The following is a 55,572-nucleotide window of genomic DNA, read 5'->3' as shown; positions in this document are numbered from 1 at the left end:
CGTGACCCGGCCCGAGATGCCGGGATCGGCGCGCAGGTAGATGTCGCGCAGGAAGTCATGGCCATAGAGCGTATCGCCGGTGGCGCCGGGGAAATCGGTGGCGAAGGTCCACCCGTCCGAGAGCATGTCAGGATGCACGACCGAGACGCTGATGTGATCGGTCAGTCCCTTCAGGGTGCGAAAGATCAGGGTGCGGTGCGCCCAAGGGCAGGCGTGGCTGACATAGAGGTGATAGCGCCCGCTTTCGGCGCTAAAGCCGCCCTCGCCCGAGGGGCCGGCGGTGCCATCGGGGGTAACCCAGTTGCGAAATGCCGAGGTGGAGCGCACGAAGCGCCCCCCGGATTTGGAGGTGTCGTACCATGTGTCGTGCCAGACGCCGTCAACCAGTTGGCCCATTGTTCAATACTCCTGTTCCTCGCCGCAAACCCTGGTGTTCATCACCCGGGGCGTGAATGATCCTGCGCGAAATAGCGGCCGCAGGCCGCCGCGCATCGCCGCACCGCGGCCCGACGATGCGCGGCTTTTCGACCGTTCGCTCAATGTCATCTCCGGCTCCCGCCATGTTGTGTCATGCGTTTGTACCTAGGAGCAGGGCGCGCGTGCCGATAGGCCCACCGCCGCGCATGATCTCTGCGCGTGTGCACAGCGCCCCCACCCCGATGTTTGCGAAACCTTCACTTGACCGTGCGTATGAATGCGTCATCCTTGATGTCATGATCCGTCGGAGGCGCTGCCATGAGCACATTCTTGTCCCGTGAAGTCCAGCAAGGGCTGGAAGAGGCCCGCAAACGCGAGCTTAAGCGCAGCAGCCGGTTGCGAATCATGGTGGATGACCAGACCTGGCCGGTGCTGCGACTGTGGGATGACGGTTTCGCGCTGGAGGCGGAAGAAGCGCCGCACCTACGCGGTTTGGTTGATCTTTATGATGGCGCGCGGCACCTGTCGCAGTGCCTGATCATCGCCAGCGCCGAAGAGGGCGGCGAGATGCACTATGAGTTCAAGCGCATCACCGCCGCCCACGATAGCGCACCGTTGGATTTCGCGCGCGACGAGGATGCGCCAGTGGCCCTGATCGGCCCCTGACGCACGACGCGCGTGCGGGCGTATCAGACCACGATGTTGGCCTCGGGGCCGTAGGGAAAGCCGGTGATGTTCTCGTGGCCGTCCTCGGTGATGATGGCGATGTCGTGTTCGCGGTAGCCACCGGCGCCGGGCTGCCCTTCGGGGATGGTTAGCATCGGTTCCATCGAGATGACCATGCCCGGCTCCAGCACGGTATCGACATCCTCGCGCAGCTCCAGCCCCGCTTCGCGGCCATAGTAGTGCGACAGGATGCCAAAGGAATGCCCGTAGCCAAAGCTGCGGTATTGCAGCAGGTCGCGCTCGGCGAAGAAGGTGTTGATCCGCTCGGTGATCTCGGCGCAGCGCATGCCGGGTTTCAAAAGGCTCAGGCCCAGTTCGTGCGCGGCGACGTTGGCGCGCCAGATGCGCAGGCTGTCGGCGTCCGCCTCGTGCAGGAACAAAGTGCGCTCAAGTGCGGTGTAGTAACCCGAGATCATCGGAAAGGTGTTGAGCGACAGGATATCGCCGGGCCGTAGCGCACGCGAGGTGACGGGGTTGTGGGCGCCGTCGGTGTTGATGCCGGATTGGAACCATACCCAGGTGTCGCGGTACTCAGCCTGCGGGAAACGGCGGGCGATCTCAAGCTCCATCGCGTCGCGCCCGGCGATGGCGATGTCGATCTCGCGCGCGCCGGGGTGGATGGCATCGCGGATCGCATGGCCGCCGATATCGGCCACGGCGGCGCCCGCGCGGATCAGGTCCAGCTCGGCCGGGGATTTATACATACGCTGGCGCATGGTGGCGGCGGCCAGATCGACGCGCGCGGCGGGCGCAAGGAAGGTATCCAGCGCGGCGGAGGCGGTCAGCGTCAGGTGATCGCCCTCAACCCCGATGGTGCGGCCGGGGCCGGTGACGGAGGCGACCGCGCGCCAGTAATTGTCGCGCTGCCAGTCGGTGTAGGTGATCGCATCGCCATGGCTACGGCGCCACGGTTGCGCCCCGTCGATGCCGGCGCTGATGGTCACGCAATCGGAGGCCGTGACGACAAGGCCATAGGGCCGCCCGAACGCGCAGTAGAGGAACCCCGAGTAATAGGCGATGTTCTGCATCGAGGTAAAAACCGCCGCTTCGACCCCGCGCGCGGCCATGATCCGGCGCAGCCCGGCAAGGCGCGCGTCATACTCGGTGGCGTCAAAGGGCAGCTGTCGCTCGCCCTGGTGGAAACGGTAGAATTGTGGACGTTGTGTCATGGTCAGGCCTCCGGGGTTTGGGGCCTGATACCTGTGCGTGCCAGACCCTCCTGAAAGGTCCCGGCGTTCAGGACGCGGCGGATCGTGATCCGCGGGCCCGGGGCGCGGCGCCGTCTGGCCCGGCCCCTGCGGCGACGCCATCGCCGCAGGCCTGCCCTGTCAATATATGGTCGGCCGCGCCCCGGCAAGGGCGCGGTGCGGTGTTATTGCAGATCCGAGAACGCGGATTGCAGGCGCTCGATGGCCTGTTCGACCAATGCGCGCGGAGTGGCCAGGTTGAAGCGCAGGAAATCGTTGCCGCCCAGGCCGAAGGTCGGCCCGTGGTTGATGGCGATGCGGGCGGTTTTCTCCACTCGGTCGGTGAATTCCTGCGGGCTCATGCCGGTGCCCGAGAAATCGACCCACGCCAGGTAGGTCGATTGCAGCGGCATGGAGGCGACGCCGGGAATGGCGTTGACCGCGTCATCGAACAGGCGGCGATTGGCGTCGAGGTAGTGGGTGAGATCGTCCACCCATGCCGCGCCTTCGGGCGAATAGGCGGCGGTGGCCATGTGCAGCCCGAACGAGTTGGGCGACAGGCCCAGCCCTGCCATTCGCGCGCCAAAGCGCACGCGCAGCTCGGGGTCGGGGATGATGACGTTGCCGGTGTGGCTGCCCGCGATGTTGAAGGTCTTGGTTGTCGCGGTCATCATGATCAGGCGATCGGTGATGCTATCATCGACATTGGCCATGGGGATGTGGGACTGCCCCGGCATGACCAGGTCATGATGGATCTCGTCCGAGACGATGATCAGGTCGTGGCGCTTGGCGAAATCGGCGACGCCTTGCAGCTCTTCTTGCGTCCAGACGCGGCCACCAGGGTTGTGAGGCGAGCACAGGACGACCATCCGCTCGCTCCCGTCGAGGCGGGCATCATAGGCGTCGAAATCCATCTCGTAGCGGCCGTCGTTGTTGGTCAGCGGGCATTCCACGACGCGTCTGCCGTTCGCTTTGATCACCTTGGCGAAGGCGTGGTAGACTGGTGTGAACAGCACCACGCCATCACCGGGGTCGGTGAATGTGTCCACGCACATCGCCGTGCCATTGACCAGCCCGTGGGTGGTAAAGATCCATTCCGGCTGCACCTGCCAGCCGTGGCGGATCTGCATCCACCAGATGATCGCCTGCTTGTAGGCGCTGTCATCGCCGAAATAACCGTAGATGCCGTGCTCGTGCATGCGGGCGATTTCGTTCTGGATGCAATCGGGCGCGCGAAAGTCCATGTCGGCCACCCACATGGAAATGCCGTCGTCGGCGGGCACGCCATAGATCGGCTCCATCATGTCCCATTTCATGGAATGGGTGCCTGTGCGGTCGATAATGTCGTCGAAGCTCATCCTGGTCTCCTTTTGCGGGCAGCTTAGCCAGTGCTTGCGCGGCTTCAATGCCCGCGGGTGCGGTGATGTGGGCCGGTTTGGGCATTGTGATCCAATATCGGGCGGGAAATTGGAAGCAAATTTTGTCGCAATGTCAGGAATGGGGCAATGTCCTGAAATTGATGGAAATAATAAAACATGATCCTATGAGAATTTTCGCTCTGCCATCCGCGCCATCGGGAATGGGCCATTGCGCCCGTGTGGGGCTTATCCTAAATCCATGGCATGACAAAACGCTCGATCCTGATCCATCCCGACCCGCGCCTGAAAAAGGTGTGCGCGGCTGTGCCCGATTTGTCGGACGAGTTGCGCACGCTGGCTGATGACATGCTGGAAACCATGTATGACGCGCCCGGGATCGGCCTGGCGGCGCCGCAGGTGGGGGTGATCAGCCGGTTGATCGTGCTGGATTGCGAGAAGGAGGACGGCGCGACGCCGCGCCCCATGGTGATGTTCAACCCCGAGGTGGTGGCGTCGTCGGAAGAGGTGAGCAGCTACGACGAGGGCTGCTTGTCGATCCCGGATCAATATGCCGAGGTGACGCGCCCGTCGGAGGTAAGCGTGCGCTGGATCGACCGGAACGGGCATGAGCAGCAGCAGGATTTCGGTGGGCTGTGGGCGACCTGCGTGCAGCACGAGATCGACCATTTGAACGGCAAGCTGTTCATCGACTACCTCAAGCCGCTCAGGCGGCAGATGATCACGCGCAAAATGCAAAAGCTCAAGCGCGAGCGGGCGCGGGCATGACCCTGTTGCCGATCGTGACATGGCCCGATCCGCTGCTGTGCGAAGTGTGCGTGCCGGTGGCCGAGGACGAGGACGTGGGCGATCTGGTGCGCGATATGCTGGAGACGATGTATGACGCGCCCGGTCGCGGGCTGGCCGCGCCGCAGGTGGGGGTGGCCAAGCGGGTCTTCGTGATGGATTGCGGATGGAAGGACGGCACGCCCGCGCCGCGCGTCTGCGTCAATCCCGAGATCGTGTCGGTATCCGGCGAAGCCGTGAGCGGCGAGGAAGGGTGCCTGTCCATCCCCGGCGTTTTGGCCGGGGTTGAGCGGCCGGAGGCGGTAACGCTGCGGTACCGCGATGTGGATGGCGGCGTGCGTGAGGTTGCGCTGCGGGGCTTCGAGGCGCGTTGCGCGCAGCATGAGCTGGACCATCTGAATGGGATCCTGACGCTGGACCGGCTGACGCCCGAGGCCCGCGCCGAGGCCGAGCGTGCCTATGCGCTGGGTGCGCCATGACCGTGCGCCGCTGCATCCCGTGGCCCGACACGCGCCTTCGCAGCGCGGCGGCGCAGGTGGACGCGATCACGCCAGATGTGTGCGAGACGTGGCAGGACATGATCGACACGATGGAGGCGATGCCCGGTGTCGGGCTGGCGGCGCCGCAGGTCGGCGTGATGCAGCGCCTGGCGGTGGTCGATGCGTCCGAGGGACGGGGGCAGGCGGTGCGCATGGCCAATCCCGAGATCCTGCACGCCAGCGCGCAGAAGCGCGAGCACGACGAGGCCAGTCCGAACCTGCCGGGGGTGTTCGCACGCATAGCGCGGCCCCGTGCGGTGACGGTGCGGTTTCTGAACGCCGAGGGCGAGATGGAAGAGCGCGATTTCGTGGGCCTGTGGGCGACATCGGTGCAGCACCAGATCGATCACCTGAACGGGCGCATGTTTTTCGACCGGCTGAGCAAGGTGAAGCGGGACATGCTGCTGCGCCGGGCGCGCAAAATCGGATAGGCCGGCGCCGGCGGCGGCGGTTGGAATTGTGAGTATTTTTGGCAAGATGAAGGGGTTGGCATGCGCGTGATCTTCATGGGGACGCCCGATTTTTCGGTTCCGGTTCTGGACGCGCTGGTGGAGGCCGGGCACGAGGTGGCGGCGGTCTATTGTCAGCCGCCACGGCCCGCCGGGCGCGGCAAGAAGGACCGCCCGACGCCCGTACAGGCGCGGGCGGAGGCGCTGGGCCTGCCCGTGCGCCATCCGGTCAGTTTGCGCGGGGCCGAGGAGCAGGCGGCGTTTGCCGCGCTGGAGGCCGATGTGGCGGTGGTGGTGGCGTATGGCCTGATCCTGCCGCAGGCGATCCTGGATGCGCCGGCGAAGGGGTGTTTGAACATCCATGCAAGCCTGTTGCCGCGTTGGCGGGGGGCGGCGCCGATACACCGGGCGGTGATGGGTGGCGACCGCGAGACCGGCGTTTGCATCATGCAGATGGAGGCGGGTCTGGATACCGGGCCGGTCCTGTTGTCGCGGGCTACGCCGATCGGGCCTCAGGAGACGACCGGCGATTTGCATGATCGGCTGTCGCGGATGGGGGCGGAGTTGATCGTGGAGGCGCTGGCGCGGCTGGATGCGCTGGAGCCGGAGACGCAGCCCGAAGATGGGGTGTGCTATGCCGAGAAGGTGGACAAGGCCGAGGCGGCGGTGGACTGGACCCGGCCGGCCGAGGCGGTGGATCGCCAGATCCGCGGGCTGTCGCCGTTTCCCGGCGCGTGGGCCGTGATCAACGGGCAGCGGGTGAAGCTGCTGGGTTCATGCGTGGGTGAGGGCGACGGGGCGCCGGGCGAGGTGTTGGAGCCGCAGGCGGAGGGTGGTTTGACCGTTGCCTGCGGGACCGGGGCCGTGCGCATCACGCGGTTGCAACGCGCGGGCCGCGGGGCGCAGGATGCGGCGGAGTTCCTGCGCGGGATGCCGCTGGCGGCCGGGGCGCGGTTTGGGGCGCCGCAGGGGCGCGCCGGAGGGGAGGACAGGCAATGAGCATTATCTGGCTGATCATCGTGGGCGCGGCGGCGGGGTTCCTGGCGACGCGGCTGATGCGGGTCGAGGCGGACATCTGGACCACGATGGCGATCGGCATCGCCGGGGCGCTGATCGGGGGCGTGGTGCTGCGCGCGCTGCTGGCCGTGATGGGAATCGCGGCGGGGTTCGTGGGGGCGCTATTGGGGGCGCTTCTGCTGGTGTGGTTTTGGCAGCGGTACAAGAAGGGGCGCTGAGGCGCTAAGGCGCCGCGAGTCGTCGGGCCGCGGTGCGGCGATGCGCGGCGCCCTTCGGGCGCTATTTTGCGCAGGGTGTTTTGTCGAATGGCCAGATCACCACCCGGCACTTTGTGCCAAGTGGGGGCACTAGGCCGGCGTCGCGTCGTAGCCAGCCTGCCGAATTGCTTCGGAGAGGGCGTCCGTGTCGAGGACGCTGTCCACCTCGACCTGCCGTGTGTCCAGGTCGCAGGCCACCTCAGCGGTCGCGTCGATCGACTTGATGGATTTCTCGATGGCGGCGGTGCAGTGGCCGCAGCTCATGTCGGGGACGGCGAATCGGGTCATGGGAGCCTCCTTGTGCGTTTGGCGTGTTTGTCAGGGTTCCAGCGGTGGAAGGTCAAGCGCGGTTTGGTGACCTTGACATTCCAGTGATTAGAACCTTTATCCGATGTCAGGCCAGACACGCACAGGAGGCGCACCATGAATATCGGCGAAGTGGCACAGACATCGGGCCTGCCGGCCAAGACGATCCGGTATTACGAGGATATCGGCCTGATTGCGCCGTTGCGCGGCGGCAATGGCTACAGGCAGTTCCGCGACCGGGACTTGCACAAGCTGCGGTTCCTTGGGCGGGCGCGGTCGCTTGGGTTTGGGATCGAGGAGTGCCGCACGCTGCTGGCGCTTTACGAGGACGACACGCGCGCAAGTGCAGACGTCAAGGCGATCGCGCGCGATCACATGGCGCGGATCGAGAAGAAGATCGCGGAGTTGCAGGCGATGCACGCGACGCTGTCGCACCTGGTCGAGGAATGCGCGGGCGACGCGCGGCCCGATTGCCCGATCCTGGCCGATCTGGCCGCCGAGGTGCAGTGATCAGGCGCCTTTGCGCGCGGGTTTGAACGGAGCCATTCCGGCGCGGGCCAGCTCATCCGCGCGCTCGTTCTCGGGGTGGCCGGCGTGGCCCTTGACCCATTCCCATGTCACGTCATGGCGGGCCTGCGCCGCATCGAGGCGTTGCCACAGCTCCGCGTTCTTGACCGGCTTTTTCGCCGAGGTTTTCCAGCCGTTGCGCTTCCACCCGTGAATCCAGCCGGTGACCCCGTTTTTGACATAGGTGCTATCGGTCACGATGGTGATGGCGGACGGGCGCGACAGGCTTTCCAGGGCGTTGATCGCCGCCAGCAGTTCCATCCGGTTGTTGGTTGTCTGCGCCTCGCCGCCCTTGAGGTCGCGTTCCTTGACGATGTGGCCATCGGTGAGCGCCTGCAGCACCACGCCCCAGCCGCCCGGGCCGGGGTTTCCGGAGCAGGCACCGTCGGTATAGGCGATCAGGGTATGGGACATGCGGCCTCCGGCGGGTCAGAAGAATACGTTGGTGCCAAGGCACAGAACGACGATGACGCTGAGCGGGACGCGCAGGCGCATCCACCACGGCGGCGCAAGGCCATGACGCCAGAACAGCCAGTCCAGCCCAAGAAGGCCGATGAAGCCGAAGATCAGGTTCATGCCCGCGCTGATCGGGCCGCCGCCGACCATGAGGAAGGCCCACAGCGCCGGGATCACCGACAGGGCATAGCCGCTGGCGGCAACCTTGGCAGACCCGGCGCGGGTCGCAAATCCCCACAGGACGCCGGACATGAACGACAGGATCACGGTGCCATAGGACAGCCCGACATAGGGGCCGGAGAACCGCGGGCCAATGGTTTGCGCGGTCCACAGGCCCAATTCGGGGATCATGCCGGTCAGCGCGGACCAGACGAAGGGGATCAGGCCAGCCAGCCCAAGGGCCAGCGCGGCAGGGGGGATGGCGCGCATTGCCCGCGGCCTCCGTCAGGCCGGCTCGCGCAGGGCGCGCGGGACCTTGAATTCGACGTTCTCGGTGGCGGTTTCGACCTCGGTCACGGTGACATCGTAGCGCGTGCGCAGGGCCGCGATCACCTCGTCGACCAGTTCCTCGGGCGCCGAGGCGCCGGCGGTGATGCCGATGCTGGTTATCCCGTCAAGGGCGCGCCAATCGATCTCGGTCGCGCGCTGGACTAGCTGCGCATAGCTGCAGCCGGCGCGCGAGGCGACCTCGACCAGGCGGCGGGAGTTGGACGAGTTCGGCGCGCCGACGACCAGCATCGCGTCGATCTTGGGGGCCATCGCCTTGACCGCTTCCTGGCGGTTGGTGGTGGCGTAGCAGATGTCTTCCTTGTGGGGGCCGATGATCTGCGGGAACCGGGCGCGCAGGGCAGCGACGATGCCGGCGGTGTCGTCAATCGACAGGGTCGTTTGCGTGACGAAAGCCAGCTTGGAAGGATCGCGCACCTCCACTTTCGCGACGTCCTCGACGGTTTCCACCAGCAGCACCTCGCCGGGGGGGAGCTGCCCCATGGTGCCGACGGTTTCGGGGTGGCCGGAGTGGCCGATCATGATGATTTGCAGGCCTGCCTCATGGTGGCGCTCGGCCTCGATATGGACCTTGGAGACCAGCGGGCAGGTGGCATCGACATAGATCATGTTGCGGGCCTGTGCCTGCGCCGGCACGGCCTTGGGCACGCCGTGGGCGGAGAAGATCACCGGGCGGTCATCGGGGCAATCCTCCAGCTCTTCGACAAAGACGGCGCCCTGTTCTCGCAGGCGATCCACGACGAACTTGTTATGCACGATCTCGTGGCGGACGTAGACGGGCGCGCCCCATTTGCGCAGGGCCATCTCGACGATCTTGATGGCGCGATCAACGCCCGCGCAAAAGCCGCGCGGCGCTGCCAGGTAGAGGGCAAGGGGTGGTTTGGTCATGGGCTTCTCCTACACTGGCCACAGGTAAGGCGAACGGCCATGCGCGTCCACCCCCGGCGGTGGCCCGCGATCAGCCCCCGGCCTGTGTGGTGAGCCACGCCAGCACGGCGTAGCGGCCGGTTTTCGCGAGTGTCACCAGCACCACGAACACGATCCAATGCGTGCGCATCACGCCCGCGACGACGGTAAAGGCGTCGCCGAAGGGCGCCCAACTGAGCAGCAGGGTCCAGACGCCCCAGCGGGCATACCAGCGCTGCGCGCGGTCCATCTGGGCCTGTGAGGCGGGAAACCAGCGGCGATAGCGGAAATGCTCGACCCAAAGGCCCATCACGTAGTTCACAACCGCGCCCAGCACATTGCCGATGCTGGCGACGAGGATCAGCGCGGAAACGGGGAGGGTGCCCCCAACTTGCAGGGCGACGAACACCACCTCAGATTGGAACGGCAGGATCGTCGCCGCGCCGAACGCGGCGGCGAACAGCGTGCCTAGCTGCGTCAGCTCGGCAAGCATTGCTGCCCCTGCCGTTCGCGCATGACAAAGGCCGGGGCGTGGTGCCCCGGCCCGCCGCCATTGTGCCGTGTGGCGGAGCGTTTATTCTTCCGCATATTCCGTCTGCCGCGGCGTGGGGTTGTCACGCGGGGGGCGGCCGATCACGTCCTTGAGGTCTTCCAGCTCGATGAAGTTATCCGCCTGGCGGCGCAGCTCGTCCGCGATCATCGGCGGCTGGCTGCGGATCGTGGAGACGACGGAGACGCGCACGCCTTGGCGTTGCAGGCTTTCCACCAGCGGGCGGAAATCGCCGTCGCCGGAGAACAGGACCATGTGATCGACGTGGGGGGCAAGCTCCATCGCATCGACGGTCAGTTCGATATCCATGTTGCCCTTGACCTTACGCCGGCCCTGGCTGTCGGTGTATTCCTTGGCCGGCTTGGTGACCATGGAAAACCCGTTATAGTGCAGCCAATCCACCAATGGCCGGATCGGCGAATATTCGTCGTTTTCCAGCAGGGCGGTATAGTAGAATGCCCTCAGGAGCTTGCCGCGACGCATGAATTCCTGTCGAAGCAACTTGTAATCGATGTCGAACCCGAGCGCGCGAGCGGCCGCGTAAATGTTCGATCCATCTATGAACAGCGCGAGCCGTTCGTCCTTGTAAAACATAAAGAGTCCTTCCGATTTCGACCTTCGCCTTCATGAACCGTGAGTGTATGGAGAGTCCTGGATCAAGGCGTGGTTATGCGCGAGAAAATAAGGTCATAATTTGCGACCTTCAAGGCGCCTGTTGTAACGAAAAAGAATAGGATAGTTTCCAAATGGTTCAAGATGGTTAACGTTAGCCTGATAGCCCTCGGCGGCAATATGCCGTCGCAGGCCGGGGAGCCCGCCGATACGCTGCGGGCTGCGTTGGAGGCGATGCGCCGCCGGGGCTTGGGTCTGGATGCCGTGAGCCGGTTTTACAGCACGCCGTGTTTTCCGCCGGGGGTCGGGCCGGACTATGTCAACGGGGCCGCTCGGGTGACGGGGGTCGAGGATCCTGCTATACTGTTGGATATACTGCACGGGATCGAGGCCGAGTTTGGGCGTGCGCGCGTGCAACGGTGGGGAATGCGGACGCTTGACCTGGACCTGATTGCGGCGGGCGACAAGGTGTTGCCCGATGTGCAAACGCAAGGCGCCTGGCGCAACCTGGACCAGGCAGCGCAGCAACGCGAGGCGCCCGGGGACCTGATTCTGCCGCATCCGCGGTTGCAGGACCGTGCCTTTGTCCTGGTGCCGCTGGCGGAGGTCGCCGGCGACTGGGTGCACCCGGTTTTGGGGCGCAGCGTGGCGCAGATGCGCGATGACTTGCCTGCCGAGGACCTTGAGGGTGTGAGGCCACTGGATTAGATGCTTGAAAACGGATGCGATCCCTTATAAGGAACCCTTTCCTTGAAATACCGCCAATATCGTTGATTGGAGTGCCCCATGGCCCGCGTTACCGTTGAAGACTGCGTAGACAAAGTGCCGAACCGGTTCGAGCTGGTTATGCTGGCTGCGCACCGTGCGCGCGAGATTTCCGCCGGTGCTCCTTTGACGTTGGACCGCGACAAGGACAAGAACCCGGTCGTGGCGCTGCGCGAAATCGCGGAAGAGGGTCAATCGGCCGACGAACTGCGCGAGCGTCTGATCGAGGCGAACCAGCACCAGATCGAGGTGGACGAACCCGAAGAGGATTCGATGGCCTTGCTGATGGGCGGCGGTGAACCCGACAAGCCGGCGGACGACGATATGTCCGAGGAAAAGCTGTTGCGCGCACTGATGGAAGCACAGGGGCAAGGCTGAAGCCATTGTCCCATAGGCGCAGGATGCAGATGGAATGATCGCGGTCGACGATCTGGTTGCTCTGGTCCGCATCTACAACCCAAAGACCGACGAGGCATTGATTCGCGCGGCCTATGATTATGGGTTGCAGATGCATGCCGGGCAAAAGCGCCATTCGGGTGATGCATATTTCAGCCACCCCGTCGCGGTGGCCGCGATCCTGACCGAGCAGCGGCTGGATGATGCGACCATCATCACGGCGCTGCTGCATGACACGATCGAGGATACCAAGGCCTCTTACGCCGAAGTGGAAAAGCGCTTTGGCACGGAGGTGGCGGACCTTGTCGATGGCGTGACCAAGCTGACCAACCTGCAACTGTCCAGCTCAGAGACCAAGCAGGCCGAGAATTTCCGCAAACTGTTCATGGCGATGTCACGCGATTTGCGCGTGATCCTGGTCAAGCTGGCGGACCGTCTTCACAACATGCGCACGATCAAGGCGATGCGCCCCGAAAAGCAGGTGCAAAAGGCGCGCGAAACGATGGATATCTTCGCGCCGCTGGCCGGGCGTATGGGGATGCAGTGGATGCGCGACGAGCTGGAGGACCTGGCGTTCAAGGTGCTCAACCCCGAGGGGCGCGCCAGCATCATCCGCCGGTTCATCACCTTGCAAAAGGAAACCGGCGACGTGATCCACCGGATCACCGGCGACATGAGTTCTGAGCTGGAGAAAGCCGGGATCGAGGCGCAGGTGTTCGGTCGCGCCAAGAAACCCTATTCGATCTGGCGCAAGATGCAGGAAAAGGAGATGGGGTTTTCGCGCCTCTCCGACATCTACGGGTTTCGCGTGATCACCGAGTCCGAGAACGATTGCTACCGGGCACTGGGCGCGATTCACCAGCGCTGGCGCGCGGTGCCGGGGCGGTTCAAGGATTACATCAGCCAACCCAAATCGAACGGCTATCGCAGCATTCACACCACCGTTTCGGGGCGCGATGGCAAGCGGGTCGAGGTGCAGATTCGCACCCGGCAGATGCATGACGTGGCCGAAACGGGGGTGGCGGCGCATTGGTCCTACCGCGACGGTGTGCGCAGCGAGAACCCGTTCGCGGTGGACCCGGCCAAGTGGCTGTCGTCGCTGACCGAACAGATGGGCGCCGAGGAGGATCACGAGGATTTCCTCGAGGCGGTCAAGCTGGAGATGTATTCGGACAAGGTGTTCTGCTTTACGCCCAAGGGGGACGTGGTCAAGCTGCCGCGCGGCGCAACGCCGATCGATTTCGGCTATGCCATCCATACCCGCATCGGCAATGCCTGTGTCGGGGCCAAGGTGGACGGGATGCGCGTGCCGCTGTGGACCCGGATCAAGAACGGCCAGTCGGTCGAGATCATCACCGCCGAGGGCCAGCAGCCGCAGGCGACGTGGCTGGACATCGCGACCACCGGCAAGGCCAAGTCGGCGATCCGTCGCGCCCTGCGCGAGGTCGATCGTGGGCGGTTCATCCGGCTGGGCCAGGAATTGGCGCGGTCGGCGTTCGAGCATGTCGGCAAGAAGGCGACCGACAAGGTTCTGGATATCGCGGCGCGGCATTTGCGCCTGGATGGGCGCGACGAGGTTCTGGCACGTTTGGGCAGCGCCGAGTTGACGGGGCGCGAGGTGGTCCGCTCGGTCTATCCCGACCTGACGGAAGACGAGCATGAGACCATCGACACCCGCCGCGCGGTGATCGGGCTTGCGCCGGATCAGAAGTTCAACCGCGCCCGGTGTTGCCAGCCGCTGCCGGGTGAGCGGATCGTCGGGATTACCTATCGCGGCAAGGGCGTCGTGGTGCATGCCATCGACTGCGAGGCGCTGGAGATTTACGAGGATCAACCGGAACGCTGGCTGGACCTGCATTGGCAATCGGGCAAGCACCCGCCGATCCATACCGCGACCCTGGATATTACCATCGGCAACGATGCCGGTGTACTGGGGCGGATCTGTACTTTGATCGGCGAGCAGAAAGCCAATATTTCCGACCTTGAGTTTCTTGACCGTAAACCTGATTTCTACCGTGTGTTGGTAGATGTTGATCTGCGGGATGCGGAGCATTTGCATTCGGTCATCTCGGCGATCGAGGCGGAAAGCGATGTGGCGGCGGTAGAGCGGTATCGCGATCCAAGCAGAGTCGGTGCGCCCGAGGGGCGCTAGGAAAGGGGGATAAGTCCTTGGTTTTCAAGAGGCGAGACAGAAGGCCGATTTGGAAGATCGCGCTGGACTTCGTCTATCCCAAGGGCGGCTGGACCCGTGCCTTTCACTACGTCAAGCACCGCGTGAATCGCTTGCCCGGCTCACCAGAGCGGATCGCGCGCGGTCTGGCGGCGGGGGTGTTTGCCTCGTTCACGCCGTTCTATGGCTTGCATTTCATTACCGCCGCGCTGTTTGCACGACTGCTTCGGGCCAACATTCTTGCTGCCCTTCTGGGCACTTTTGCGGGCAATCCCCTGACCTATGTGCCAATCGGTGTGATCGCCATGAACATGGGGTATTTCATACTGGGCATTGGCAACGGCGTGATCGAAGAAGACGTGCATCGCTCGCTTGGGGGGAAGTTCCTTGATGCGGGGGCGAGCCTGCTGGGCAATATGATGGCAGTGTTCAAGGGGCGCCCGGCCGATTGGCAGGGGTTGGCGGTATTTTATAACGAGGTGTTCTTTCCCTACCTCGTGGGCGGCATTGCGCCGGGATTGGTGGCGGCGCTCGTGTCCTACTACCTGAGTGTACCGTTGATCCGCGCCTATCAGAAGCGGCGGGCGAAAAAGATCATGGCGCGGATAGATGCCCGCAGAAAAAAGGCGCATGACAAGGCTGACGCCGCGGTGAATCGCAAGTAACCTGCGCGGCGAAACGTTACAGGAGACGGCGATGACGACCGACCGGAAACTGCGCCTTGGCGTGAACATCGACCACGTGGCCACCGTCAGGAACGCGCGCGGCAGTTCCTACCCCGAGCCGCTGCGCGCGGCGCGGCTGGCGCAAGAGGCCGGGGCGGACGGGATCACCGCGCATTTGCGCGAGGACCGCCGCCACATCTCGGACGAGGACATCGAGGGGTTGGTGGCCGCGCTTACGGTGCCGCTCAATTTCGAGATGGCGGCGACCGAGGAGATGCAGAAGATCGCGCTGCGCCACAAGCCGCATGCCGTGTGCATCGTGCCCGAAAAGCGCGAGGAACGCACCACCGAGGGCGGGCTGGAGGTGGCGCGCGAGGAAAACAAGCTGGCGCATTTCATCGCGCCCTTGCGCGATGCGGGGTGCCGGGTGTCGATCTTCATCGCTGCCGAGCGCGCCCAGGTCGAGGCGGCGCACCGTATCGGCGCGCAGGTGATCGAGCTGCACACAGGCGCCTATTGCGACGCCCATGCCGAGGGGCGCTTTGATGCGCGCGATGCCGAGCTTGAGCGCCTGCGCGAGATGGCCGCACTGGCCGATGACCTGGGGCTTGAGGTGCATGCGGGGCACGGCCTGACCTATGACACGGTGCAGCCGATTGCCGCCTTTCGCGAGGTGATGGAGCTGAACATCGGGCATTTCCTGATCGGCGAGGCGATCTTTCGCGGGCTCGGCCCGGCGATCGCCGAAATGCGGCGGCTGATGGATGAGGCGCGGGAATGATCCTTGGCGTTGGCACGGACCTGGCCAATATCGATCGGATCGCCGGCACACTTGAGCGGTTCGGTGATCGGTTCCGCAACCGGGTTTTCACGGATACCGAGCAAAACAAGGCCGAGCGGCGCGCCGATACCCCCGGCACCTATGCCAAGAGGTGGGCGGCGAAAGAGGCGTGCTCCAAGGCGCTTGGCACCGGCCTGCGGATGGGGATCGCGTGGAAGGACATGGGCGTGTCCAACCTTGGCACCGGCCAGCCGCGCATGCACCTCACCGGCTGGGCCGCCGACCGGCTGGCCGAGATGACACCGCCCGAGCACGAGGCGATCGTGCATGTCACCCTGACCGATGATCACCCCTGGGCGCAGGCCTTTGTCGTGATCGAGGCACGCCCCTTGCCTTGACACCCCGTGCCGTGCCCCCCATGAAGCCCCAACCGCGACCCCCTGCAGGAGAACACGAATATGGCCTCTGAAGCCAAGAAAAAGGGAAACGCCATTATCGAGACGATCAAGACGATCGTCTATGCCCTGCTGATCGCTGGGGTGTTTCGCACGCTGTTCTTTCAGCCGTTCTGGATCCCGTCGGGGTCGATGAAGGATACACTGCTGATCGGGGATTTCCTGTTCGTGAACAAGATGACCTACGGGTATTCCTACGCCTCGTGCCCGTCGATCCGGCTGGGTAGTATCGGCATCGACATCGACGCGCGCGACATTTGCGGGTTTCTTGACGGCGACAACACCCGCATCCTGGGCGGGGAGCCCGATCGCGGCGATGTCGTTGTGTTCCGCCACCCGGTGAACCAGCAGGACTACATCAAGCGTCTGATCGGCCTGCCCGGCGACACGGTGCAGGTGCGCGAAAGTGTGCTCTATATCAACGGCGAGGCGGTTGAGCTGCGCGACGCAGGCGTGTTTCGCGAAGAGGCGCGCCCGCAAGGACCGCAGGGCTTGCGCCCGCGGTGCGAGAACGGGCCGGTGGGCATGGGCGGCGAATGCGTGAAGTCCCGCCAGATCGAGACGTTGCCCAATGGAATCGAGCATTCGATCCTGAATATCGGGCGCCAGAGTTCCGACAACACGCCGATTTTCACGGTTCCCAAGGGGCATTACTTCTTCATGGGGGACAACCGCGACAATTCCACCGACAGCCGCGTTCCGCAGCAGGCGGGCGGCGTGGGGCTGGTGCCGTATGAAAACCTGATCGGGCGCGCGGATCGCATCATGTTTTCCTCGGCGGGGCGGTCCATGCTGGCGTTCTGGACATGGCGCGGCGATCGTTTCTTCAAGGGGATCGAGTGAAGCTGTCGCGTGAACTCAGGGCCTTTGAGGGCCGCATCGGGCATCGCTTCGAGCGGGGCGATCTGCTGCTGAGTGCGCTGACGCATCCGTCGATGTCGTCGCCCGCGCGCGAAGACAACCAACGGCTTGAGTTCCTGGGCGACAGGGTGCTGGGGCTGGTGATGGCCGAGGCGCTGCTAAAGCGGGACAGCGCCGCCAGCGAGGGGCAGCTTGCGCCGCGGTTCAACGCGCTGGTGCGCAAGGAGGCCTGCGCGGACGTGGCCGCCGAGATCAGCCTTGGCGAGGTGATGAAACTGGGCCGCTCCGAGATGATGTCGGGCGGCCGCCGCAAGAAGGCGCTGCTGGGCGATGCCATGGAGGCGGTAATCGCCGCGGTCTACCTTGATGCCGGGTTCGAGGCGGCGCGCGACATGGTACTGCGCTTGTGGGGCGATCGCGTTGACCGGGTCGAACAGGACGCCCGCGACCCCAAGACCGCGTTGCAGGAATGGGCGCAGGCGCGCGGCCTTGCCCCGCCGAAATACGTTGAAACCGGGCGCTCGGGGCCCGATCACGCGCCGATCTTCACCATCGCCGCATGCCTGGACAACGGCGAAAAGCACGAAGCGACGGCCGGCTCCAAGCGGCAGGCGGAACAGGCGGCCGCGCAAGGGTTGCTCAGCAAAGTGGAAAACAAGTCATGACCAGCGCCGGTTTCGTCGCCCTTATCGGAGAGCCAAACGCAGGCAAGTCCACACTTATGAACAGGATGGTGGGCGCCAAGGTATCGATCGTTACGCACAAGGTTCAGACCACGCGCACACGCATCCGCGGGGTCGCTATCGAGGGCGACGCGCAGATCGTGTTCGTGGATACGCCGGGCCTGTTTCAGCCGCGCCGGAGGCTGGACCGCGCGATGGTTGCCGCCGCGTGGAGCGGCGCGGCCGATGCCGACGTGGTGGTTCTCATGGTTGAGGCGCATCGCGGCGTGACCGAGGGCGTGGAGCGGATCCTTGAGAGGCTGGACGAGGTCGGCGGGGATCGCCCCGTGGCCTTGGCCGTCAACAAGATCGACCGCGTCAAATCGGAGGTGCTGCTGGGTCTGACCAAGCAGTTGAACGAAAGGTACGATTTTGCGCAGACCTTTCTGATCTCGGCCGAGAAGGGGCACGGGGTGGAGGATCTGCGCAAGTGGCTGGCCAGCCGAATGCCGGAGGGGCCGTGGCTCTATCCCGAGGACCAGATCGCCGATCTGCCGATGCGCATGATCGCCGCCGAGATGACCCGCGAGAAGCTGACGCTGCGGCTACATCAGGAGCTGCCGTACCAGTTGACCGTCGAGACCGAGAACTGGGAAGAGCGCAAGGATGGCTCGGCGCGGATCGACCAGGTGATCTATGTGCTGCGGGACGGGCACAAGGGCATTGTCCTTGGCAACAAGGGCGAGACGATCAAGGCTGTTGGCCGCGCCGCGCGCGAGGAGCTGGAAGAGTTCCTTGGCCGCCGCGTGCACCTGTTCTTGCAGGTCAAGGTGCGCAGCGGGTGGCTGGACGAGGCCGAGCGGTATTCCGAAATGGGCCTCGATTTCAGCGATGGAAACGGCTGAGGTTGCCGGGAGCGAGCGGGTGACACGACTGACAGCAAGGTTCTGGGTCGATGCTTACCTGGCGCGGTTGCGCCTGCAGGATATTCCGGCCTTTGTCGTTGCGCATGGCGATGACACGGCGGGCGCGATCCTGGTCAAGCTGAACACGCTGGATGGGCAGGCGAGCGCCTATATGCGCGAGTTCGACCTGATGAGCGACACGCGCCACTGGGCCGCTCTCGCGGAAGGCGGTGAAGACGCCGTCGATGCCGCGATAGCAAGGCAGCGGCGGTTCGATCCGGACCTGTGGGTGGTCGAGGTCGAGGATCGGCAGGGGCGGCACCTGCTGGATATGCCGGGCTTGTCGGATTGACGCATCGGGCGGCGCGCGGTTGACCTGAGTCAATGCGGGCTGGACAGGTGTCGTTCACCCTTTCATGATCATTCAGCGGATCGGCAAAAGGGAGACAACAGATGAAAGAGAATATTCTGGTGGCCACTGATGGGTCACATACGGCCAACAAGGCCGTTGAATTTGCATCTGAAATTGCGGCCAAGTTCGGCTCGAACCTGACGATCGGGCATGTCCTGCACCGGCGGGCGGATATCGACGAGCTGGCGCATATGGCCGAGGCAGAACATTTGATCAAGCACGCCGCGCGCGAGGCGCCGGCAGAGTATGACACCCCCCCGGCGACAATGGGGGCCTTGCTGGCCGATATCCAAAGCGGTGCGGAAACGGCGCGGCTTATCACCCTGATCGGCGACGAGCTATTGGCGCGGGCCGAGCGGCGCGCGCGTGATATGGGGGTGAAAAACGTAGCGCAGCGGTCGGTGAACGGGAAGCCTGCGAAGGCCATCCTGGACCTGGCCGAAGAGGTCGGCGCGGATATGGTCGTGCTGGGACATCGCGGCCTTGGAGCCGTGCGCACCCTGGTGCAGGGGAGCGTGTCGCAAAAGGTGAACCAGCACGCAACCTGCACCGTCGTTTCCGTCCGCTGAACCCCGGCGCCGGGGCTTGGCATTCGGCCTCATCTGCTGTCCTATCCGGGCAAAGGGCCGGGGCAAGCGATGGAATGGCGTGATCAGGGTATAGTTCTTTCGGTGCGGCGGCACGGCGAGACCTCGGCGATTGTCGAGGTGTTCACGCCAGAGCATGGCCGCCACGCCGGGGTTGTGCGCGGCGGGGCCAGCCGCCGCATGACGCCGGTGTTGCAGCCCGGTGCGCAACTGGATCTGACGTGGCGCGCGCGTCTTGAGGACCACATCGGCGCGTTCCGGGTAGAGCCGCTGCGCAGCCGCGCGGCCGGGCTGATGGGGGATCGCCTGGCGCTGGCGGGGCTGAACGCGGTGACGGGGCTTTTGCTGTTCGTGCTGCCCGAGCGCGAGGCGCATCGCGCGCTTTATGATCGCAGCGAAGTGCTGCTGGATCTGTTGGGGCACGGCGACGTGTGGCCGCTGGCCTATCTGCAATGGGAGTTGGCCCTGCTGGAGGAGATGGGGTTTGGCCTTGATCTGTCGTCCTGTGCGGTGATGGGGCCGGCCGCGAACGATCTGAGCTACGTGTCGCCGCGAACCGGGCGCGCGGTGTCGCGGGCGGGTGCGGGCGAGTGGGCCGATCGGTTGCTGCCGTTGCCCGCGTGCCTTCTGGGGCATGGCCCGGCGCCGGATCGGGACGTGGCCGAAGGGCTGCGCACGACGGGACATTTCCTGCGGGCGCATCTTGCACCGGCCTTGGGCAATCACCCGCTGCCCGATGCGCGCGACCGCTTTGTCGAAGCGTTCAAGAAACGGATAGCGGAGTGATCCGACCGGCTAGCGCAAGGCAAGGACCAGATCGACAAGGCTACCGATGGTGTTGGAGCTGCTTGCCTCATCGGCGTCCGGCAGTTGCGCCATGCCGATGGCGGCTGCATGCAGGATGCGGGCCATCTCGGCGTTGGTGATGCCAATCTCGGCCAGGAGCGCCGTGATCTGGGCGTGGCAGAACTCATCGATATGGGCCTGTGTTTCGCCCGCCGGGGCATTGTCGCGCGCCCATCCACGCAGGGCGGAGCCGGTGCCGGTGCCTGCAAGCTCGGTCATTTGCTGGCAAAACGCGCGCAATCGGGCCGCGGGCGGGGCATCGGCGGGCAACGTTTCCGTCAGCGCGGTGCGCGCCTGTTGTGACCAGGTATCGAGCACTGCCGCGTGAAAATCCGGCACATCCTTGAAATGCCAGTAGAACGAACCCTTGGTCGTGTTCAATCTGCGTGACAGGGTTTCGGCCCTGAGCGTCGCAGGGCCATCCTGTGCCAGTGCACCGAGCCCGGCGTTGAGCCAATCGTGACGAGTCAGGCGGGCAGAGTTTGACATGAGGCGACCTTATGGCGTCTGGCATGGCGCGGCAATTACGCAAATGCCGCAGGCGCAAATAGTTGCCGTATTGCGGCGCGGTCAGCGGCGTTTTGTCGGGGCAGCGCCCCGGTATTTGACCGTTAGTTCGGCGTCTACCTCACTGCCGTCATAAAGGCCAAGCAGGATGCCGCGGCCATCGGATTGCGTCACCATCGCCGCGATGTCGGCGTCCGAGCGCGTGACACGTTGAGACATGCGGCGCCCCCACTGCGCGAGGTAATCGTACATTTTCGCAATTATATCAGCGTGTTCCGCGCTATCGCCAAGGTCAAGGAACTCATCCGGGTCCGTGCTCATGTCGAACAGCATGGGCCGGTAGCCGCCTTCGGCATGGATCATCTTCCACCGCTCGTCGGCCACCATGAACAGCCGCGCATCGCGGGGGCGCGTGACCAGATCGGCAGCGAAGGGGCGGGCGGAGTAGTCGTATTCGCTGATCACGAAATCGCGCCAATCGGATGGGGCTTGGCCCTCAAGGAAGGGGCGGAGGGAGCGCCCCTCGACGATGTGATCGGGCACGTCGCCGCCTGCGTAGTCGATGAAGGTGGCCGTCAGGTCGATCTGTTCCACCAGCGCGTCGCAGGTCGTGCCGCGCGTTGCATCGGCGTCGGCGGAAGGGTCGTAGATGATCAGGGGGACCTTGACTGAACAGTCGTGAAACAGATCCTTTTCGCCCAGCCAGTGATCGCCCAGGTAGTCGCCGTGATCGGATGTGACAACGATCAACGTGTCGTCCATGCGGCCGGATTTCTCAAGAAAATCAAAGAGTCGCCCCATTTGATCGTCGCATTGCCGGATCAGCCCCATATAGGCGGGGATCGCCTTGTCGCGCACCTCGTCGCGCGAAAAGCCGCGCCCGATCAGCGTCTCCATGAAGGCCGCATAGACGGGGTGCGGGTTTTCACGCTCATCGGGGTGGCGCGCGGGCGGCGGCACATGTTGTGGGCCGTACATGTCGTTGTAGGGCGTGGGCACGATATAGGGCCAGTGTGGTTTGATATAGGACAGGTGCGCGCACCACGGGCTTTGGGCCTGCTCGATGAACTCGATCGCGCGGCTGGTGAGCCAGGGCGTTTCGCTGTCTGGTTCGTCGATATTCGCGGGTTTGTCCGCGTTGGCCATGAACCAGCCGGAGGCAAGATTGCCATCCTCGACCGCGGCATTGGCGTGGTCGTGCCACGGGTTGGGGGCGTCGTAGCCTTTGGATTTCAGGTATTCGTTATAGGGGCTGCGCCCGTCATCGTTGAAGCCGTCGGGTCCTTCGGCCCAGAGCCCATCATCGCGCACCCAGACGTCAAAGCCGCATTGCGATTGCCGCGCGCCGATGGTGCTGTCTGGGTCAAGGCCGAGGCGGCGCATGCCTTCGGCGTCGGCGCGCATGTGGGTCTTGCCGATGATCCAGCAATCCATCCCTATTTTTCGCAAGTGATCCCCGAGGGTTAGCTCACCCACGCGGAGGGGGTGGCCGTTCCATTGTGCGCCGTGAGACGAGGTGTAGCGCCCGGTATAGGTGCTCATCCGGCTGGCGCCGCAGATGGGGGATTGCACGTAGGTCCGCGTGAACCTGACGCCCATATTCGCCAAGCGGTCGATGTTCGGGGTCTCAAGATGCGGATGGCCTGCACAGCCCAGGTAATCCCACCGGAGCTGATCAAACATGATGAACAAGATGTTCTTAGCGGACATAACGGACGTTTCAGCCTTTCAAACGTATGTTTCGCACTGCGTGGCAGGGTGCGCGCGCCGCGCGCCGGGGGCAAGCAGGATCTTGGACAGAGCAAGCGACGTTACGAACACTTGTGGCGTGGTGGTTGTGCTGACTATGCTGAGGCATGATGAAATCCTCAGGGGCGGTTGTGCCGAGGACCGGGCGCCTCTATATATTCAAAACTTGGAATTAATAGCCGCATGCCGGTGCGACACCGGCCCGGACAGAAGGAAGAAAACGATGCGCCTGATTGCCCTTGTTGCCGTGGTGCTGGCGGCACTGCCGGGTGTGCTGACCGCGCAGGAGCTATACACGGTCTCCCCTGCATCCCTGACGGAATGGAAGGCCGTTTACGGCCGGATCGAAGCGCGCGACCAGATACCTGCGCGCGCGCGGCTTGGCGGCACGCTCAAGCGGTTGGACGTGACCGAAGGCGACCGGGTGAGTACCGGTCAGGACTTGGCGCGGATCATCGATGACAAGCTGGAGTTCCGCCTGTCGGCGCTGGATGCGCGGAGTGATGCGCTACAGTCGCAACTCAGGAACGCCGAGGCTGAGCTGGAGCGCGGCGAGGCGCTGTTGGAGCGGGGCGTGACCACGGCGCAAAGGCTTGATGCGCTGCGCACGGATGTGAACGTGCTGCGCAACGAGCTGGACGGCGTGCAGGCCGACCGCCGCGTCATTGAACAGCAAGTGACCGAGGGCACGGTCCTGGCCCCGTTGGAGGGGCGCGTTTTGGACGTGCCGGTGACTGAGGGCGCGGTGGTAATGCCCGGCGAGGTGGTCGCGATGATCGGCGGCAACGGGTTCTTCCTGCGCCTTGCGGTGCCAGAGCGGCATGCGAATTTCCTAGTCGAGGGCGACAGCATCCAGATCGAGGAGCAGGGCGCGTCGCAAAGCGGCACGTTGGCGCGGATTTATCCGCAGATCGAGAACGGCCGCGTGGTTGCCGATGTCGAGGTGCCGAACCTGAGCGACGCCTTCGTGAACAAGCGGGTCCTGGTACGCCTGCCAGTGGCCACGCGCGAGGCGTTGGTAGTGCCCGAGAAGGCGCTGATCACGCGCGCGGGCCTGGATTACGTCGAGGTGACCGAAGGTGACGAGACGATCCTGCGCAGCGTGCTGCCGGGGCAGCGCCACGTGATCGAGGGTCGCGACATGGTCGAGATCGTGACCGGCGTGCGCGCCGGCGAGAAGGTGGTGGTCGGCGATGAGTGATCCCAAGGACAAGAACGAGGCCGGCGGCGGCACGCCACTGGGCATGGCGGGTGGCCTGACCAAGGCGTTCGTGACATCGCCGTTGACGCCGCTCTTTATCATCGCCGCGCTGGCGGTGGGGATCGTGGCGCTGATTACGCTGCCGCGCGAGGAAGAGCCGCAGATTTCCGTGCCGCTGGTGGATATCCACATCCAGGCGGCGGGTCTGAAGGCGCAGGACGCGGTGCAACTGGTCAGCGAGCCGATGGAGACCATCGTCAAGGCCATCAACGATGTCGAGCACGTCTATTCCCAGACGCAAGATGACGGCGCGATGGTCACGGCGCGGTTCAAGGTGGGCACCTCGACCGATGCGGCGGTGCTGCGCGTGCATGACAAGGTGCGCGCCAACATGGACCGCATCCCCGTCGGCATCCCCGAGCCGTTGATCGTGGGCCGGGGCATTGACGACGTGGCGATCGTGTCGCTGACCTTTTCGGGCACGCCGGGGGGCGGCGTTTCGGCCAACGACCTGACGCGGGTCGCGCGCGAGGTGCGCACCGAGGTGGCCAAGATCGAAAATGTCGGTCTGTCCTACCTTGTGGGCGAGACGCCCGAAGTGCTGCGCGTGGCGCCCGATCCCGAAAAGCTGGCGCTATACGGAGTGACGTTGCAGCAACTGGCCGGCAAGGTGGCCAGTGCGAACCGCACCTTCAACACCGGCAAGTTGCGCGACGGGGGGCAGCAGATCGACTTGATCGCGGGCGAGACCCTGATCGCGCCGGCGCAGGTGGCGAACTTGCTGATCACCACGCGCGACGGGCGCGCGGTGTATGTGGGCGACGTGGCGGACGTTTCGTTTGTCAGCAACAGCACCGACAACATCGTGTCGAACGTCAGCCGCGGCGAGGGCGGCGAGGTGCGGCGCAGCCCGGCGGTAACGCTGGCCGTGGCCAAGCGCGCGGGCGCCAATGCCGTTATCGTGGCCGAGGAGGTCTTGCACAAGATCCACACTCTTGAAGGTAGCCTGATCCCCGATAGCGTGACGGTGGACGTGACGCGCGATTACGGCGAGACGGCCAACGAGAAGGCCAACGAGTTGCTGTTTCATCTGGGCCTGGCGACGGTGTCGATTATCGGGCTGGTGTTCCTGGCGATCGGGTGGCGGGAATCGATCGTGGTGGCGATCGTTATCCCCGTGACGATCCTGCTGACGCTGTTTTCGGCGTGGGTCATGGGGTACACGCTCAACCGGGTGTCGTTGTTCGCGCTGATCTTTTCCATCGGTATCCTGGTGGATGACGCCATCGTGGTGATCGAGAACATCGCGCGGCACTGGGCGCTGGACCCGGCCAAGAGCCGGGTGCGCGCCGCGATCGAGGCGGTGGCCGAGGTGGGCAACCCCACCATCGTGGCAACGCTGACGGTGGTGGCCGCGCTGTTGCCGATGTTGTTCGTGTCGGGGCTGATGGGTCCGTACATGAGCCCGATCCCCGCCAATGCCAGCGCCGCGATGATCTTTTCGTTCTTCGTGGCGGTCATCATCACGCCGTGGCTGATGGTCAAGATCGCCGGGGGCGCGAAGATGAGCGAGCATGCCCATGACGACACCTATGGCGGGCACCCGGGGGGCACACTGGGCCGGATTTACGCGACTGTGGCGCGGCCGCTCTTGGCGACGAAATCGGGCTCCTTGGCGTTTCTGCTGCTGACGGCGGTGGTGTCGTTCGGATCATTGGGGCTGCTTTACACCAAGGACGTGACCGTCAAGCTACTGCCGTTCGACAACAAGTCGGAGCTGATGGTGGTGATCGATCTGCCCGAGGGGGCCTCGGTCGAGGCGACGGATGCGGTGGCGCAGAAGGTGGCGCGCGCGGCGATGGACCTGCCCGAGGTGGTGCAGGCGCAGACCCATGCGGGCACTGCGGCGCCGTTCAACTTCAACGGTTTGGTGCGGCACTACTATATCCGCAATGCGCCGCATATGGGCGATGTTGACCTGCAACTGTCGGCCAAGGACCACCGCGAGCGCGCCAGTCACGACATCGCGCTGGAGCTGCGCGAGCGGCTGAACGCGCTGGACCTGCCCGAGGGCACGGCCCTCAAGACCGTGGAGCCGCCGCCGGGGCCACCGGTGATCTCGACCCTGCTGGCGGAGATTTATGGCCCCACGCCCGAGGCCCGCCGCGAGGCCGCTGCCAAGGTGCGCAAGGCGTTCGAAAGCGTGCCGTTCATCGTGGATGTCGATGACAGCTATGGCACGCGGGCGCGGCGGTTGCGGGCGGTGATCTCGAACGACGATCTGGATTTCTTCCGGGTGCAGGAAAGCGACGTGTTCGATACGCTCGGCCTGCTGAACGCGGGGCGCACGGTGGGCTATTCGCACCGCGGCGAGGGGCGCAACCCGATCCCGATCATGGTCGAGCGTCCGCTGGCCGACCGCGTGATGGACGAGCGGTTCCTGACCACGCCGATCCCGGCGAACGTGCTGCCGGGTGCGCGTGGTGTGGTCGAGTTGGGCGACGTGGTGCATGTGCGCGAAGAGGCGGCATCCTACCCGGTGTTCCGGCACAACGGCCGCTCGGCCGAGATGGTCACCGCAGAGCTGGCAGGCGATTTCGAGGCGCCGCTCTATGGTATGATCGCGGTGCAGGAAGCCCTGGACAAGATGGAGTGGGAGCCGGGCACCAAGCCCAACATCAGCCTGCACGGTCAGCCCGAGGATGAAAGCGAGGTTACGCTGCTGTGGGATGGCGAGTGGGAGGTGACATGGGTCACGTTCCGCGACATGGGCGCGGCGTTCGCGGTGGCGTTGCTGGGTATCTACATCCTGGTGGTGGCGCAATTCGGTAGCTTCCGCCTGCCGCTGGTGATCCTGACGCCGGTGCCGCTGACCTTCGTGGGGATCATGGCCGGTCACTGGCTATGGGCCGCGCCGTTCAGTGCCACCTCGATGATCGGGTTTATCGCGTTGGCGGGGATTATCGTGCGCAACTCGATCCTGCTGGTGGATTTCATCCGGCACGCGGACAAGACCGGCAAGACCGATCTGGATATCCTGATCGAGGCGGGGGCGATCCGGTTCAAGCCGATCCTGCTGACCGCCATCGCGGCGATGATCGGGGCGGTGGTTATCCTGTCCGATCCGATCTTTCAGGGGCTTGCGCTCTCGCTGCTGTTTGGTTTGCTCAGCTCGACCTTGCTGACGGTGCTGGTGATCCCGGCCATCTACCGCGTCTTCAAGACCTGACCGAAAAGTCGCCTCGCTTACCATCACGGTGGGGCGGGGCGGCGCAATACCCGCGCCGGCGATGTGGCAGCAGTGATACGCCGCGGCAACTAATTCCCATGAATTGGAACAATTTTCCGATCCGCCCTAGAAGCGCGGCAAGGCTTGAGCTAGAACCGCTATGACGCTGGGGGGCGCCACATTCTGGGAGCCGGGAATGAACCGACTTTTTGCCGCCGCCTGCTGCGCCATTATTGCCATGGCAGGAACCATCACCCACGCGCAGGAGCGCGAGCGCCTTGGCTATGGTCGGCTTGTGACCAACGATGCCTTTGGTGACGTGCAGGACCGCTGGCGGACCGGCTCGGTCGCGTCCAGCCGGGTTTGGGGGCGCGGTTGGACCGGCGAGTTGCCCGGGCGGTTCGGCGATATCCTGGAATTGCGGATCGGCGGCGAGATCATCGCGCCGAATAACACGATCACCCCGGCGCCGGGCGACAGACCCTATGCCGGGGCGCTGTCGCTGGGCCTGCATACGCATTTCCGCACCGGGGCGCTGGAGATGGCAGTGGGCGCCGATGTTGTCGTGACCGGCTCGCAAACCGGGTTGGACGGGTTTCAGGACGCGCTGCACAGCGTGCTGGGCATGCGCGGCACGTCGGGCGCAGTGCGCTCGGCGCAGATCCCCAACGGGGTGCATCCGACGCTGGTCGTCGAGGCGGGGCATGTCCTGTCCCTGTCGGACAGGGCGCGGCTACGGCCGTTCGTCGAAGGACGTGCCGGGGTCGAGAACATCCTGCGTGCGGGCGCCGATTTGACCATCGGCGAGATGGGGCAGGGCGAGTTGTTGGTGCGCGACCCGGTGACCGGGCAGCGGTATCGCGCAATCCGCCAGATCAACGCCGGCTATTCCTTTGTTCTGGGCGGTGATATAGCGAAGGTATCCGACAGCACCTATTTGCCCGCATCGCGAGGCTATAGCCTGACCAACACGCGCGACCGGCTGCGCGCCGGGGTACATTGGCAGAGCGAAAGCGGCCAAAGCGCCTATTACGGGCTGACGTGGCTGGGCCGTGAGTTCAAGGCGCAAAGCAGTGGGCAGCTTGTCGGGTCCCTGCGCCTGAAGCTGGTGTTCTGAGCCGGCTGCGGGCGAATGCCGCGCCTTGGCCGGATTGTCGGGGCGAATCAGGGGCTTCTCAGGTGAAGTTGAACCTGTTATCATCGGGGCAATAAAAAACGATGAGGCAGGCAGGCAATGAGCACGTGCTATGGTGGCACGTTCGTTATTTCCTGGTCGCAAACAGAAGTGGATGGCCTGAGGGCCGCGCCGGTGCGATCGCTAAGCACCGGAATGCCGTGGACGTGGCATGGCGAGGCCGTGCGCGTGGACGGACCACAAGAGATATTGCGGCTGGAACAGGCGGACGGCGAGGCGAACCTGAGAAAGCGCGCGGCGCGCACGGTGCGGCGTCTTGTCGGCGCGGCCGCGACGGGGCGGCGCGATATCGAGGCGATCGATCCCGATACCCCCCTCATGGACAGCAGCATCATTCTGACCGATGGAACCAAGACATTCACGGTGACGGTGATAGAGCCGGGCACCGGGGCGGCGCCGCTGCTGATGTTCCTGGGCGAGGTCCCGCCGCAAAACCGGGAGCTATGGGTGGTACATCACACGATGGAGCCGCAGCGCGCCAATCCGCTGGCGGCGGGGGGCGGCGGTGTCATTTGCTTTACCCCCGGCACCCGCATTCTCACCCCCGTCGGCCAAAGGCCGGTGGAGGCATTGCGCGTCGGCGACAGGGTTCAGACCAAGGATGACGGCGCGCAGGAAATCCTTTGGATCGGCCGGCGCCGGATGAGCGGCGCGCGCCTTTATGCAATGCCCGAGCTGCGGCCCGTGCGCATCCGCATGGGCGCATTGGGCGTCGAGCGGCCGGACGAGGAGCTGCTGGTGTCGCCGGCACACCGGATGCTGGTGGCCGGGCACATGGCGCGGGAGTTGTTCAACACGCCCGAGGTGCTGGTGGCGGCGCGGGACCTGATCAACGGGCGCACAGTGACGGTGGACATGGCGTTGCGCGAAGTGGATTACATCCACATCCTGCTGTCGCGCCATCAGGTGCTATGGGCAAATGGCGTGGAAACCGAAAGCTTCCACCCCGCCAATGCGGCGCTGAGTACGCTGGACGCGGCGGGCCGCGACAGCCTGCTGGCGAAATTTCCGGGGCTTGAGTTCGATCCACATAGCTATGGCGATTATGCCCGGCGAAACCTGAGCCAATCCGAGGCGGCCATTTTGATGCATGAGGCGGCGTGAAGGCGGGGCCAGACCCTGGGCCAGAAGAAGCGGGCAGGGGTGCTTGACAGTGCTGCGTGTCGCTGTATAAGCGCGGCTTCATTGGTGTTGGTGGCCCCCGCAAGGGGACGCCTGTCGGGGTCCGCGAAAGCGGGTAATTCCAAAGGACAACGCCCTTTACAAACGGCACGAGGCGTTCCGCCTTCCGCCCCATGCACTTGGCTGAAATGCGATTTCAGTTTGGGAAGTGGGACCCGGGTTTCGGAACAGGCCGAAATGCCACGCATAAAGGAGATCAGCCGTGACCAAACGCACGTCTGCCAAGTACAAAATCGACCGCCGGATGGGTGAAAACATCTGGGGTCGTCCGAAATCCCCCGTCAATCGCCGTGAATACGGCCCCGGTCAGCACGGTCAGCGCCGCAAGCAGAAGCTGTCGGACTTCGGCACGCAGCTGCGCGCGAAGCAGAAGCTGAAGGGTTATTACGGCGACCTGACGGAAAAGCAGTTCCGCCGCATCTATGCCGAGGCCGAGCGTGTCTCGGGCGATACCGGTGAAAACCTGATCGGTCTGCTGGAGCGTCGCCTGGACGCGGTGGTTTACCGCGCCAAGTTTGTGCCGACCGTTTTCGCCGCGCGCCAGTTCGTCAACCACGGTCATGTCCTGGTTAACGGCAAGCGCGTGAACATCCCCTCTTTCCGTGTGAAAGAGGGTGACGTGATCGAGGTGCGCGAAAAGTCCAAGCAGATGGCCGCGATCCTGGAGGCCACGCAACTGCCCGAGCGCGATGTGCCGGACTACCTTGACGTGGACAACACCAAGCTGACCGCGACATTTGTGCGCACGCCGCATCTGGGCGATGTGCCCTATCCGGTGATGATGGAACCGAACCTCGTCGTCGAATTCTACGCCAAGAACTGACGCTGACGCGACAACTCGTGACATTGGGGCCCCGTCGCAGACATGCGGCGGGGCCTTTTCGTCGGGATGGCGTATCGGCAACGCGTCTTGGTTGAATTCGGGGCAGGGCGGTTGCCTCTTTCCATGCGACAGGCGGCCCGCTAAGACACCCCTTGAGGAGATGCGACATGACAAAGATCACCCCCCGCCCAGGTATCATGGACATCGCCCTTTACCAGGGGGGGCAGGCCAGCGTGGAGGGCGTGCGCGACGCCGTCAAGCTTAGCTCGAACGAGAACCCGTTTGGGCCTAGCGAAGCCGCGATCGAAGCATTTCGCCGCGCGGCTTTCGAGTTGAATCGCTACCCGCCGACGGACCACGCCGCGCTACGCAATGCGATCGCCGAAACGCACGGGTTGGATGCCGAGCGCATCATCTGCGGCGTCGGCAGCGACGAGATCATCCACTTTCTTTGCCAGTGTTATGCCGGGCAGGGCGACGAGGTGATCCACACCGAGCATGGCTTTGCCATGTACAAGATCAGCGCGCTGGCGTCGGGGGCCAAGCCCGTGGAGGTGCCCGAGCGGGAACGCGTCACGGATGTGGACGCGATCCTGGCGGCCTGCACCAAGCGCACCAAGCTGGTGTTCGTCGCCAACCCCAACAACCCGACCGGCACCATGATCGGCGCGCAGGAGGTTGCGAGGCTGGCCGAGGGGTTGCCCAAGCAGGCGATCCTGGTTCTGGACGGGGCCTATGCCGAATACGTGGATCATTACGATGGCGGTGCCGCGCTGGTGGATGCGCGCGAGAATGTCGTGATGACGCGCACCTTTTCCAAGCTTTATGGCCTTGGCGGTTTGCGTGTCGGCTGGGGCTATGGGCCGAAGGCGATCATTGATGTGCTGAACCGCGTGCGCGGGCCGTTCAACCTGTCGACGGCGGCACTGGCCACGGCCGAGGCGGCCATGCGCGACCGCACCTGGGCCGAGAAGTGCCGCGCCGATAATGCGCGGCTGCGGGTCTGGCTGGCGGGTGCGCTGGCGGAACACGGCGTGCCGTCGGATGTGTCGATGGCCAACTTCATCCTGGCGCGTTTCGCCGACGCGAAAGAGGCGGAAGCGTGCGACGACTACCTCAAGACGCAAGGCCTGATCGTTCGGCGCGTGGGGGGCTACAACCTGCCCAATTGCCTGCGGATCACCGTGGGGGACGAGGCGAGCTGCCGCCGGGTGGCCCATGCAGTGGGGCAGTTCAAGGGAGGCGCGCGATGAGCCAGGTATACGGACGTGTCGCGCTGATTGGTCTGGGGTTGATCGCCAGCTCGATGTTCTGGGCGATCAAGCGCTCGGGCATCGCGGGCGAGGTCACGGGCTATGCCCGCACCGAGGCCACCCGCGACACGGCGCGGCGGATCGGGTTATGCGACCGGGTGTGCGACAGCGCAGCGGAGGCGGTCGAGGGCGCCGATCTTGTGGTGCTGTGCGTGCCGGTGGGGGCCATGGGGGCCGTCGCCGCCGAAATTGCGCCGGTGCTGCGCCCCGGGGCCACGCTAAGCGACGTGGGATCGGTCAAGCGCGCGGTGATCGACGCGGTTGGCCCGCATGTGCCGCAAGGCGTGCATTTCATCCCTGCGCACCCGCTTGCGGGAACCGAGCATTCAGGCCCGGAATCGGGGTTTTCGGGGCTTTTCGACAATCGCTGGTGCCTGTTGGTCCCGGATGAGGGCACAGACGCAGGGGCGGTTGAGCGGCTCAGGGCCTTTTGGGAGGGGCTGGGCGCGAATGTCGATACGATGGAGGCGGATCATCACGATCTGGTGTTGGCGGTGACCAGCCACGCGCCGCACTTGATCGCCTATACGATGGTGGGCGTGGCCGACGATCTGGGCCGGGTTACCGACAGCGAAGTGATCAAGTATTCCGCCGCGGGTTTTCGCGATTTCACGCGGATTGCGGCAAGCGATCCGACCATGTGGCGGGATGTTTTCCTGACCAACAAGGATGCGACGCTGGAAATCCTGGGCCGGTTCACCGAGGAGCTGTTCGCGCTGCAACGTGCGATTCGGACGGGCGACGGGGCGCACCTGCATGATTACTTCACGCGCACGCGCGAGATAAGGCGCGGCATCATCGAGGCGGGTCAGGATACCGACGCGCCCGATTTCGGGCGCGTCGTCCGCGATGCGGAGCCCGACAAAGCGTAGGTTGCCGTGCGCGATCAGGGCAGGCGGAATTGCGGCGCGGTGCCCACGGGAACCGGGCCGACATAGACGCGGCCGCCGCTGAACTCCAACGGGATATCGAGCATGCGCGGGTTGCCGGCCATCGCCGTGAGCAGTTCCAGCGCGTTCTCGATCTGGTCGGCGACGGCACTTGGCACGGCGCCCGCGCGGGTGGAGGCGCGCAGGATGTCGCGCCAGTTGCGCGCGCGCAACGTAACGCGGCCATCGGCGCGGCCCTGATCATCGATTTGCAGGGTTCCGGCGGCCTCGAGCACCATGTCGCCCCATTGCGCGCGCGCCTTGCCGATGTCGATCCGCGTGGGTTGCGGGCGGTCCTGCTCCAATGTGCGTCGGTCCAGCGGCCGGGTCAGGGTGACGGTCATATCCGCGGTTAGCGCGTCAAAGCGATGCGGCAGCACCTCTTGCGGGGCGATCCGACGGCGGGTCTGCGCGGGCGGTGCAAGGTCGTCGGCGGTGAGCGACACGCGGTAGGTGGCGGGCGCGTCCGGCTGGGCCTTGATCGCGAGGTTGAGGGCGGTCATCGCGGTGCCGCCCTCGGCGCCGTGGCGTGCGACGAGGACGGTATCGGCGACCAGGGTGGCCCGCTCAAGCGCCGCGTCGGTTCCGCGCGTGATGATGCTGGCGCGCATGTCGGCGCTGGTCAGGTCATACTTGTTGTGCGGGGTCGAAACCATCTGGCGGTCGGGCCAGACGGCGATCCTGTGATCGGCGTCATAGCTAAGCCGCAAGACCTGGAAAAACGGCGCCTGCCAGGCCCAGCCAGTGCCCGGATCGGCCAGCGATGGCGCATCAAGCGTTGCATCAAGACGGTTGGGAAACCCGGCGACCGACAGATCGGTGTAATCGGCCACCCAGCCTTCGGCGCGGCGGGTATCGAACCAGTTGGCAATGTCGGATTTCAGGGTCTGCGCCCCCCACACCCAATAGCCGGACCACAGGCCAGCGGCCATAGCGATCAGGATCAACAGACGTTTCATGCGCTGCCCCCTTTTACGCGCCTCGTGGTTCGTGTTTACAGGGGCACGAAGCGGAGGACCAGCAAGATGACAATGTGGGTGTTCGGATACGGGTCTTTGCTATGGAAGCCCGGTTTCGAGGTGACGGAAAGCGCGTTGGCGGTGTTGCCGGAGTATCACCGCAGTTTCTGCATGCGCTCGATCCACCATCGCGGAACGGACGAGCAGCCGGGGCTGGTTCTGGCGCTGGACCAGGCCGAAGGGGCGCAGTGCCACGGTCAGGCGCTTGCCGTGCCCACGGGCCGCGAGAATGAGACGCTGGCCTACTTGCGCGAGCGCGAGCTGGTGTCCGCGGCCTATCTCGAGGCGCGCTTGATGGTCGATTTGCGCGATGGTCGCCGGGTCGAGGCGGTGACCTTTGTCATCGACCCCGATCACGTGCAGTATTGCGGCGCGCTCCCACTGGAGGAACAGGCGCAAATCATCGCGCGCGCAGAGGGCGGAATGGGCCCGAATGCCGAGTATCTGTTCAACACCGCCGCCCATTTGCGCGAGTTGGGAATCGAGGACGCGGACCTTGATTGGTTGGCGGCCCGCGTACGAGGAATGTTGGGATAATTCCTTGGCTTGAGGCGGTGAAACCCGTAAGGTTGCGACAACAAAAACCAGTGTCAGGAGCTGTCCGCATGGACCAGCCGGACCGCGAGGTCGAGCCGCATTTTTCGCAACCCGTTCGCCAGATCATGCTCATGCTCATGGTGCTGGGGTTGACAGCGGGGGTGGTGACGCTGGCGCTGCCGCGGGTGTTGCCGGTTTTCGAAGCCAACCCGTACCTGAACGGCTTTATCCTGTTTGTTTTCGTGCTGGGGGTGCTGGCCTGTTTCTGGCAGGTGGCGCAACTGTTTACCTCGGTGCGCTGGATCGAGGGGTTCGCGGGCGAGCGGGACGATTTCCAGGAATCGAGGGCGCCCCAGCTTCTGGCGCCGTTGGCGGCGTTGCTGCGCACCCGGGGGCGCAGGATGCAGATCGCGGCGTCTTCGACCCGGTCGATCCTGGATTCCGTGGCGACGCGGATTGACGAAGCGCGCGAGATCACGCGTTATATTGTCAACCTTCTGATCTTCCTTGGCCTTTTGGGAACGTTCTATGGCTTGGCGACGACGGTGCCGGCGCTGGTGGATACGATCCGCGGCCTGGCCCCGAAGGAGGGCGAGCCGGGGGTCGAGGTGTTCGGGCGACTGATGACCGGGCTTGATCAGCAATTGTCGGGCATGGGCGTGGCGTTTGGCTCTTCGTTGCTGGGCTTGGCGGGGTCGCTGGTGGTGGGGCTGCTGGAGCTGTTCGCGGGACACGGGCAGAACCGCTTCTACCGGGAGCTGGAGGAATGGCTGTCGTCAATCACGCGGGTCGGATTTTCCACCGGCGAGGGCGAGGGCGGTGGCGATCAGGATGTGGTGGCGCATGTCCTTGATACAATGGCCGAACAGATGGACGGCCTGCGCCAGCTATTCGCACAGTCCGAGGCGGGGCGCGCCGAGGTCGATGGCAAGCTGGGCAGCCTCGTGGAGTCCGTTGAGCGGCTGACTGACAGGATGGCCGAGAACCGGCAGCTTGACGATGCGCTGACCCGGGTGTCCGAGGGGCAGGACCGCCTTGTTGAAACACTGAGCGAGCTGGCCGAGCTGGAGCGCGGGCGCGACGAGGGGATGGATGCCGAAAGCCGGATGCGGCTGCGGTCGATCGACGTGCAGATGCTTCGCCTGCTGGAAGAGATCAGCGCCGGGCGACAGGAAACCATGACCGAGCTGCGCACCGACCTTTCCGCGCTGACCCGCGCGGTGCAGCAATCGCGCGAGCGGCCCGCTACGGCGCGCCCGTTCGGAGGCTCCGGGCGTGGCGGTGACGTGCCGGGTGGGTCCGCCGGGCAGGAGGAGTGAGGCATGTCCCTGTCGCGGCGCACCGGGCAGCGGTTTCAGGCCTCGATATGGCCCGGTTTCGTGGATGCGATGACGGGGCTCTTGCTGGTTCTGATGTTCGTGCTGACCATTTTCATGGTCGTGCAAAGCGTGCTGCGCGAGACGATCGCGGGGCAGGACACGCAGCTTGATGCGCTATCGTCCGAGGTGGCCGCCCTGTCCGAGGCGCTTGGCCTGTCGCAGCGGCGAAACGAAGAGCTGACCCAGAGGGTGGGCGAGTTGGATGCGACGTTGCGCGAGGAGCGCGATCGCGTCGAAGAGCAGGCCTCGCTTATCGCGTCGTTGCGGGCCGAGCGCGATGCGCAGGCCGAAGCGTTGGACGCGGCGCAATCCCGCATCACCAGTTTCGAGGCGCAGGTTGCCTCCCTGATTGCCGAGCGGGACACGCAGGCGGCGGCGTTGAACGCGGCGCAGGACCGGATTGCCGGGTTCCGAAAGCAAGTCGCCACCCTTGAAGAAGAGCGCGATACCGCCCGTGATCAGGCCGATACCCTTCGCCGGGAGCGGGACGAAGTCCAGGCAGAGGTTGCGCGTCTGGAGGAAGATCGCACGCGCCTGATTAGCGAACAGGAGGCGCTGAACCTCGCGCTGGCGCGGTTGCGCGACGAGATAGACGCAAAGACCGAAGAGGCCCGCCTTGCCGCCGCCCGGCGCGAGGCGTTGCAGGCATTGGTTGCCGATCTGCGCCGGCGCAATGTCGAGGCCAAGGCGGCGCGCGATGACCTGAGCGCGCAGGTGAGTACCCTTGAGGAGGAGTTGAGCGATGAAGAGGCGGCGCGCCTGGCAGAGGCCGCTGCGGCCGAGCGGTTGCGCGAAAAGCTCAAGAACGCGGATGCCGAACTGACCGCGATGACCATGGCGCTGGAGGAGCAGCGCAGAAAGGCCGAGGAGACGCTGACCCTGCTTGCGGCGGCGGAATCCGCCAGTGAGGATTTGACCGCCAAGCTGGCTGCGGCTCTTCTGGCGCAGGAGAAAGCGCAGACCGAGCTGGGCGCCGTGCGCGAGGACCTGGAGCAGACCGCGCAGCGCCGGACCGAGGCGGAAAGCCAGTTGTCGTCGCTTGAGTCGGCATTGGCGCAGGCGTTGGCGCGGGCCGAGAAGGGGGAGGACGAGATCAGCGATCTGCAAACGCGGCTAAGCGAATCCGAGGCGGAATTGGCGCAGCGCCGCAAGCAGGTCGGCAGCCTTGAGCAGCAACTGGAAAAGGCGCAGGGCGATCGCGCGGCGTTGCAGGAGCAGTTGGCGCAGGCGCGCGGCCAGGTCGAAAGCCTGCAAGCGCAGATGCAGAGCGAGACAGGATCGCTTGAGAAACGACTGGCCGAAGCGCTGGCGGCCAAGCTGACGCTGGAGGGGCGGATCGAGGACGCGCAAGCGGCGCTGGCCGCGGCGGTGGAAGCACGCCGCCAGGCCGAGCAGGAAGCGCAAGAGGCGAAAGCGGCGCAGCGCAGCGCCGAGGAGCGCGCCACGCGTGCCGAGGAGGAACTGGAGAACAAGGCGCAGAGCGCACAGGACGCCTTGGCCGAGGCGCTTGCGGCGCGATTGGCGGCGGAGAAGGCAGCGAAGGAGCGTCTGAGCGAGGCGGAGCGGCAGGCCGCGCTATTGGCCGAGGCGCGGCGCGAGTTGGCCCGCGAAGAAGAGATCTCCGCCAAGGCACAGCGTGAGCAGGCCCTGCTGAACCAGCAATTGGCGGCGCTGCGTGAGCAGTTGGGATCGCTTCAGGCGCTATTGGATGACTACAAGGAACGCGAGGCTGCGGCGCAGGTGCAGTTGCAATCGCTCGGCTCGGATTTGAACGCGGCCTTGGCGCGGGCGGCGGCCGAGGAACGCAAGCGCCGCGAGCTGGAAGAGGCAGAGCGCAAGCGGCTGGAGGCCGAGAAGGAGGACCTTGAGAAATACCGCAGCGAATTTTTCGGCCGCCTGCGCGAGATCCTTGGCGACCAGGAAGGCGTGCGTATCGAGGGCGATCGGTTCGTATTCTCGTCGGAGGTCCTGTTTGCGCCGGGCAAGGCGGACCTGTCGGGCGACGGCAAGGCCGAAATCGCCAAGGTCGCGAACATCGTGCAGCGCATCGCGGACGAGATACCAGAAGGCATCGATTGGGTGATCCGGGTGGACGGGCATACCGACGATGTGCCGTTGGCGGACTCGGCGGATTTCGAGGATAACTGGGAACTCAGTCAGGCGCGGGCGTTGTCTGTGGTGCGCTACATGGTGGACGAATTGAACATGCCGCCCGCGCGGCTCAGCGCGAATGGCTTTGGCGAATACCAGCCGATCAACACCGCCGACACCGATGAGGCGCGGGCGCAGAACCGGCGTATCGAATTGAAATTGACGGAGAAATAGGCATTCGGCGGGGCAGTGCGCCCCGCCGAGTGCCCTTATCCCAGTTCGGCGAGGCGAGCGAGGGCGGCGTTGATGCGGGCCTCTTCCTCTTCCCGGGCGGCGAGGTTTTCGCGGGTTTCCTCGACCACTTCGGCGGGGGCGCTTTGGGCGAACTTGGGGTTGTTCAGCCGCCCGCGCAGGCCCGACAATTCCTTCTCCAGCTTCGCCAATGCCTTTTGCAGGCGGGCCTTTTCCTCGTCCACGTCGATGATGTCGGCCAGGGGCAGGCCGAAGGTGGCGCCTTCGACCGGGACGGTCACGGTGCCCTTGGGGAAATCGGCGGATTCGGTCAGGCTATCGATGCGGGCCAGCTTCATGATCAGCGCTTCGTTGCGATCCCACGCGGCGCGGCCGACGGCATCCAAGTCACTGACCAGCATCGGAATTTTAAGGCCTGCGGGCACGTGCATTTGCGCCCGGGCGGAGCGGACGCCTTCGATCACCGAGATCACCCAGTTCATCTCGCGGTCGGCCTCGGGGTTGACCAGATCGGCGCCATATTCGGGCCAATCGGCGTGCACCAGCATCGTTTCGCGGTTGGGGGTGGCCTGCCACAGCTCTTCGGTGACGAAGGGCATGATCGGGTGCAGAAGGATCAGGCATTGATCCAGAACCCAGGCCATTGTTGTGCGTGTTTCGGCTTGTTCTTCAGGGGTTCCGTCCATCAGGAGGGGCTTGGAGAACTCGACATACCAGTCGCAGACCTTGCCCCAGACAAACGCGTAAAGGGCGTTTGCCGCGTCGTTGAAGCGGTAGGCGGAGAGGGCGGTATCGACATCCTCGCGGATGCGGCCGACCTCGCCGATGATCCATTTATTGACCGTCTGTTTCGCGTCGGTAATTTGTCGGTATTGCGTCGGTGCGGAAATGGCCCCGTTCATCTCGGCAAAACGGGCGGCGTTCCACAGCTTGGTGCCGAAGTTGCGGTAGCCCGCAATACGGTCCTTGCTGAGTTTCAGGTCGCGGCCCATGGCGGCCATCGCGGTGAGGGTGAAGCGCACCGCGTCGGCGCCGTATTCGTCGATCAGGTCCAGCGGGTCCAGCACGTTGCCCAGCGATTTGGACATCTTCTTGCCCTTCTCGTCGCGGACGAGGGCATGGACATAGACGGTATGGAACGGCTTTTGCCCGACCACGGCATATTGCATCATCATCATCCGGGCGACCCAGAAGAAGATGATGTCGAACCCGGTGATCAGGACATCGGTGGGGAAGTATTTATTCAGCGCCTCGGTGTCCTCGGGCCAGCCCAGCGTGCCGATGGGCCACAGGCCGGAGGAGAACCACGTGTCGAGGACGTCTTCTTCGCGCCAGATCTTGACCTCGGCTGCATCCATGGGAAACCCATCGGAAACTGCTTCGTTTCTGCTAGCGACGATCCTCACTGGCTTGCCGTAGTAGGCTTCAGCAGATGCAACGGCTTCCGCCTCGGTGGCGTGGCAGAACTGCTTGGGTTGGCCAGCGCTCGAACTGCTTGCTGCCAAGAAGAGTGTTCCATTGCTATCTTGTTTTTCGGGTCCGAACCAAACCGGGATCTGGTGCCCCCACCAAAGCTGGCGCGAGATGCACCACGGCTCGATGTTCTCAAGCCAGTGCAGGTAAACCTTGCGGTCCTGATCGGGCATGATCGTGACGTCGCCGTTATGCACCGCGTCGATGGCGGGTTGCACGACCTTTTGGGTGTCCACGAACCACTGATCGGTCAGGTAGGGCTCGATCGCGACCTTGGAGCGGTCGCCGTGCGGGACCATGTGGCGGTCGGCGTCTATCCCGTCGAGCCAGCCTTCGGCCTCGGCCGTCTGGATGATCCAGTCGCGTGCCTCGTAGCGGTCGATGCCATCCAGCGCCTCGATACAACGGGCGATGTCGTCGTCGGGACAGCCTTCGGCGAAATCGGCGTTGCCGCGCAGGGCGATGGCGGCCTTGGTGTTCATCACGTTGATCGCGCGCAGGCCGGTGCGTTCGCCCACGGCCCAGTCGTTGAAATCATGCGCGGGGGTCATTTTCACCGCGCCGGTGCCTTTTTCAGGGTCGGCATAGTCATCCGCCACGATCCGTAGGCGGCGGCCCACCAAGGGCAGGATCGCGTGCTTGCCGATCAGGTGCGTATAGCGCGCATCGTCGGGGTGCACGGCGACGCCGGTGTCGCCCAGCATGGTTTCGGGCCGGGTGGTGGCGACGGTCAGGTAATCGCGGGTCTCGGTCGCGGTGACGGTGCCGTCCTCGTCCCATTCGACGGGGTGCTGATAGGTCTCGCCATCGGCCAGCGGGTAGCGCAGGCGCCACATCTTGCCGTCCTGTTCGACCTGCTCGACCTCGAGATCGGAAATGGCGGTTTCAAAATGCGGATCCCAGTTGACCAGCCGCTTGCCGCGATAGATGTAGCCCTTGTTGTACATGTCCACGAAAACGCGGATCACCGCGTCGTGGAAGTTGCCGTCTTCGCCCTTGGGGGCGCCGGGGGCGCCGGACATGGTGAAGGCGTTGCGCGACCAGTCGCAGGAAGCGCCGAGGCGCTTGAGCTGATTGATGATGGTGCCGCCCGAGGTCTGTTTCCATTCCCAGACCTTTTTCAGGAACTCTTGCCGCGTGAAATCGGTGCGGCGCTTGCCTTCCTTGGCGAGGTCGCGCTCAACCACCATTTGCGTGGCGATGCCGGCGTGGTCCTGCCCGGGCTGCCACAGGGTGTCGAACCCGCGCATCCGGTGCCACCGTGTGAGGATGTCTTGCAACGTGTTGTTGAAGGCGTGGCCCATGTGCAGGCTGCCGGTCACGTTGGGCGGGGGGATCATGATGCAGAAGGTATCATCGCGCTTGGCATTGGCGCCGGCCTTGAACGCGCCGGCTTGTTCCCATGCGTCGTAGATGCGGCTTTCGGCCTCGGCCGCGTTGAATGTCTTTTCCATTGCCATCGTGGTCGGTCCTGCGTGATCCGTTTGGGCCTCGTCTAGCGAATTGGCGGGCAAAGGGAAAGCCGGTTGTCGCGCGCTCAGGCGCGATCGAGCTTGGTGCTGAGGTGGATGAGGGATTCGGACGAGCGCACGCCGCGGCTTTCGCCGATGCGGTCCAGCGTGTCGTCGAGGGTTGCGGTGCTGTCGGCGGCCAGTTCCACGATCATGTCGAAGCGGCCCGAGGTGGTGTGCACGCGGGTGACTTGCGGCAGGGTTTTGAGCCGCGCCAGAACGGCGGCGCCGCTGCGCGGCTCGACCGACAGAAGGGCGGTGGCGTGCAGAGGCGGGCGGGCCACGGCGCCGCGGCGCAAGGTATAGCCGGCGATGGCGCCGGTTGCCTCAAGCCGGTCGAGGCGCGCCTGCACGGTGGTGCGCGCCAGCCCCAGCCGCCGCGCCAGGGTGGCCACGGGCAAGCGGGCGTTTTCCGACAGCAGGGCCATCAGTGCGGAATCGGTTTCGTCTGTTTGCATTATCTGATCGTCATATTGCCCAAGATTATTGGCATTCTATTCGAAGTGCCAACAGGAATCGACGTTTTTCTGCGCCAGTATGGGCCAAAAGCAGCGAGGCAGCAGTGAGGCAATCGAGACATGCGCGCAGATCCCCTATGGCGTGATCCACTGGCCCATCTGGTCCGGGTGCGGCCCGATACCGCCGTGATGTATTTCAGTCCCGCCGTGTTGCAGGCGACCGCGCGGCGGTTTCGCGCGGGGTTTGACGGGCTGGTGACATATGCGGTGAAGGCCAACCCGCGCGCCGAGGTTCTGGAAAACCTCGTGGCGGCAGGGGTGGGCGCGTTCGACGTGGCCTCGCCGCAAGAGATGCGCGCGGCGCGGGCGGTGCTGCCCGATGCGGTGTTGCACTACAACAACCCCGTGCGCTCATGCGAGGAAGTGGCGTTTGGCATATCCATGGGGGTTGCCTCGTGGTCGGTGGATTGCGCGACGGAGCTGGACAAGCTGGCCGATGTGCCGCGCACGGCGGAGGTGAGCCTGCGGCTCGCCCTTCCGGTGGCGGGGGCGGCGTATGATTTCGGCGACAAGTTCGGCGCGGGCGTTGGCGAGGCGGTGCAATTGCTGCGGCGGGTGGCGCAGATGGGGTTCATCCCGGCGATGACGTTTCACCCCGGCACGCAATGCACCGATGCGAGCGCCTGGGCGGCCTATGTGCGCGCCTGCGCCGAGGTGGCGCGGCAGGCCGGCGTGCGGTTAGCGCGGCTGAACGTGGGCGGCGGGTTCGCGGCACATCGCACAGGCGCGGCGGGCCCTGACCTTGAGGCAGTGTTCGAACGTATCCGCGGCGAGGTGAACGCCGCCTTTGGCGCGTGCGCCCCGGAGTTGGTGTGCGAACCGGGCCGCGCCATGGTGAACGATGCCTTCACGCTGGCGGCACGGGTCAAGGCCCTGCGCACCGGGGGGGCGGTTTTCATAAACGATGGCATCTATGGCGGGCTGGCCGAGCTGCGCGATATCGCGCCGGGCGACCGCATCAGTGTCCATACCGCCGACGGGGCAAAGCGCGGCGGCGCGGCGGGCGCGCGCATCGTTTACGGCCCGACCTGCGACAGCCTTGACCGCTTGCCCGAGCCGGTGTCGCTACCCGATGACCTGGCGGAGGGGGATTATCTTTTGTTTCACGGGCAGGGGGCATATTCGCTATCGATCGCGACGCGGTTCAACGGCTATGGCCCCGGTGAGCCGGTCACGGTTGCGCGGGTGTGATCCACTGGACAGTGCCGCGTGGTAAGCTAGGGTGCGCCCAAAGCAGCGAATGGGGCGTGTCATGGAAAAGTTCGGCAAGAGCCAACCGATCAAGCGGGTTGAAGACCAACGGTTCTTAACCGGTCACGGCGAATATGTAGACGATATCGCGCTGGATAATGCGCTCAGGGCGCATGTCTTTCGCTCGCCCGTGGGGCATGGCCGAATCGCGGCGCTGGACGTCGAGGCCGCGCGCGAGGCGGACGGCGTGCACATGGTAATCACGGCGACCGACCTGGACGCGGCGGGCATCACCGACGGCATTTGGGGCATCACCATCGAGAACCGCGACGGCACGCCCGCCGCGGACCCCGAGCGGCCCATCCTGGCGCGCGACAGGCTGCGCCATGTGGGCGAGCCGGTGGCGGTGATCGTGGCCGAAACGCTGGACCAGGCGCGCGATGCGGCAGAGCTGATCGAGCTGGATTATGACGATTTGCCGGCCAAGATGGACCTGGCGCCGGGGGGCGAGCCGCTTCACCCCGATGCCGCGCCGGATAACCGCGCCTTCGATTGGGCCATGGGCGACGAGGATGCCTGTGAGGCGGCGCTAAGCCGTGCGGCGCACGTGGTGCGGATGCGGGTGGACGACAACCGCGTGATCGTCAATTCGCTGGAGCCGCGCGGCTGCTATGCCGAATGGCAGGATGGGCGCCTGCATCTGGCGTTCAACGGGCAGGGCGTTTGGGGGCCAAAGGCGCAGATCGCCCGCGTTATGGGCCTTGAGCCCGAGCAAGTGCGCGTGACCACCCCCGATGTCGGCGGGGGCTTTGGGATGAAGGCGCCGCCGTATAACGAGTATTTCGTGGTGGCGCATGCGGCGCGCAGTTTGGGCCGGCCGGTGCGGTGGATGTCCGAGCGGACCGAGGCGATGCTGAGCGATCACGCGGGCCGCGACCTGACGCACGAGGTGGCGCTGGGGTTCGATGCCGATCACCGGATCACAGGTTACCGCGTCGATACGCGCTGCAACCTTGGGGCCTACAACAGCAACTTTGGGCAGATCATTCAGACGACCCTGTTTTCCAAGGTGATGATGGGCACGTATGATGTGCAGGACACGTTCCTGCACGTCGAGGGGTATTACACCAACACCACGCAGGTGGATGCCTATCGCGGGGCCGGGCGGCCCGAGGCGATTTATGTGCTGGAGCGCATCATGGACACCGCCGCGCGGGAGTTGGGCGTTGATCCGTGGGAGCTGCGCCGCCGCAACTTCATTGCAGCCGATAAGTTCCCCTATGTCAGCGCCACAGGCGAAACCTATGACGTGGGCGATTTCGCGCGCGTCCTGGACCATGCCGAGGTGGCAGCGGACCTTGACGGGTTCGCCGCGCGCCGCAAGGCAAGCGCCGACAAGGGGCGGCTGCGGGGCATGGGCCTGGCGTATTACATCGAGAGCATTTTGGGCGATCCGTCCGAAGGCGCGGCGGTGGAATTCAACGAGGATGGCACCGCCACGATCTATGTTGGCACGCAAAGTAACGGACAGGGGCATGAGACGGTCTATGCCTCGTTCCTGTCCGATCAGACGGGCATTCCGGCCGAATGCATCAAGGTGGTGCAGGGCGATTCGGACCTGATTGCCAAGGGCGGGGGCACGGGGGGATCGCGCTCGGTCACGGTGCAGGCAAATGCCACGCTGGCCACGGTCGAGAAGATGGTCGCCGCGTTCACGCCTTACCTGGCGGACAAGATGGGCGTATCCGAGGATGAGATCAGCTTTGACGACGAGACGTTCCGCGCGCCCGGCTCGAACCTGACGCCGACGCTGTTGGAGGCGGCCGAGATGGCGCGCGCCGATGGGCGCAGCGATCTGTTGCGGCACGAGGCGCGGGCGACATTGCCGGCGCGCAGCTATCCCAACGGCGCGCATGTGGCCGAGGTCGAGGTGGACCCGGAGACCGGCAAAGTAACGCTGGACCGCTACACGGTGGTGGATGATTTCGGCAACCTGATCAATCCGCTGCTGGCCGAGGGGCAGGTGCATGGAGGTGTCGCGCAGGGCGTCGGGCAGGCCCTTTGTGAGCGGGTGGCGTTTGACGAGGATGGACAGCTCCTCACGGCAACGTTCATGGACTACGCGATGCCAAGGGCCGATGATCTGCCCATGTTCCGCTTTGAGACCGAGCCCGTGCCGTCGACGGCCAACCCGATGGGCATGAAGGGCTGCGGCGAGGCGGGAACCGTCGGGGCGATGGCGGCCACGGCGAACGCGGTGCTTGATGCGTTGTGGGCGCGCGGGGTACGACAGGCGGACATGCCGTTCACGCCCTCGCGTGTGTGGGAGATGCTCAATGGAACGCCTGAGGCGGCTGAGTAAGAGCTTTCTTGAATGGGTGCGCCCCGGTCAGCGGGAGCGCCACAGCCCCCTTGCCGAGCGGCGCGGATCGCAAAGCCATGTGATTGTTCTGGACGGGACGATGTCCACGCTGGAGCCCGGGGACGAGACCAACGCAGGGTTGACCTACAAGCTTTTGTGCGAGGCGCAGCCGGCGCTTTCGCTGTTCTACGAGGCGGGGCTGCAATGGTACGCGTGGCGCAACACCCATCACGTCATGATGGGCCGTGGCATCAACCAGCAGATCCGCCGCGCCTATGGCTTTCTTGCCAGCCGCTATCGGCCCGGCGACCGGATATTCCTGGTGGGGTATTCGCGGGGGGCGTATGCCGTTCGATCGCTGGCCGGGGTTATTGACAGTGTCGGCCTGCTGCGCCCCGAGTGCGCGACGGAGCGGAATATCCGGCAGACCTATCGCCTCTATTCGGCGCCCGAAAGCGCGCAGTCCGTGCGCGCGTTCGCTGCGCATCATTGCCACGCGGATGTCCCGATCGAGGCGGTGGCGGTTTGGGATACCGTCAAGGCGCTGGGCCTGCGGCTGCCGTTCGTGTGGGAGCGGTCAGAGCGCAAGCACGCCTATCACAACCACCACCTTGGCCCGTCGATCAAGCACGGGTTTCACGCGCTGGCGCTGGACGAGACGCGCGAGGTGTTCGACCCGGTTTTGTGGGAGTGCCCCCCCGATTTCGCGGGGGATGTCCGGCAGGTGTGGTTCACCGGCACCCATGGCGATATCGGCGGGCATCTTGGCGGGTACACGCCGGCGCGGCCCTTGGCCAATATCCCGCTGGTGTGGATGCTGGAGCGGCTCGCGGAATGCGGATTGGTTTTGCCCGAGGATTGGCGCGAGCGGTTTCCCACCGACCCGGATGCCCCCAGCGTGGGCACGTGGCGCGGGTGGGGAAAGATGTTCCTGCTGCGCAAGGCGCGGGTCGTCGGGCGGGACAAGTCCGAGCGTTTGCACGAGACGGTGCAAGGACATGAGGCCGCGCGCGAGGCCCTTGGCGTGGCGGTCTGAGCGCGCTCAGGCGGCGAAGGCGAAGGTATCGGTGCGCGCACCGTCCCAGTACTTGGCGAACGCCGGGTGCGTCACCGTCGCGCCGGACAGATCGCCGGGGGTGACCCAATCATATTGGCTGGCGGCTGAGCGTACCTCGCGCGAGTTCACGCGGATCATCAGGTGATGTGGCGTCAGGTCCGAGGGGTGCCGCAGGCCCGAAGATTCGACCGCTTCCTTCAGCGCGTGCATCGTGTTGCCGTGGAAGTTGGCGACGCGGCGATACTTCTGATCGATGACCAGCGCGCGATAGCGCCCCGGGTCTTGCGTGGTCACGCCGGTTGGGCATTTGTCGGTATGGCACGCCTGCGCCTGTATGCAGCCAAGCGCAAACATGAACCCGCGCGCCATGTTGCAGCCATCGGCGCCGAGCGCGAACATGCGGCAGATGTCGAACGCGCTGACCAGTTTGCCGGCAACGATCAGGCGGGTCTTGTCGCGCAGGTTCAACCCGACAAGCGTGTTATGCACCAGCATCAGCCCCTCGTGCAGCGGCGCGCCGCGATGATCGGCGAACTCGGCCGGGGCGGCGCCGGTGCCCCCTTCGGAGCCATCGATGGTGATGAAATCGGGCACGATGCCCGTCTCGCGCATCGCCTTGGCGGCGGCGAACCATTCCCAAGGGTGACCGACGCACAGCTTGATCCCCACCGGCTTGCCGCCGGACGCGTCGCGCAGGCGCTGGATGAAGTTACACAGCTCGACCGGCGTCGTGAACTCGCCATGCGCGGCGGGGCTGTTGCAGGCCTCGCCGACGGGCACGCCGCGCGCTTCGGCGATGGCCTCGGTCACCTTGGCGCCGGGCAGGATGCCGCCATGCCCCGGTTTTGCCCCTTGGGATAGCTTTATCTCGATCATCTTGACCTGATCGTCCTGCGCCTTTTGCGCGAAGGTCTCCGGGTCAAAGCGCCCTTCCGGGGTGCGGCAGCCGAAATAGCCCGAGCCGATCTGCCATATCAGATCGCCCCCATGCAGGCGGTGAAACCGCGAAATCGACCCCTCGCCGGTGGTGTGGGCAAACCCGCCCTCCTTCGCGCCCTTGTTGAGCGCCTCGATCGCGTTGGGCGACAGCGCGCCATAGGACATCCCCGATATGTTGAGCACGGAGGCCGAATAGGGCTGCGTGCAGTCAGTGCCGCCAATCGTGACGCGGAAATCGGCGTTTTCCAGGCGGGAGGGGGCCATCGAATGGTTGATCCATTCGTGCCCGACCTCGTTCACGTTGCGCAGGGTGCCGAACGGGCGCAGCCCCTCGATCCCCTTGGCGCGGCGATAGACCAGCGCGCGCTGTTCGCGCGAATAGGGGGTCTCATCGTGGTCGCTTTCGACGAAATACTGGCGGATTTCCGGGCGGAACTCTTCCAGCAGGTAGCGCAGGCGCGCCGATAGCGGGTAGTTGCGCAGAACCGAGCGGCTGGTTTGACGGTAGTCGGACCATCCAATCGCGGCGCCGATCAAGCCGATCCCTGCCACGACGGCCCCCCACACCGGGTGAAACAGCGCCAGGATCAGGCCAGCGGGGATCAAGAGCAGCGCAAGATAAACCGGTATGTATCGCATTGGGGGCCCCTTTCGCAAATGGCCCCCGTGGCGCGCGCGTCCCGCTCAGGCCAATGGGCGATGCGGGATGGCGGCCCCTTCGGGAGCCGGGATCAGGGGCGAGGCTAATGGCGAATGCGGCCGTGCGCCAAGACAATTCTTGGCGATTGGCGCAATTTCAAAGCGTTACCCGCGATCCATGCGCATCACGATGCAGGTGGTCGAGCCGGTGGCATAGAGCCTGTCATCGGCGGCGCCGCGAAGCTCGCCCACGGCGACGCCGGTCGAACGGCCGGTATGCTGCGCCGTGCCGATGGCAAGTACCTCGGTCTCCAGCGGGATCGGGCGCAGGATATTCACCTTGTATTCAAGCGTCGTGTAGACCGAGCCGCGCGGCACGCGGGTCATCACCGCGCAGGCCATGCAGCTATCGAGCAGCGTGCCATACCAGCCGCCGTGCACTGTGCCCATCGGGTTGGTATACTCAAACTTGGGCGCGCCGCGGAACACCACGCGCCCCTCTTCGACCTCGTCCAGCCAGTAGTTCAGCGCCGCGCCGATGGGCGGGCCTGAGTGCCTGCCCTCCAGAACGTCGCGCATGAACTCGAGCCCCGATTTCTCGAGGGTTTCCTCAAGCGTGGGCAGTTCATCGGGGGATGTGGCGATACGTTGGGTATGGCTGGACATGGGCGCGCCTCCTTGCCGGGCAGATTGGCCCGGCGGCGGCGCCCCTGCAAGGTGATGTTACGCAACGTTTTCCAGTTGCACGCGCGGTGTCACGCCAAGCGCGTGGCAGACGTCGCGGGTCAGCTCGGGGCGGTTGAGGGTGTAGAAATGCAGCGCATCGACGCCGCCCTCGATCAGGTCCGAGCACATCTCGGTGCACAGCGCGGTGGCAAGAAGATCCTCGCGGTCGTCGCGCTTGGCCTTTTCAAAAGCATCGTCGAGCCATCCGGGAATGTGCGTGCCGCAGCTGGCGGCGAACTTGCGCACGCCCGACCAGTTCTCGATCGGGATGATGCCGGGGATGATCGGCTTGTCGATGCCGGCCTTTTCGCACGCGTCGCGGAAGCGGAAAAAGGTTTCTGGCTCAAAGAAGAACTGGGTGATCGCCTCGGCCGCGCCGGCGTCGAGCTTGCGCTTGAGCCATTCCACGTCGGCGGCGGTATCTGCGGCATCGGGGTGCTTTTCGGGGTAGGCGCCCACGCGGATGGTGAACTTGCCGGTGTCGGCCAGCGCCTCGACCAACTCGACCGAGTCGGCAAAGCCGCCTTCGGTGGGGGTGAACCCGCCAGCGCCCTTGGGCGGGTCGCCGCGCAAGGCCACGATGTCGCGCACGCCCGCATCAGAGAAGCCGTTGGCGATGGCCAGCGTTTCGTCGCGTGTGGCGTTGACGCAAGTCAGGTGCGCGGCGACGTTCAGGCCGCTGGACTCGTGCAGTGTGGATACCGCATCGCGCGTCAGATCGCGGGTTGTACCGCCAGCGCCATAGGTGACCGACACGAATTGCGGGTCGAGCGGTGCAAGAACCTGCACGGTATCCCACAGGCGAAAAGACCCTTTCAGGTCCTTGGGCGGGAAGAATTCGAACGAAACGCGCGGAGTGGTCATACTGGTATCCTGACTGTTGAGTTCAAACCTTGTCGCAAAACATTAATTGTGAGACAACTTCATAATATTCAAGGTTAGTATGAGGCGCGCTTGTAGATGCATATCGAATTCCGTCATTTACGCTCGATCAAGGCGATCCACGAGGCGGGGGGGCTGGCGCGTGCGGCGGAGCAGCTCAACATCACGCAATCGGCGCTGAGCCATCAGATCAAGGGGTTGGAGGATCAGGCGGGGGTGGAGCTGTTCGTGCGGCGGTCGCGGCCGCTGAAGCTGTCGGCGGCGGGGCTGCGCCTGCTGCGCGCGGCGGAGCGTATCCTGCCGGAGGTGGCGGCGCTGGAGGCGGAATTTACCGGCCTGCGCGCGGGCAAGTCGGGGCGGCTGCATATCGCGATCGAATGCCATGCCTGTTTCGAGTGGCTGTTTCCGGTGCTGGAAAACTTCCGCAAGACATGGCCCGATGTGGACGTGGACATTCGGCCGGGCCTGGCGTTCGATGCGCTGCCGGCGTTGCAGAAGGAAGAGGTGGATTTGGTGGTGTCGTCGGACCCGGAAAAACTGACCGGGGTCGAGTTTACGCCGCTTTTCGACTACGCGCCGGTTTTCGTGGCCTCAAGCCAGCATCCGCTGGCGCAAAAGGCGTGGATCGACGCCGAGGATTTTCGCGGCGAGACCTTGATCACCTACCCGGTCGAACGGGCGCGACTGGATCTCTTCAGCCAGCTTTTGACGCCCGCCAAGGTCGAACCGGCAGCGGTGCGGCAGGTGGAGCTGACGGCGGTGATCTTGCTGCTGGTGGCGTCCAATCGCGGGATTACGGTGCTGCCCGACTGGGTTGTGCGCGAGGTGAAGTATTCATCGGATTACGTCACGCGCCCCCTGACCAAGGACGGGTTGACGCGGCGCCTCTATGCCGCGACGCGGACCGAGGATCTGGAAAAGCCGTACATGTCGGACCTCATTCGCCTTGCGGGGGATGAGGCGCGGCGCATGCAGGCGGCCTGATCGGGCGGGGCATTTGCCCCCGGATATACGTGGCGCGCGGCGATCCCCTGCGCCCTTGTTCGGCGGGGCTTGGCATTGGCGCGCGGGGCGCGTATACGCGCGGCCTGACGAAAAGGAGCCGATCCATGCAGGGCAGTGCAAATCTCAACATCATGATCAAGGCCGCGCGTAAGGCGGGGCGGTCCCTGGTCAAGGATTTCCGCGAGGTTGAGAACCTTCAGGTGTCGATGAAGGGCGCGGGCGATTTCGTCAGCCGCGCCGATGTCGCCGCCGAGAACATCCTGCGCGACGAGTTGATGGGCGCGCGCCCGACCTATGGCTGGTTGGCCGAGGAATCGGGCGCGGCGGACGGCAAGGATCCAACGCGCCGCTGGATCGTTGACCCGCTTGATGGCACCACGAATTTCCTGCACGGGTTGCCGCATTGGGCGATTTCGATCGCGCTGGAGCATCGCGGGCAGATCGTGGCGGGTGTCGTGTATGACGCCGCCAAGGATGAGATGTTTTACGCCGAAAAGGGCAACGGTGCGTGGCTGAACGACAGCAAGCGTTTGCGCGTTTCCGGCCGGTCCAAGATGATCGAGGCGATTTTCGCGACCGGCGTTCCCTATGCGGCCAAGAAAACGCTGCCGGCCACGTTGCAGGACCTGGCGCGCCTGATGCCGGAATGCGCGGGCGTGCGGCGCTGGGGTTCGGCGGCGCTTGACCTGGCTTATGTGGCGGCGGGCCGCTACGACGGGTTCTGGGAGCGCGAGTTGCAGATCTGGGATATCGCCGCCGGCACCTTGATTGCGACCGAGGCGGGCGCCCTGATGGGGCCGATCCGCCAGGGGCGCGAGGTTTTGGCGGATGGTGAGCTTGTCGTCGCCAACAACAACATCTTCGATCAGTTCGCGAAGATCATCCGCGCCCGGGACTAAGGCCGCCGGCCCGGCTAGCGGCTTCGGTCAACGTTTCCGGTCAGAGGGGTGGTTGACGCCATCCGACCATGCAACAGGGTCCAGATCGCGGGGGTTCACCCCGTCAAGGCACCCCGCGTTCACGCCAAATTCATTGGGGTTCGATCGGCGTTGGTGATGGGTGTAGATGCCGCAGGTCTTGCAAAACCAATGCTTGGCCGTTCCGGTCCCCCACGTATAGAGCGCAAGGTTATCCGCCCCCCGCACGATGCGGATGCCGTCCAAGGGGGCGGAGACCGCCACCGCGCCGCGCCTTCGGCAATAGCTGCAATCGCAGCGCCGCGCGCTGTGCAATCCATCCGAGAGCGTCACGCGCAACTCCACCGCACCGCAATGACAGGTTGCTTTGGTCGGGGTCATCGGCGCCTCTTTTTCCTGCGAACGGTGGGAATATCGGTGCGGCCCCACCGATAGGTGGCCGCGGGGTTGGTCGGGGCGCCTTGGGTTTTGCTCCAATGATCACGCCCGCCGCGTTTTAGCCAAACCGGCAGGGTCAGCGCCATGCCCGCCGCGAACCCCCCGGCATGGGCCCAGTAGGCCACGCCGCCCCCGGAGAGGTCCGCAACCGCGCCGCTGACAAGTTGTATCGCGAACCAGACGCCCAGCATCATCCAGGCGGGCAGTGGCAGGATCTTGAAGAAAATGATGAAGATAAAGACGACATCTACCCGCGCGCGCGGGAACAACAGGAGATACCCGCCCATGACTCCCGCGATCGCACCCGACGCGCCCACCATCGGCACGGATGAGTAGGGCGCAGCAAGGACCTGCCCCATGCCGGCGGCCAGCCCGCTAACCAAATAGAAGCCCAGGAAGCCCCAGTGCCCCATCTCGTCCTCAAGGTTGTCGCCGAAGATATGCAGGAACAGCATATTCCCCGCCAGATGCAGCAACCCGCCATGCAGGAACATCGATGTCACCAGCGTGACGTGCCCCTCGCCTTGGGTGATACGTGCGGGCAGGATCGCCCAGGCCTCGAAAAACTGCCTGAGCGCGCCGGGCTCGGCGAAGAGGGGCCAGTAGGCGAGAAAGACGAAGATGTTCATCACGATCAGCCCGTAAGTGACATAGGGTGTGCAGCTTGACGGGTTGTGATCGCGAATGGGAAACATGGCAGGCAGGTTTGGAGCATTTCGCGTCAGCGTCAAGCGGGTGCGCCCCCTCTCGCGCGGATGTGAGTTGACGAAGGGCGCAGGTGCGCCATCTAATCAGTGTATGAAAGGACGGCTGTCACTCTCTGCCGCGCTGTGTCTCTTGATGGGCGCGGGCGCTGCGCTGGCGCAAGAGGCCAAGGGGGATTGCCCCCCGCCTCCCGATCACGGCGCGGAGTTGCAGGAGCTGTTCGACGAGGTTCAGGACGCCCCCGACGCCGCAACCGCGCAACGCATCAGCAACCAGATGTGGGAATTGTGGGCAGATGCGCCCAATGCCGCCGCGCAGGAGATCCTCGATAGCGGTATGCGCAAGAGGGCCTCGCAGAACTTCCTCGGCGCGCTTGAAGAGTTTGACCGCCTCGTTGCCTATTGCCCGGATTATGCCGAGGGGTACAATCAGCGCGCATTCATCCATTTCATCTTGCAGGACTACGACGCGGCGTTGGTGGATTTGAACCGCACGCTTGACCTGTCGCCGGATCACGTGGCGGCGCGGGCGGGCAAGGCGCTGACGCTGTTTGGCCTGGACCGCGTTGCAGAGGGGCGCGAGGTTCTTGAGGCTGCGCTTGAGCTGAACCCGTGGTTGCCCGAGCGGCACCTGCTGGATAACGCCCTGGGCGAAGAGTTGTAGCAGGCCCCCGTCCAATCTTTACACGCGCGGATGGTAAGGTATGGTCCGCCTACCTTGGCCCGCGTGGTGGAATGGTAGACACAGGAGACTTAAAATCTCTAGGCCCGAAAGGGCCGTGCCGGTTCGAGTCCGGCCGCGGGTACCAAGGCAGCCATCGACATCCCCGAGTCGCCCGCAGCAGGGCCCGAGTCGGCCGATTTTCGGCCTGACTTGTGCATAAGTCTGTGGATAACCCTATATCTGGACAGGATGCGATTCAGAGACCCTTGTGGCGGCGTCCAGTTCAGGCCCGATCTTGCCAAGATGCGCGCCAGGTCTCTGCGCAAGGCATTGAAATTAATAGACAATATGAATTCGTTAAAAAATCCGGGGGAATCCGGCAAAAAGGGGTTGCGGGTTTTGGTTTGTAGCAGTAGATACCCCTTCACCGGCGGCACAGAGGTGCGGTTGGCGGCCTGGAGGGCGGCGGGACTTGGGTCCCGGGGAAGTTTTCCGGGTTGATTGCAGAGGCAGGATTGAGGCGGGGTTGCGCTGGTTGAGGTTGGCGCGTCCTTGTTGTTTTGTCTCTCACGCTGTTTGACATTGCTGGTATCTGAAGAGATATGTGGGCGGTTTGGTTCATGTCGATGGATCAACGTCTGTATATCGCGCTCCTAGGGGTTTTCCCTGATTATGGAGTGTCAGCTTCACTGTTTGAGCGTGCAACGTTTCTTTGGAAGCGATGTACATCAGACAGATGACTTCTAATGCAGATCGCGCCTAGCCGGGCCGATCATGCTGCAGTCGGTTGTGCTGGGCGCTTATCGCGCTCAAGTAGCCGAAGGCGGTAGCGCATTAGAGATGTGCAGAGGTTCGACGTCAAGGATAGCGCCGCAAGGTGCTTTCAACTTGAGAGTTTGATCCTGGCTCAGAACGAACGCTGGCGGCAGGCTTAACACATGCAAGTCGAGCGATCCCTTCGGGGATAGCGGCGGACGGGTGAGTAACGCGTGGGAACGTGCCCTTCACTACGGAATAGCCCATGGAAACGTGGATTAATACCGTATACGCCCTTTGGGGGAAAGAATTTCGGTGAAGGATCGGCCCGCGTCTGATTAGGTAGTTGGTGGGGTAATGGCCTACCAAGCCGACGATCAGTAGCTGGTTTTAGAGGATGATCAGCCACACTGGGACTGAGACACGGCCCAGACTCCTACGGGAGGCAGCAGTGGGGAATCTTAGACAATGGGGGCAACCCTGATCTAGCCATGCCGCGTGAGTGATGAAGGTCTTAGGATCGTAAAGCTCTTTCGCCTGTGATGATAATGACAGTAGCAGGTAAAGAAACCCCGGCTAACTCCGTGCCAGCAGCCGCGGTAATACGGAGGGGGTTAGCGTTGTTCGGAATTACTGGGCGTAAAGCGCGCGTAGGCGGACTGGAAAGTTGGGGGTGAAATCCCGGGGCTCAACCCCGGAACTGCCTTCAAAACTATCAGTCTAGAGTTCGAGAGAGGTGAGTGGAATTGCGAGTGTAGAGGTGAAATTCGTAGATATTCGCAGGAACACCAGTGGCGAAGGCGGCTCACTGGCTCGATACTGACGCTGAGGTGCGAAAGTGTGGGGAGCAAACAGGATTAGATACCCTGGTAGTCCACACCGTAAACGATGAATGCCAGTCGTCGGGTTGCATGCAATTCGGTGACACACCTAACGGATTAAGCATTCCGCCTGGGGAGTACGGCCGCAAGGTTAAAACTCAAAGGAATTGACGGGGGCCCGCACAAGCGGTGGAGCATGTGGTTTAATTCGAAGCAACGCGCAGAACCTTACCAACCCTTGACATCCCGGGACCGCCAGAGAGATCTGGTTTCCACTTCGGTGGCTCGGTGACAGGTGCTGCATGGCTGTCGTCAGCTCGTGTCGTGAGATGTTCGGTTAAGTCCGGCAACGAGCGCAACCCACGTCCTTAGTTGCCAGCAGTTCGGCTGGGCACTCTAGGGAAACTGCCCGTGATAAGCGGGAGGAAGGTGTGGATGACGTCAAGTCCTCATGGCCCTTACGGGTTGGGCTACACACGTGCTACAATGGCAGTGACAATGGGTTAATCCCCAAAAACTGTCTCAGTTCGGATTGGGGTCTGCAACTCGACCCCATGAAGTCGGAATCGCTAGTAATCGTGGAACAGCATGCCACGGTGAATACGTTCCCGGGCCTTGTACACACCGCCCGTCACACCATGGGAGTTGGGCCTACCCGACGGCCGTGCGCTAACCTTTTCGAAGGAGGCAGCGGACCACGGTAAGCTCAGCGACTGGGGTGAAGTCGTAACAAGGTAGCCGTAGGGGAACCTGCGGCTGGATCACCTCCTTTCTAAGGATGATCGTAGTTGGCCGGCTTGCCGGTCACGTCGATCACTTAGCAGACCGATCAGTCAGATCGGTCATATATGCCAGGTCCTTTCGGGGGCACTGGCCGGGCCAGGCCGTCCTCATATCTCTTCAGACACGTACGGGTTGCCGCCCGTGATCTTGGGTCGGTAGCTCAGGTGGTTAGAGCGCACGCCTGATAAGCGTGAGGTCGGAGGTTCAAGTCCTCCTCGACCCACCACTCCCCTTCGGTCGTGTTGGGGCTTGTCGGATTTATGACTTGTGCGTCCTCGGGTCTTGCGACCCTGCGGGCGACACGGGCCTCGACCCACCACTCGCCCGCAAGGGTCATTTGGCCTCAAGTAGCCGAATAGGCGGTAGGCCGGATATAATGGCCTCAAGTAGCCGAATAGGCGGTAGGCCACCCAAGATGGGGCCTTAGCTCAGCTGGGAGAGCGCCTGATTTGCATTCAGGAGGTCAGGAGTTCGATCCTCCTAGGCTCCACCATTTCCGATTTGACCGCCAAGCGCTGTAGTCAGTGTTTGGCCGTCCAATCGGACGAAACGTCCTCAAGTAGCCGCAAGGCGGTAGGACACGATCATGTCCTCAAGTAGCCGCAAGGCGGTAGGAC

Annotated in this window: 55 protein-coding genes, 3 tRNA genes and 1 rRNA gene (1 of these 59 only partly in view); 39 read left to right on the top strand and 20 right to left on the bottom strand. The window is 64.4% G+C overall.

Translation table 11 applies throughout. The features are described from left to right. Both G568_RS0106255 and G568_RS20220 read right to left on the bottom strand, forming a co-directional pair. Positions 1-396 carry the start of a glutathione S-transferase family protein gene (locus G568_RS0106255; RefSeq protein ID WP_026757222.1) on the bottom strand. Its footprint begins 579 nt before the window's first position, so only the first 396 of its 975 coding nucleotides appear in the window; the start codon lies at positions 394-396; its stop codon lies beyond the left edge, outside the window. A gap of 3 nt (positions 397-399) precedes the next feature. Then, positions 400-546, bottom strand: a complete 147-nt coding sequence (locus tag G568_RS20220; RefSeq protein WP_157084311.1) for a hypothetical protein — start codon at positions 544-546, stop codon at positions 400-402. 189 nt (positions 547-735) lie between these two features. Here G568_RS20220 and G568_RS0106250 point away from each other — a divergent pair, with 189 nt between their 5' ends. Further along, positions 736-1,083 carry a hypothetical protein gene (locus tag G568_RS0106250; RefSeq protein ID WP_026757221.1) on the top strand — a complete coding sequence of 116 codons (348 nt, stop codon included), beginning with the start codon at positions 736-738 and terminating at the stop codon, positions 1,081-1,083. 23 nt (positions 1,084-1,106) lie between these two features. On the opposite strand, the gene G568_RS0106245 is transcribed toward G568_RS0106250, so the two are convergent. Together G568_RS0106245 and G568_RS0106240 are read right to left on the bottom strand one after the other, a co-directional pair. After that, entirely contained in the window at positions 1,107-2,312 is a 1,206-nt protein-coding gene (locus G568_RS0106245) for an aminopeptidase P family protein (protein ID WP_026757220.1), read from the bottom strand. A 203-nt stretch (positions 2,313-2,515) separates the two neighbouring features. Next, positions 2,516-3,688: a MalY/PatB family protein gene (locus G568_RS0106240; protein ID WP_026757219.1), complete on the bottom strand. Its 1,173-nt coding sequence runs from the start codon at positions 3,686-3,688 to the stop codon at positions 2,516-2,518. Between the two features lie 264 nt (positions 3,689-3,952). On the opposite strand from G568_RS0106240, the gene def (G568_RS0106235) reads away from it, so the two are divergent. From def (G568_RS0106235) to G568_RS0106215, 5 genes are read left to right on the top strand one after another with little or no spacing between them, the layout of a single operon-like run. Then, positions 3,953-4,474 (top strand): peptide deformylase, encoded by a 522-nt coding sequence (gene def, locus G568_RS0106235; protein ID WP_037373783.1) that lies wholly within the window; start codon positions 3,953-3,955, stop codon positions 4,472-4,474. After that, positions 4,471-4,971 carry a peptide deformylase gene (gene def, locus G568_RS0106230; RefSeq protein ID WP_026757217.1) on the top strand — a complete coding sequence of 167 codons (501 nt, stop codon included), beginning with the start codon at positions 4,471-4,473 and terminating at the stop codon, positions 4,969-4,971. Before def (G568_RS0106235) ends, def (G568_RS0106230) begins: the two co-directional genes overlap by 4 nt. Then, positions 4,968-5,462, top strand: a complete 495-nt coding sequence (gene def / locus G568_RS0106225; RefSeq protein WP_026757216.1) for a peptide deformylase — start codon at positions 4,968-4,970, stop codon at positions 5,460-5,462. Before def (G568_RS0106230) ends, def (G568_RS0106225) begins: the two co-directional genes overlap by 4 nt. Positions 5,463-5,522: 60 nt before the next feature. Further along, positions 5,523-6,479 carry a methionyl-tRNA formyltransferase gene (gene fmt, locus G568_RS0106220; protein WP_026757215.1) on the top strand — a complete coding sequence of 319 codons (957 nt, stop codon included), beginning with the start codon at positions 5,523-5,525 and terminating at the stop codon, positions 6,477-6,479. Beyond that, the gene (locus G568_RS0106215; RefSeq protein ID WP_026757214.1) at positions 6,476-6,715 is read left to right on the top strand and encodes a GlsB/YeaQ/YmgE family stress response membrane protein; all 240 of its coding nucleotides are present in this window, start codon (positions 6,476-6,478) and stop codon (positions 6,713-6,715) included. Before fmt ends, G568_RS0106215 begins: the two co-directional genes overlap by 4 nt. A 129-nt stretch (positions 6,716-6,844) precedes the next feature. On the opposite strand, the gene G568_RS0106210 is transcribed toward G568_RS0106215, so the two are convergent. Continuing rightward, positions 6,845-7,042 carry a heavy-metal-associated domain-containing protein gene (locus G568_RS0106210; protein WP_026757213.1) on the bottom strand — a complete coding sequence of 66 codons (198 nt, stop codon included), beginning with the start codon at positions 7,040-7,042 and terminating at the stop codon, positions 6,845-6,847. A 135-nt stretch (positions 7,043-7,177) separates the two neighbouring features. Between G568_RS0106210 and cueR the strand changes: the two genes are divergently transcribed. After that, positions 7,178-7,570 (top strand): Cu(I)-responsive transcriptional regulator, encoded by a 393-nt coding sequence (gene cueR / locus G568_RS0106205; RefSeq protein ID WP_026757212.1) that lies wholly within the window; start codon positions 7,178-7,180, stop codon positions 7,568-7,570. On the opposite strand, the gene rnhA is transcribed toward cueR, so the two are convergent. The 5 genes from rnhA to G568_RS0106180 all read right to left on the bottom strand — a co-directional run bounded on the left by rnhA (position 7,571) and on the right by G568_RS0106180 (position 10,640). Next, on the bottom strand, positions 7,571-8,041 hold the full coding sequence (rnhA, locus tag G568_RS0106200; protein WP_026757211.1) for a ribonuclease HI: 471 nt from the start codon (positions 8,039-8,041) through the stop codon (positions 7,571-7,573). Positions 8,042-8,056: 15 nt separating this feature from the next. After that, a complete protein-coding gene (locus G568_RS0106195) occupies positions 8,057-8,512 on the bottom strand; it encodes a DUF3429 domain-containing protein (protein WP_026757210.1) in 456 nt (151 codons plus the stop codon). A 15-nt stretch (positions 8,513-8,527) separates the two neighbouring features. After that, on the bottom strand, positions 8,528-9,478 hold the full coding sequence (gene ispH / locus G568_RS0106190) for a 4-hydroxy-3-methylbut-2-enyl diphosphate reductase (RefSeq protein ID WP_026757209.1): 951 nt from the start codon (positions 9,476-9,478) through the stop codon (positions 8,528-8,530). A 70-nt stretch (positions 9,479-9,548) separates the two neighbouring features. Beyond that, complete coding sequence (locus G568_RS0106185; RefSeq protein WP_026757208.1) at positions 9,549-9,989, bottom strand: YqaA family protein; 441 nt, start codon at positions 9,987-9,989, stop codon at positions 9,549-9,551. 81 nt (positions 9,990-10,070) lie between these two features. Next, complete coding sequence (locus tag G568_RS0106180) at positions 10,071-10,640, bottom strand: LabA-like NYN domain-containing protein (protein ID WP_026757207.1); 570 nt, start codon at positions 10,638-10,640, stop codon at positions 10,071-10,073. A gap of 162 nt (positions 10,641-10,802) precedes the next feature. Here G568_RS0106180 and folK point away from each other — a divergent pair, with 162 nt between their 5' ends. The 12 genes from folK (at position 10,803) to recO (ending at position 20,103) form a co-directional block, all read left to right on the top strand. Beyond that, a complete protein-coding gene (gene folK, locus G568_RS0106175; protein WP_026757206.1) occupies positions 10,803-11,366 on the top strand; it encodes a 2-amino-4-hydroxy-6-hydroxymethyldihydropteridine diphosphokinase in 564 nt (187 codons plus the stop codon). A 78-nt stretch (positions 11,367-11,444) separates the two neighbouring features. Then, positions 11,445-11,801 (top strand): DNA-directed RNA polymerase subunit omega, encoded by a 357-nt coding sequence (gene rpoZ / locus G568_RS0106170; RefSeq protein WP_026757205.1) that lies wholly within the window; start codon positions 11,445-11,447, stop codon positions 11,799-11,801. A gap of 34 nt (positions 11,802-11,835) precedes the next feature. Then, positions 11,836-13,971, top strand: a complete 2,136-nt coding sequence (locus G568_RS0106165; RefSeq protein ID WP_026757204.1) for a RelA/SpoT family protein — start codon at positions 11,836-11,838, stop codon at positions 13,969-13,971. A 17-nt stretch (positions 13,972-13,988) separates the two neighbouring features. Beyond that, the gene (locus G568_RS0106160) at positions 13,989-14,654 is read left to right on the top strand and encodes a DUF2062 domain-containing protein (RefSeq protein WP_026757203.1); all 666 of its coding nucleotides are present in this window, start codon (positions 13,989-13,991) and stop codon (positions 14,652-14,654) included. Positions 14,655-14,685: 31 nt separating this feature from the next. Next, complete coding sequence (locus G568_RS0106155; protein ID WP_026757202.1) at positions 14,686-15,435, top strand: pyridoxine 5'-phosphate synthase; 750 nt, start codon at positions 14,686-14,688, stop codon at positions 15,433-15,435. Next, positions 15,432-15,833, top strand: coding sequence for a holo-ACP synthase (acpS, locus tag G568_RS0106150; protein WP_026757201.1), 402 nt, complete (start codon positions 15,432-15,434; stop codon positions 15,831-15,833). Before G568_RS0106155 ends, acpS begins: the two co-directional genes overlap by 4 nt. Before the next feature lie 60 nt (positions 15,834-15,893). Beyond that, complete coding sequence (gene lepB / locus G568_RS0106145; protein WP_026757200.1) at positions 15,894-16,733, top strand: signal peptidase I; 840 nt, start codon at positions 15,894-15,896, stop codon at positions 16,731-16,733. Further along, a complete protein-coding gene (rnc, locus tag G568_RS0106140) occupies positions 16,730-17,416 on the top strand; it encodes a ribonuclease III (protein WP_026757199.1) in 687 nt (228 codons plus the stop codon). Before lepB ends, rnc begins: the two co-directional genes overlap by 4 nt. Then, the gene (era, locus tag G568_RS0106135) at positions 17,413-18,318 is read left to right on the top strand and encodes a GTPase Era (RefSeq protein ID WP_026757198.1); all 906 of its coding nucleotides are present in this window, start codon (positions 17,413-17,415) and stop codon (positions 18,316-18,318) included. Before rnc ends, era begins: the two co-directional genes overlap by 4 nt. Positions 18,319-18,337: 19 nt before the next feature. Beyond that, on the top strand, positions 18,338-18,670 hold the full coding sequence (locus G568_RS0106130) for a DUF1491 family protein (RefSeq protein ID WP_026757197.1): 333 nt from the start codon (positions 18,338-18,340) through the stop codon (positions 18,668-18,670). A 101-nt stretch (positions 18,671-18,771) separates the two neighbouring features. Further along, entirely contained in the window at positions 18,772-19,299 is a 528-nt protein-coding gene (locus G568_RS0106125; RefSeq protein ID WP_026757196.1) for a universal stress protein, read from the top strand. A gap of 69 nt (positions 19,300-19,368) precedes the next feature. After that, positions 19,369-20,103, top strand: coding sequence for a DNA repair protein RecO (gene recO, locus G568_RS0106120; protein ID WP_026757195.1), 735 nt, complete (start codon positions 19,369-19,371; stop codon positions 20,101-20,103). 9 nt (positions 20,104-20,112) lie between these two features. Here recO and G568_RS0106115 read toward each other — a convergent pair whose 3' ends face one another. Further along, positions 20,113-20,652, bottom strand: a complete 540-nt coding sequence (locus G568_RS0106115) for a TetR/AcrR family transcriptional regulator (protein WP_026757194.1) — start codon at positions 20,650-20,652, stop codon at positions 20,113-20,115. A gap of 81 nt (positions 20,653-20,733) precedes the next feature. Beyond that, on the bottom strand, positions 20,734-22,380 hold the full coding sequence (locus tag G568_RS0106110; RefSeq protein WP_026757193.1) for a sulfatase-like hydrolase/transferase: 1,647 nt from the start codon (positions 22,378-22,380) through the stop codon (positions 20,734-20,736). 262 nt (positions 22,381-22,642) lie between these two features. Between G568_RS0106110 and G568_RS0106105 the strand changes: the two genes are divergently transcribed. From G568_RS0106105 to G568_RS0106075, 7 genes are all read left to right on the top strand, one after another. Beyond that, positions 22,643-23,620: an efflux RND transporter periplasmic adaptor subunit gene (locus G568_RS0106105; RefSeq protein WP_026757192.1), complete on the top strand. Its 978-nt coding sequence runs from the start codon at positions 22,643-22,645 to the stop codon at positions 23,618-23,620. Next, the gene (locus G568_RS0106100; protein WP_051202809.1) at positions 23,613-26,849 is read left to right on the top strand and encodes an efflux RND transporter permease subunit; all 3,237 of its coding nucleotides are present in this window, start codon (positions 23,613-23,615) and stop codon (positions 26,847-26,849) included. The genes G568_RS0106105 and G568_RS0106100 overlap by 8 nt, the downstream gene beginning before the upstream one ends. A 196-nt stretch (positions 26,850-27,045) precedes the next feature. Then, positions 27,046-27,966: a lipid A-modifier LpxR family protein gene (locus tag G568_RS0106095; RefSeq protein WP_026757190.1), complete on the top strand. Its 921-nt coding sequence runs from the start codon at positions 27,046-27,048 to the stop codon at positions 27,964-27,966. A 117-nt stretch (positions 27,967-28,083) separates the two neighbouring features. Beyond that, the gene (locus G568_RS0106090; RefSeq protein ID WP_026757189.1) at positions 28,084-29,148 is read left to right on the top strand and encodes a Hint domain-containing protein; all 1,065 of its coding nucleotides are present in this window, start codon (positions 28,084-28,086) and stop codon (positions 29,146-29,148) included. A gap of 280 nt (positions 29,149-29,428) precedes the next feature. Next, positions 29,429-30,049, top strand: a complete 621-nt coding sequence (gene rpsD, locus G568_RS0106085; RefSeq protein ID WP_026757188.1) for a 30S ribosomal protein S4 — start codon at positions 29,429-29,431, stop codon at positions 30,047-30,049. A gap of 167 nt (positions 30,050-30,216) precedes the next feature. Further along, positions 30,217-31,302: a histidinol-phosphate transaminase gene (gene hisC / locus G568_RS0106080; protein WP_026757187.1), complete on the top strand. Its 1,086-nt coding sequence runs from the start codon at positions 30,217-30,219 to the stop codon at positions 31,300-31,302. Continuing rightward, on the top strand, positions 31,299-32,234 hold the full coding sequence (locus G568_RS0106075; RefSeq protein ID WP_026757186.1) for a prephenate/arogenate dehydrogenase family protein: 936 nt from the start codon (positions 31,299-31,301) through the stop codon (positions 32,232-32,234). The genes hisC and G568_RS0106075 overlap by 4 nt, the downstream gene beginning before the upstream one ends. A gap of 14 nt (positions 32,235-32,248) precedes the next feature. Here G568_RS0106075 and G568_RS0106070 read toward each other — a convergent pair whose 3' ends face one another. Continuing rightward, complete coding sequence (locus G568_RS0106070) at positions 32,249-33,250, bottom strand: DUF2125 domain-containing protein (protein WP_026757185.1); 1,002 nt, start codon at positions 33,248-33,250, stop codon at positions 32,249-32,251. A 66-nt stretch (positions 33,251-33,316) separates the two neighbouring features. On the opposite strand from G568_RS0106070, the gene G568_RS0106065 reads away from it, so the two are divergent. The 3 genes from G568_RS0106065 to G568_RS0106055 all read left to right on the top strand — a co-directional run bounded on the left by G568_RS0106065 (position 33,317) and on the right by G568_RS0106055 (position 37,551). After that, positions 33,317-33,847 (top strand): gamma-glutamylcyclotransferase, encoded by a 531-nt coding sequence (locus G568_RS0106065; RefSeq protein WP_026757184.1) that lies wholly within the window; start codon positions 33,317-33,319, stop codon positions 33,845-33,847. Between the two features lie 68 nt (positions 33,848-33,915). Further along, entirely contained in the window at positions 33,916-35,166 is a 1,251-nt protein-coding gene (locus tag G568_RS0106060; protein WP_026757183.1) for a hypothetical protein, read from the top strand. 3 nt (positions 35,167-35,169) lie between these two features. Continuing rightward, positions 35,170-37,551 (top strand): peptidoglycan -binding protein, encoded by a 2,382-nt coding sequence (locus G568_RS0106055; RefSeq protein WP_026757182.1) that lies wholly within the window; start codon positions 35,170-35,172, stop codon positions 37,549-37,551. Positions 37,552-37,586: 35 nt separating this feature from the next. Here G568_RS0106055 and G568_RS0106050 read toward each other — a convergent pair whose 3' ends face one another. Both G568_RS0106050 and G568_RS0106045 read right to left on the bottom strand, forming a co-directional pair. Then, positions 37,587-40,502, bottom strand: a complete 2,916-nt coding sequence (locus G568_RS0106050; RefSeq protein ID WP_026757181.1) for a valine--tRNA ligase — start codon at positions 40,500-40,502, stop codon at positions 37,587-37,589. A 77-nt stretch (positions 40,503-40,579) separates the two neighbouring features. Next, on the bottom strand, positions 40,580-41,011 hold the full coding sequence (locus tag G568_RS0106045) for an Lrp/AsnC family transcriptional regulator (RefSeq protein ID WP_026757180.1): 432 nt from the start codon (positions 41,009-41,011) through the stop codon (positions 40,580-40,582). A gap of 120 nt (positions 41,012-41,131) precedes the next feature. On the opposite strand from G568_RS0106045, the gene G568_RS0106040 reads away from it, so the two are divergent. From G568_RS0106040 to G568_RS0106030, 3 genes are all read left to right on the top strand, one after another. Beyond that, positions 41,132-42,262, top strand: a complete 1,131-nt coding sequence (locus tag G568_RS0106040; protein ID WP_026757179.1) for a type III PLP-dependent enzyme — start codon at positions 41,132-41,134, stop codon at positions 42,260-42,262. 61 nt (positions 42,263-42,323) lie between these two features. Then, positions 42,324-44,624: a xanthine dehydrogenase family protein molybdopterin-binding subunit gene (locus G568_RS0106035; RefSeq protein ID WP_026757178.1), complete on the top strand. Its 2,301-nt coding sequence runs from the start codon at positions 42,324-42,326 to the stop codon at positions 44,622-44,624. Beyond that, positions 44,599-45,660, top strand: coding sequence for a DUF2235 domain-containing protein (locus tag G568_RS0106030; RefSeq protein WP_026757177.1), 1,062 nt, complete (start codon positions 44,599-44,601; stop codon positions 45,658-45,660). The genes G568_RS0106035 and G568_RS0106030 overlap by 26 nt, the downstream gene beginning before the upstream one ends. Positions 45,661-45,666: 6 nt before the next feature. Here the strand turns inward: G568_RS0106030 and G568_RS0106025 are convergent, their stop codons facing one another. From G568_RS0106025 to metF, 3 genes are all read right to left on the bottom strand, one after another. Continuing rightward, the gene (locus tag G568_RS0106025) at positions 45,667-47,259 is read right to left on the bottom strand and encodes an FMN-binding glutamate synthase family protein (RefSeq protein WP_026757176.1); all 1,593 of its coding nucleotides are present in this window, start codon (positions 47,257-47,259) and stop codon (positions 45,667-45,669) included. A gap of 165 nt (positions 47,260-47,424) precedes the next feature. Continuing rightward, a complete protein-coding gene (locus tag G568_RS0106020) occupies positions 47,425-47,925 on the bottom strand; it encodes a PaaI family thioesterase (RefSeq protein ID WP_026757175.1) in 501 nt (166 codons plus the stop codon). Between the two features lie 57 nt (positions 47,926-47,982). Continuing rightward, complete coding sequence (gene metF, locus G568_RS0106015) at positions 47,983-48,849, bottom strand: methylenetetrahydrofolate reductase [NAD(P)H] (protein ID WP_026757174.1); 867 nt, start codon at positions 48,847-48,849, stop codon at positions 47,983-47,985. A 96-nt stretch (positions 48,850-48,945) separates the two neighbouring features. On the opposite strand from metF, the gene G568_RS0106010 reads away from it, so the two are divergent. Together G568_RS0106010 and G568_RS0106005 are read left to right on the top strand one after the other, a co-directional pair. Beyond that, the gene (locus G568_RS0106010) at positions 48,946-49,851 is read left to right on the top strand and encodes a LysR family transcriptional regulator (protein WP_026757173.1); all 906 of its coding nucleotides are present in this window, start codon (positions 48,946-48,948) and stop codon (positions 49,849-49,851) included. Positions 49,852-49,976: 125 nt separating this feature from the next. Further along, the gene (locus G568_RS0106005; protein WP_026757172.1) at positions 49,977-50,771 is read left to right on the top strand and encodes an inositol monophosphatase family protein; all 795 of its coding nucleotides are present in this window, start codon (positions 49,977-49,979) and stop codon (positions 50,769-50,771) included. Positions 50,772-50,798: 27 nt separating this feature from the next. Here G568_RS0106005 and G568_RS0106000 read toward each other — a convergent pair whose 3' ends face one another. Both G568_RS0106000 and G568_RS0105995 read right to left on the bottom strand, forming a co-directional pair. Continuing rightward, positions 50,799-51,170: a GFA family protein gene (locus tag G568_RS0106000; protein WP_026757171.1), complete on the bottom strand. Its 372-nt coding sequence runs from the start codon at positions 51,168-51,170 to the stop codon at positions 50,799-50,801. Next, the gene (locus tag G568_RS0105995; RefSeq protein ID WP_026757170.1) at positions 51,167-51,922 is read right to left on the bottom strand and encodes a rhomboid family intramembrane serine protease; all 756 of its coding nucleotides are present in this window, start codon (positions 51,920-51,922) and stop codon (positions 51,167-51,169) included. The genes G568_RS0106000 and G568_RS0105995 overlap by 4 nt, the downstream gene beginning before the upstream one ends. Before the next feature lie 103 nt (positions 51,923-52,025). Here G568_RS0105995 and G568_RS0105990 point away from each other — a divergent pair, with 103 nt between their 5' ends. The 5 genes from G568_RS0105990 (at position 52,026) to G568_RS0105970 (ending at position 55,448) form a co-directional block, all read left to right on the top strand. Continuing rightward, a complete protein-coding gene (locus G568_RS0105990) occupies positions 52,026-52,595 on the top strand; it encodes a tetratricopeptide repeat protein (protein ID WP_157084309.1) in 570 nt (189 codons plus the stop codon). Between the two features lie 57 nt (positions 52,596-52,652). After that, positions 52,653-52,740: transfer RNA gene (locus G568_RS0105985), tRNA-Leu, on the top strand. Between the two features lie 739 nt (positions 52,741-53,479). Next, positions 53,480-54,944: ribosomal RNA gene (locus G568_RS18395) — 16S ribosomal RNA — on the top strand. 160 nt (positions 54,945-55,104) lie between these two features. Then, a tRNA-Ile gene (locus tag G568_RS0105975) sits at positions 55,105-55,181 on the top strand. 191 nt (positions 55,182-55,372) lie between these two features. Further along, positions 55,373-55,448: transfer RNA gene (locus G568_RS0105970), tRNA-Ala, on the top strand. The last annotated feature ends 124 nt before the right edge of the window (positions 55,449-55,572 follow it).

The organism is Sediminimonas qiaohouensis DSM 21189, from assembly GCF_000423645.1.
Lineage (GTDB): Bacteria > Pseudomonadota > Alphaproteobacteria > Rhodobacterales > Rhodobacteraceae > Sediminimonas > Sediminimonas qiaohouensis.
This window is presented reverse-complemented; position numbering and strand designations above follow the sequence as displayed.

Coding starts and splice junctions, on each gene's coding strand:
- G568_RS20220 (WP_157084311.1), bottom strand. CDS start 546: ATGACATTGAGCGAACGGTCGAAAAGCCGCGCATCGTCGGGCCGCGGT.
- G568_RS0106250 (WP_026757221.1), top strand. CDS start 736: ATGAGCACATTCTTGTCCCGTGAAGTCCAGCAAGGGCTGGAAGAGGCC.
- G568_RS0106245 (WP_026757220.1), bottom strand. CDS start 2,312: ATGACACAACGTCCACAATTCTACCGTTTCCACCAGGGCGAGCGACAG.
- G568_RS0106240 (WP_026757219.1), bottom strand. CDS start 3,688: ATGAGCTTCGACGACATTATCGACCGCACAGGCACCCATTCCATGAAA.
- def (WP_037373783.1), top strand. CDS start 3,953: ATGACAAAACGCTCGATCCTGATCCATCCCGACCCGCGCCTGAAAAAG.
- def (WP_026757217.1), top strand. CDS start 4,471: ATGACCCTGTTGCCGATCGTGACATGGCCCGATCCGCTGCTGTGCGAA.
- def (WP_026757216.1), top strand. CDS start 4,968: ATGACCGTGCGCCGCTGCATCCCGTGGCCCGACACGCGCCTTCGCAGC.
- fmt (WP_026757215.1), top strand. CDS start 5,523: ATGCGCGTGATCTTCATGGGGACGCCCGATTTTTCGGTTCCGGTTCTG.
- G568_RS0106215 (WP_026757214.1), top strand. CDS start 6,476: ATGAGCATTATCTGGCTGATCATCGTGGGCGCGGCGGCGGGGTTCCTG.
- G568_RS0106210 (WP_026757213.1), bottom strand. CDS start 7,042: ATGACCCGATTCGCCGTCCCCGACATGAGCTGCGGCCACTGCACCGCC.
- cueR (WP_026757212.1), top strand. CDS start 7,178: ATGAATATCGGCGAAGTGGCACAGACATCGGGCCTGCCGGCCAAGACG.
- rnhA (WP_026757211.1), bottom strand. CDS start 8,041: ATGTCCCATACCCTGATCGCCTATACCGACGGTGCCTGCTCCGGAAAC.
- G568_RS0106195 (WP_026757210.1), bottom strand. CDS start 8,512: ATGCGCGCCATCCCCCCTGCCGCGCTGGCCCTTGGGCTGGCTGGCCTG.
- ispH (WP_026757209.1), bottom strand. CDS start 9,478: ATGACCAAACCACCCCTTGCCCTCTACCTGGCAGCGCCGCGCGGCTTT.
- G568_RS0106185 (WP_026757208.1), bottom strand. CDS start 9,989: ATGCTTGCCGAGCTGACGCAGCTAGGCACGCTGTTCGCCGCCGCGTTC.
- G568_RS0106180 (WP_026757207.1), bottom strand. CDS start 10,640: ATGTTTTACAAGGACGAACGGCTCGCGCTGTTCATAGATGGATCGAAC.
- folK (WP_026757206.1), top strand. CDS start 10,803: ATGGTTAACGTTAGCCTGATAGCCCTCGGCGGCAATATGCCGTCGCAG.
- rpoZ (WP_026757205.1), top strand. CDS start 11,445: ATGGCCCGCGTTACCGTTGAAGACTGCGTAGACAAAGTGCCGAACCGG.
- G568_RS0106165 (WP_026757204.1), top strand. CDS start 11,836: ATGATCGCGGTCGACGATCTGGTTGCTCTGGTCCGCATCTACAACCCA.
- G568_RS0106155 (WP_026757202.1), top strand. CDS start 14,686: ATGACGACCGACCGGAAACTGCGCCTTGGCGTGAACATCGACCACGTG.
- acpS (WP_026757201.1), top strand. CDS start 15,432: ATGATCCTTGGCGTTGGCACGGACCTGGCCAATATCGATCGGATCGCC.
- lepB (WP_026757200.1), top strand. CDS start 15,894: ATGGCCTCTGAAGCCAAGAAAAAGGGAAACGCCATTATCGAGACGATC.
- era (WP_026757198.1), top strand. CDS start 17,413: ATGACCAGCGCCGGTTTCGTCGCCCTTATCGGAGAGCCAAACGCAGGC.
- G568_RS0106125 (WP_026757196.1), top strand. CDS start 18,772: ATGAAAGAGAATATTCTGGTGGCCACTGATGGGTCACATACGGCCAAC.
- recO (WP_026757195.1), top strand. CDS start 19,369: ATGGAATGGCGTGATCAGGGTATAGTTCTTTCGGTGCGGCGGCACGGC.
- G568_RS0106115 (WP_026757194.1), bottom strand. CDS start 20,652: ATGTCAAACTCTGCCCGCCTGACTCGTCACGATTGGCTCAACGCCGGG.
- G568_RS0106110 (WP_026757193.1), bottom strand. CDS start 22,380: ATGTCCGCTAAGAACATCTTGTTCATCATGTTTGATCAGCTCCGGTGG.
- G568_RS0106105 (WP_026757192.1), top strand. CDS start 22,643: ATGCGCCTGATTGCCCTTGTTGCCGTGGTGCTGGCGGCACTGCCGGGT.
- G568_RS0106100 (WP_051202809.1), top strand. CDS start 23,613: ATGAGTGATCCCAAGGACAAGAACGAGGCCGGCGGCGGCACGCCACTG.
- G568_RS0106095 (WP_026757190.1), top strand. CDS start 27,046: ATGAACCGACTTTTTGCCGCCGCCTGCTGCGCCATTATTGCCATGGCA.
- G568_RS0106090 (WP_026757189.1), top strand. CDS start 28,084: ATGAGCACGTGCTATGGTGGCACGTTCGTTATTTCCTGGTCGCAAACA.
- hisC (WP_026757187.1), top strand. CDS start 30,217: ATGACAAAGATCACCCCCCGCCCAGGTATCATGGACATCGCCCTTTAC.
- G568_RS0106075 (WP_026757186.1), top strand. CDS start 31,299: ATGAGCCAGGTATACGGACGTGTCGCGCTGATTGGTCTGGGGTTGATC.
- G568_RS0106070 (WP_026757185.1), bottom strand. CDS start 33,250: ATGAAACGTCTGTTGATCCTGATCGCTATGGCCGCTGGCCTGTGGTCC.
- G568_RS0106065 (WP_026757184.1), top strand. CDS start 33,317: ATGACAATGTGGGTGTTCGGATACGGGTCTTTGCTATGGAAGCCCGGT.
- G568_RS0106060 (WP_026757183.1), top strand. CDS start 33,916: ATGGACCAGCCGGACCGCGAGGTCGAGCCGCATTTTTCGCAACCCGTT.
- G568_RS0106055 (WP_026757182.1), top strand. CDS start 35,170: ATGTCCCTGTCGCGGCGCACCGGGCAGCGGTTTCAGGCCTCGATATGG.
- G568_RS0106050 (WP_026757181.1), bottom strand. CDS start 40,502: ATGGCAATGGAAAAGACATTCAACGCGGCCGAGGCCGAAAGCCGCATC.
- G568_RS0106045 (WP_026757180.1), bottom strand. CDS start 41,011: ATGCAAACAGACGAAACCGATTCCGCACTGATGGCCCTGCTGTCGGAA.
- G568_RS0106040 (WP_026757179.1), top strand. CDS start 41,132: ATGCGCGCAGATCCCCTATGGCGTGATCCACTGGCCCATCTGGTCCGG.
- G568_RS0106035 (WP_026757178.1), top strand. CDS start 42,324: ATGGAAAAGTTCGGCAAGAGCCAACCGATCAAGCGGGTTGAAGACCAA.
- G568_RS0106030 (WP_026757177.1), top strand. CDS start 44,599: ATGGAACGCCTGAGGCGGCTGAGTAAGAGCTTTCTTGAATGGGTGCGC.
- G568_RS0106025 (WP_026757176.1), bottom strand. CDS start 47,259: ATGCGATACATACCGGTTTATCTTGCGCTGCTCTTGATCCCCGCTGGC.
- G568_RS0106020 (WP_026757175.1), bottom strand. CDS start 47,925: ATGTCCAGCCATACCCAACGTATCGCCACATCCCCCGATGAACTGCCC.
- metF (WP_026757174.1), bottom strand. CDS start 48,849: ATGACCACTCCGCGCGTTTCGTTCGAATTCTTCCCGCCCAAGGACCTG.
- G568_RS0106010 (WP_026757173.1), top strand. CDS start 48,946: ATGCATATCGAATTCCGTCATTTACGCTCGATCAAGGCGATCCACGAG.
- G568_RS0106005 (WP_026757172.1), top strand. CDS start 49,977: ATGCAGGGCAGTGCAAATCTCAACATCATGATCAAGGCCGCGCGTAAG.
- G568_RS0106000 (WP_026757171.1), bottom strand. CDS start 51,170: ATGACCCCGACCAAAGCAACCTGTCATTGCGGTGCGGTGGAGTTGCGC.
- G568_RS0105995 (WP_026757170.1), bottom strand. CDS start 51,922: ATGTTTCCCATTCGCGATCACAACCCGTCAAGCTGCACACCCTATGTC.
- G568_RS0105990 (WP_157084309.1), top strand. CDS start 52,026: ATGAAAGGACGGCTGTCACTCTCTGCCGCGCTGTGTCTCTTGATGGGC.